The following is a 55,371-nucleotide window of genomic DNA, read 5'->3' as shown; positions in this document are numbered from 1 at the left end:
AACCCGATTGAACAAGAGGGCACGTATCCGCTGCCTGAGGCGCAGCTTGACCGGTTCCTTGTTCAGATCGATGTGCCCTATCCCGACCGTAAAACCGAACACGATATTCTGTTGGCCACCACCGGCGTTGCAGAGGAGGAGGCCCATGCCGTCTTTTCCGCCGCCGAACTGATCGCCGCACAGAACACCGTGCGCCGGATGCCGGTGGGCGAAGCGGTTGTTGCCCTGATCCTTGATCTTGTGCGGGCTTGTCGCCCCGGTGATCCGGATGCGCCCGCCGCCGTGCGTGAAAACGTGGCGTGGGGGCCGGGGCCGCGTGCGGCGCAGGCACTTATGCTGACGGTTCGCGCACAGGCATTGTTGGAAGGGCGCTTGGCACCATCGGCCGATGACGTTCTTAAAATGGCGGGTCCGGTACTGAAACACCGTATGGCTCTTAGCTTTGCGGCACGTGCACGTGGCGAAAACCTGGATGAGATCATCGAAACCGTCACAACCAACCTGTCGCGGATAGAGGCTGCCGCGTGAACCAACCCGCCGCCCTCCGTTCCCGCGCCGAAGGATTAGCCGCGCCGCTGCCACCACTGTTGGCAGAGGCAGAGCATTTGGCCGCGACGGTTCTGTTGGGCGAACATGGCCGCCGCCGTGCGGGCATGGGGGATGAATTCTGGCAATACCGCCCCGCCGGGCCGGGGGACGAAGCACGCAGCATTGATTGGCGCCGCTCGGCCCAGTCTGATGTGCATTTCGTCCGCGAAAAGGAATGGCAGGCCGCGCAAAGCGTGCTTTTGTGGGTCGATGACGCGCAATCGATGCAGTTTGCAGGGGATGGTTCGCACACGTCTAAGGGGGATCGCGCGCGGGTGCTGGCGCTTGCCGTTGCGGTTCTGTTGATCCGGGGTGGGGAACGTGTTGGCCTGTCCGGCTTTACCCTGCCACCGCGCCGGGGCGAATTGCAGCTTTTGCGCTTAGCAGAGGCATTCAACGCAACGGACGAAACGCCCGACTATGGCACCCCCGAAGCCCGCGGAATGTTACCCCATTCCCGCGCCGTGTTTGTTTCGGACTTTCTGGGCGATCTGGCCCCGGTCGAAGCGGCCCTGACCAAAGCCGCTGATCGCGGTGTTAAGGGTGCGTTGCTTCAAATCCTCGACCCTCAGGAAGAGGCGTTTCCGTTCGATGGGCGCACCATTTTCGAAAGCATGTCTGGCAACCTGCGCCACGAAACCCTGAAGGCCAGCGAACTGCGCGCACGGTATCTGGATCGTTTGGCTGAACGCAAGGCCCGGCTGGCGGACTTGGCGCGTGTGACGGGGTGGCATTATCAATGCCACCACACTGGCGAAAGCGCGCAAGCGGCGCTGCTGTGGCTGTTTCGCGCCTTGGAAAGGGTGCGCTAATGTTTACGCTGGGCCCCATAGGTTTCACCGCGCCGTGGCTTTTGATCGGGCTGCTTGCCTTGCCCATTCTGTGGCTGTTGCTGCGGGCGGTGCCTCCGGCACCCATTCGCCGCCGGTTTCCCGGCGTTGCGTTGTTGCTGGGCCTGACGGATGACGAAACCCAGACGGATAAGACCCCATGGTGGCTGTTGTTGCTGCGAATGTTGGCGATTGCCGCCGTGATCATCGGCTTTGCCGGGCCTATTCTGAACCCTCAGGATGAACGCGCCGGGTCTGGCCCGCTGTTGGTGCTGATTGACGGAACATGGGCGGACGCGCGCGATTGGCAGCGCCGCGTTGATCGTGTCGACGCCCTGTTGGCAGAAGCCGCCCGAAGCGCGCGCCCGGTTGCAATCGTTCAAACGACCGACTTGCCAGACGAAGGTGCGCTGTTTCAGGCCGCTGACGCGTGGCAATCGCGGCTTGCCGGGTTGCAACCGGCCGCGTGGGAACCTGACGCTGATGCGGTGGCCGAATGGGCCGATAGCCTGACGGGCAACTTTGAAACCTTCTGGGTTTCTGATGGTGTTGACCGCGCCGCGCGTGCACCGCTGCTGGATAGCCTAGAGCGGCACGGAACAGTCTTTGTGTTTGAAAGCCCGCGCCCCGTCTATGCCCTGCGCCCCGCACGGTTTGAGGATGGCAAGATTGCCGTAACCGCCTTGCGTGCCAGCACGGCTGACACAGCCGAGGTACCGATCACCGCCATCGGCCTTGACCCTAATGGGGTAGAGCGTGAATTGGCGCTGGCGACCGCTGAATTTGCGTCAGGCGAGGGCGAAGCAACGGTTGAGCTGGTTCTGCCGCCGGAATTGCGCAACCGGATCACCCGGTTTGCGGTGTCGGGTGTACGCTCTGCCGGGGCGGTTTCCTTGACGGATGACAGCCTGAAACGGCGCGAAGTGGCGTTGATCGCCGCACGCGATGACCGGGAGGGGCTGGAGCTGCTTTCACCGCTCCACTTCCTGCGTCAGGCGTTGGAACCTACTGCCGACCTGATTGAGGGCAACCTGCTGGATATCCTTCTGGCAAACCCCGATGTGGTCGTTCTGGCGGATGTCGCGACGGTGGCAGAGGCGGAACAGGACGCGCTGTTGGACTGGCTTGACCAAGGCGGGCTTTTGCTGCGGTTTGCCGGGCCGCGCCTTGCCGCCAGCGATGTCAGCCGCGTAGAGGAAGACCCGCTGCTACCGGTTCGCCTGCGCGCGGGCGGGCGCACAGTGGGCGGCGCGATGAGTTGGGGCGAACCTAAGGCGCTGCGCCCGTTCCCCGATACGTCTCCTTTCTTCGGCCTTTCGCTAAGCGACGAGGTCACAGTTTCGGCTCAGGTCATGGCCCAGCCCGGCCCGGATCTTTCCGAACGCTCCATCGCTTCGCTTGCCGACGGCACGCCGCTGGTCACCCGCAAGCGTGTCGGGCAGGGGCAGGTGGTTCTGTTTCATGTGACGGCCAATGCGGAATGGTCCACGCTGCCGCTGTCGGGGTTGTTCGTGCAGATGCTGGAACGCCTTGCCATTTCCACCCGCCCCACCAAACCCGCTGCCGAGGAACTGGCAGGCACCACATGGGTACCCGAGGATGTGCTGAACGCTTTTGGTGAAATCGAAGACGCGGGCAACATGCCGGGGATCCCCGGCGAAGCACTGGCCGATGGCCGCCCTACGGCCACGCAACCGCCGGGCCTTTATGCGGGCGAAGAACGGCGGATCGCGCTGAATGTCTTTGACAATGAAATGCCACTTGCCGCGACAAGCTGGCCCGCCCGCATCGCGGTCGAGGGGCTGACCGTGGTGCGCGAAACCTTCCTTAAGGGGGCGTTCCTGATGGCGGCGCTTGCGCTGTTGGCGCTTGATATGATCGCCTCTCTCTGGTTGTCGGGGCGTTTGCGCGGACCGCGTTCGGGCGCTGTGGCGGCTGTGGCTTTGGCGCTGATGTTGCCACAGGATGTACGCGCGCAGTCCCCGGATGACGCACTGGCGCTTGCCGCGACATCCGAGGTCGTTTTGGCCCATGTGGTGACGGGGGACAGCCAGCTGGATGATATCGCGCACGCCGGTTTGCGCGGCCTTTCCGATAAGCTGTTCCAACGCACGTCTGTTGAACCGGCGCAACCGATTGCGGTGAACCTTGAAACGGATGAACTGTCGTTCTTTCCGTTCCTTTATTGGCCGGTAACCGCCAGTCAGCCGCAGCCATCGGCCCAAGCCTATGCAAAGCTAAACCGGTATTTGCGCACGGGTGGGATGATCCTGTTTGACACGCGCGATGCCGATGTGGCCCGTTTCGGCAGCGGTTCGCCTGAGGGGCGCAAGTTGCAAGAACTGGCCCGCCCGCTGGACGTTCCCCCGTTGGAGCCCATTCCGCAAGACCACGTTCTGACCCGCACCTTTTACCTACTTCAAGATTTCCCCGGGCGGTTTTCTTCGCGTGATGTTTGGGTCGAAGCCGCCCCACCCGAAGCCGAGCTGACCGAAGGGATGCCGTTCCGCAATCTTAACGATGGCGTGACGCCTGTTGTGATTGGCGGCAACAACTGGGCCGCTGCCTGGGCGGTGGATGAACGCGGTGTGCAGATGTACCCGGTTGGGCGCGGCTATGCCGGGGAGCTTCAGCGTGAAATATCGTACCGCTTTGGCATTAACCTGATCATGCATGTTTTGACGGGCAACTATAAGTCCGATCAGGTACATGTGCCCGCTTTGCTTGATAGGTTGGGCCAATGAACGGTTCCGTCATATTCGACCCGCTTTTGCCATGGCCCGTACTGTGGACGGCCGCCATTCTGGCCACTGCCTTTGTGGTGTTTGCCGTGTGGCGCGGATTGTCTGGCTGGTGGCTGCGCGGGCTTTCTGCGGCGGCTCTGTTGCTGGCGTTGGCCAACCCGTCGCTGCAACAGGAAGAGCGCGCGCCGCTGTCTGATATCGTCGTGCTGATCGTTGACGAAAGCGCCAGTCAGCGGCTTTCTGACCGGGCAGAGCAGACCCAAGCCGCAATCGCGCGGGTCGAAGCCGAAGTCGCGGCGATGGAAAACACCGAACTGCGGGTGGTTGCCGTTGGTGATGGCGAAGGCGATTCCGGCACGTTGCTGATGACCGCGCTGTCCGAAACCATGGCCGAAGAACCGCGCGCTCGGCTGGCCGGGGCCATTCTGGTGACCGACGGCCAGTTGCACGATATCGACCGCGCGCCAGAACTTCCCGCGCCGCTGCACACCTTGCTGACGGGGCACAGCACCGATTGGGACAGACGGCTGGTCATCAAGAATGCGCCAACCTTCGCCATTTTGGACGAAGAGGTGATGCTAACCCTTCAGATCACCGATCAGGGCGCAGTTCCCGCAGGGCAAGGCGGGCAAGCGGACCTGTCTGTGCGTGTGGATGGCGGCGAACCTGAAGTCTTTACCGTTCCTGTTGGGCAGGATCTGGATCTTCCGGTGACGCTGCGCCATGGCGGTATGAACGTCATTCAGTTCGAACTGGCCGAGGCAGCGGGTGAATTGACCGATCGCAACAATGCGGCCGTCGTTCAGATCAACGGCGTGCGGGATCGGTTGCGCGTGTTGTTGGTGTCCGGCGAACCACATCCGGGTGAACGCACGTGGCGCAATCTGTTGAAATCCGACAGCTCTGTCGATCTGGTGCATTTCACCATTCTACGCCCACCCGAAAAACAAGATGGCGTGCCGGTGACAGAATTGTCGCTTATCGCATTCCCCACGCGTGAGCTGTTTTTGGAAAAGGTGGATGAGTTCGATCTTATCATCTTTGACCGTTACAAACGCCGTGGGATTTTGCCCACCGTCTATCTTGAAAGCGTGCGGGATTACGTTTCTGCTGGGGGTGCTTTGCTGATTGCTGCGGGGCCGGACTTTGCCAGCGCCGATAGCATCTATCGCTCTCCGTTGTCCCAAATCTTGCCGGCCGCGCCAACGGCCCGCGTCGTCGAAGAAGGGTTCCGCCCCGAGGTTTCAGAACTGGGCAAACGCCACCCTGTCACGGAAGGGTTAGAGGCATCTTGGGCTGCGCATGGCGACGAGTGGGGCCGTTGGTTCCGCTTGATCGAGGTTGAAGCTGATAAAGGCCAGTCCGTCATGAGCGGCCCCGAAGATCGCCCGTTGCTGGTGCTTGATCGCGTGGGCGAAGGTCGCGTCGCGCTGATGGCGTCGGATCATGCGTGGCTTTGGCACCGTGGCTTTGAAGGGGGCGGTCCGCAACTGGAACTGCTGCGCCGCCTTGCTCATTGGATGATGAAAGAGCCCGAGCTTGAGGAAGAAGCGCTAAGCGCCGTGGCAGATGGGCAATCAATCACCGTCACGCGCCGTTCGTTGGAAGACACGGCGCGCAGCGTCGAAATCACCGGGCCCGACGGAACGGTCACGGTTCTGCCGCTTGAAGAAACCCAACCGGGAAAGTTCACGGCTGAATTCGAAGGCCCCGAAATCGGTCTTTACCGCCTGAACGATGGTGAACTGGACGCGGTGATCGCGCTTGGCCCTTCGGCCCCGAAAGAGTTCGAAGAAACCATTGCAAGCGGTGACAAATTGGAGCCGCTTGTCGATACGCGGCGGGGCGGGATACTGGCGCTTGAAAATGGCGTTCCCGACATTCGACGGGTGCGCGAAGGGCGCGTGGCCGCCGGGCGCGGCTGGATCGGGATCACCCCGCGCGAGGCGTATCTGACGGCGGATATCACGATTGTGCCGCTTGCCCCTGCATGGGTGTTCCTGCTGCTTGCGGCGTTGCTAAGTGTCGGCGCGTGGCTTCGCGAAGGGCGGCGCTAGCGGGAAAGCTGAACCGCCACGGGTGCGCCCCAGCCATCCACGTTGCATCGCGGACGAATGGAAACCTCTGTCATATCGGTCGGAATTTCGACGCCAGACAAAGAGCGTGTGAAGGGTTGTTCGTTCACATGCGGGTGCAGAAGTTCACGAAACCCAAGGCGCGTTCCGTCTGGTGCCAGAACCTCCCACCCGTCGGCATAGTGGTCCCACCCTGTGTCGGGGTGGCTTAGCGTAACATCGAAATGCCAGCCGCCGGGGGTGCTGCGGGCGTTGACGGCGTCAACGGTGGGGGCGTCTGCAAAGGCCGGTAGGCCAAGCATGATGAATGGTAACAGGTAACGCATCTAAGGCTCCTCCTTCGCGGCATATTGCAGCAAAAGCGTGGCCGATGTGGTCACTTTGGCGTGGGGCCAATCAGTGCGGTACGGGAATCAGACGCAAATTCGCGGCGCCACAGCACAAGGCAGGTTACGATCGACGCAATGATCAACGCCAGCGGGCCCAGCAGCCACGCCAGCCCCCCGAGAGAGAAATAGAGCGAACGCATACCGCGGTTAAAGCTGCGCGCGGCGTTGATGTTAATCTCGGCGGCTTGGTCCGCGCGGACGTTCGCCAACGGGTCATCGGGGTCGTTGGGAACGGCCGCCATTATGACCGCGCAATAGCCGAAGAGCCGGTGCGACCAAACGAATTTCAGAAATGCGTTGGTCACGAACAAAATAACGGCAAGCAGCTTAACTTCCCACACGACGGCAGGGGCGGTATCAAGGTTCAGATCACGCGCAACACCCAAAAGGTGTTCGGTATTCCCAACCAGCGCCAACCCACCCCCGATGGCGATCATCGAAGCGGATGCAAAGAACGTGGTGCCCTGACGCAAAGTGCTTAGAATATTGGAGTCAAAGATGCGGGGTTGCCGGGTGATCAGCTGCTGCATCCATTCGCGCCGGTATTCGACCATCAGGCTTGAAACTGATGGGTATTTTTTCGGCGCGCCTTCGATCAGTGCGCCGATTACAACCCAGCCCAAAACCCATACGGCAAGCGCCAGAATGTCAAATGGCCCGAACAGGGCGATGCGGCCTAATATCTCCATATGGGGAACGTATCCGCAAGAATGCGCCTTGCCACCCCGTAAAATTGGTTATAATTACTTACCAATCAAGGCGAGGAGGCCCAGCCATGGATATGCCAGCCCCAAACCCCACCGTGCTTGCCAAAAAGGCGCGGATCGTAGACCGGCTTTTGGCGGTGCTACCCGCTGATGCGGTGATCCACGAGGTCGAAGAAACGCGCGCGTATGAATGCGACGCGCTGACCGCGTATAAGTGCCCGCCGCTGTGTGCCGTGCTGCCCAGCACCACTGCCGAAGTTTCGGAAATCCTTAAGATTTGCCACGAAGAAGGCGTGCCGGTTGTGCCGCGCGGGTCGGGCACGTCATTGGCGGGCGGGGCGTTGCCCACGGCCGATAGCGTAATCTTGGGCGTCGCCCGGATGAACGAGGTGCTGGAAACCGATTACGATAATCGGTTCATTCGTGTGCAATCAGGGCGCACCAACCTGTCGGTGACGGGCGCGGTGGAAGAGGAAGATTTCTTTTACGCCCCAGACCCTTCGTCACAACTTGCCTGCGCGATTGCGGGCAACGTGGGTATGAATTCCGGCGGGGCACATTGTTTGAAATACGGCGTGACGACCAACAACCTGTTGGGTGTCACGATGGTTCTGATGGACGGCACCATTGTAGAGATCGGCGGCGCGCATTTGGATGCCGGTGGGCTGGATCTGTTGGGCGTCATCTGCGGCTCGGAAGGGCAGTTGGGTGTGGTGACCGAAGCCACCCTGCGGATTTTGCGAAAACCCGAAGGGGCCCGGCCCGTTCTGATCGGCTATGACAGCAACGAAGTTGCGGGGGAATGCGTTTCCGACATCATCAAAGCCGGGGTTCTTCCTGTCGCGATTGAATTTATGGACCGCCCCTGTATCCGCGCGACCGAAGCGTTCGCAAAAGCGGGCTATCCTGATTGCGAATCCTTGTTGATTGTCGAGGTGGAAGGTTCGGATGCGGAAATTGACGAACAGCTTGGCCTGATCTCTGAAATCGCGCGCAAACATAACCCGGTGGAGCTGCGCGAAAGCAAATCGGCCGAAGAAAGTGCCGCGATTTGGCTGGGGCGCAAATCGGCCTTTGGCGCGATGGGGCAGATTAACGATTATATGTGCCTGGATGGTACGATCCCGGTGTCCGCCCTGCCGATGGTGCTGCGCCGGATCGGCGAGCTTTCAAAGCAATACGGGTTGGACGTGGGTAACGTGTTCCACGCGGGCGATGGTAACATGCACCCGCTGATTTTGTTCGATGCCAACAAACCCGGTGATTTGGAGCTGTGCGAAGAATTTGGCGCCGAAATCCTGAAGCTCTGCGTCGAGGTGGGCGGCTGCCTTACCGGTGAACACGGCGTCGGTGTGGAAAAGCGCGATCTGATGGATGCGCAGTTTGACCCCGTAGACCTTGAGGCGCAGCTTAGGGTCAAAGACGTGTTCGACCCGGCATGGCTGTTGAACCCGGCGAAAGTCTTTCCGCTGAACGCAACCGCCACGCGGCGCGCTGCGTGATAGACGGCAGCAACCAGTTTAGGACGCACCCGATGATCAAACCAAAGACAGAGGCCGAGCTTGCACAGGCCGTCGCCGACGCGACTGGCCCGCTTAAGATTATCGGCGGTGGCACGCGCGATGTTGGCGCGCCCGTTACTGGCGGGGTGCTTTCGACGCGTGGCCTTTCGGGGATAGAGCTTTACGAACCCGGCGCGCTGACGATTGTCGTAAAGGCCGGGACACCGGTGGCCAAAGTCGAACAGGCGCTGGCCGCCGAAGGGCAAAGGTTGCCGTTTGAACCCCTGGACTATCGCGCCCTTCTGGGTACCACGGGCACACCGACGATTGGCGGAGTTGTGGCCTCAAACGCGTCTGGCCCGCGGCGTATTCAGGCCGGGGCGTGTCGTGACAGCCTAATCGGCGTTCGCTTTGTCGATGGGCATGGCGACGCGATTAAGAACGGCGGGCGGGTGATGAAAAACGTCACCGGCTATGACTTGGTCAAGCTGATGGCGGGCAGCTGGGGCACCTTGGGTGTCCTAAGCGAAGTGTCGTTCAAGGTGCTTCCGGTGCCCGAGGCCGCGGCTGAATTGCGGATTTCCGGCTTGTCAGAGGCGGAGGCGACCAAGGCCATGTCAGCGGCGATGGGGTCCCCCTTTGACGTGACCGGCGCGGCGCATCTGCCCGAGGGCGTGGGCGAGGGGCCGGATACAATCCTTCGGATCGAAGGGTTCTCAGCCTCGGTCGCTTATCGCGCGAAAGAGCTGACAAAGCTGTTGGCCCCATTCGGCGATGTGGCGGTAGAGCATGACCCGACGCAGGTCGCGGCCTCGTGGAAATGGCTGCGCGATGTGGAGGCGTTCGCGACGCGGGACGGTGCGGTCTGGCGGGTTTCGCTGAAACCCACCAACGCTGCGGTCTTCAGCGCGATGCTGGAACAAAACGATCTGGAGCATCAGGCGATATTTGATTGGGCCGGTGGTCTGGTCTGGCTGCTGGTCCCTGACGAAGGGGATGCAGGTGCCGCGGTTATCCGACAGCAGATTGCCACCTTTGGGGGCCACGCGACCCTTGTTCGCGCAAGCGAGGCGACGCGGCGCGCCGTGCCGGTTTTCCAGCCAGAGCCCGCGCCTTTGGTCGCAATCAGCGCGGGGCTGCGCAAGCAGTTCGACCCGCGCGGTATTCTGAACCCCGGATTGATGGGCTGACGCTATGCAAACAACATTTACGCCTGAACAACTGGCTGACCCATCCACCGCGCGTTCGAACGAAATTCTGCGTGCCTGCGTGCATTGCGGGTTTTGTACCGCGACCTGCCCAACCTATCAGGTGCTGGGGGACGAATTGGATAGCCCGCGCGGGCGCATCTATCTGATCAAGGATATGCTGGAAAAAGGTCGGCCCGCCGATGAAAAGACGGTTAAGCATATTGATCGCTGCCTGTCGTGCCTTGCCTGTATGACGACCTGCCCGTCGGGCGTGCATTACATGCATCTTGTCGATCACGCGCGCGAACACATCGAAAAGACCTATAAGCGCCCGTTCAGCGATCGGGCTTTGCGTTGGGTATTGGCGCGGATTCTGCCGCATCCCACGCGGTTCCGGCTGGCGCTGTTGGGTGCCAAGATCGGGCGGCCCTTTGCGTTTCTGATGCCTGACGCGCGGCTGAAGGCGATGCTGGCGATGGCCCCGAAGAAAATTCCACCCGTTAGCCGGAATGACGACCCGCAAACTTTCCCGGCGACCGGTAAACGCAAGATGCGTGTGGCGTTGATGACGGGCTGTGCGCAAAAGGCGCTGAACACCGATATCAACGATGCGACCATCCGGCTGTTGCGCCGTCTGGGCTGCGAGGTGGTGATCGCCAAGGGCATGGGCTGTTGTGGCGCGCTGACCCATCACATGGGCAAGACCGATGAAAGCCACAGCTCGGCCGCGCGCAACATCAACGCCTGGAGCGCCGAGATGGCGGGCGAGGGGTTGGATGCGATTGTCATCAACACCAGCGGCTGTGGCACGACCGTCAAGGATTACGGCCATATGTTCCGCAACGCCCCGCTGGCCGAACAGGCCGCTGCTGTGTCTGGAATCGCGATGGATGTGTCCGAACTGCTGATGAAGCTTGATCTGCCCGAGGGTGGTGCGAAGGGCGTGAAGGTTGCCTATCACGCAGCGTGTTCTTTACAGCACGGTCAGCAAATAAAGACACACCCCAAGACCCTGTTGAAACGCGCCGGTTTCGAGGTGGTAGAGCCCGCCGACAGCCATCTGTGCTGTGGGTCCGCTGGCACATACAACCTGATGCAGCCAGAGATTTCGGGCCAGTTGAAAACCCGCAAAGTCAAAACCTTAGAGGCGAAGTCCCCAGACGTTATTGCAGCCGGAAACATCGGCTGCATGATGCAAATCGGGTCGGGCACAGAGGTGCCAATCGTGCACACGGTTGAATTGCTGGACTGGGCAACAGGCGGCCCACGCCCGCCTTCTTTTTCTTGAATTGAGCCACAATACTGCCCAAACCAATGGTTAACTATCCACCATGGATAAGGGACAACCCATGTGGCGTATCGGTTTAAAGGTAGTGGCAGTTGTTGCGGCCTTGGTCAGTTCTGCCCAAGCGACAGAACCTGATTTAAAAATGCTGTCCACCGCCGATGCGAATAAAGGCTGGGAGGCCGTGGGCCGGCTGAACATCGGGCGCAGTGGGTTTTGCACCGGGGCGCTGATCGCTCCGCATCTGGTGCTGACGGCCGCGCATTGCCTGTTTGATCAGGCTACCGGCGCGCCAGTGGATTTGTCGGAAATTGAGTTTCTTGCAGGCTGGCGCAATGGCCGCGCTGAAGCGTACCGGGGGATAAAACGCGCAGTTTTGCACCCAGAGTATGATTTTGACGGCCCTGACCGGATGGAGCGGGTGGAATATGACCTTGCGCTAATGGAATTGGATCAGCCTGTCCGTTTGACCGGCATCCAACCTTTTGCGACGGGCCTACGCCCACGTAAAGGCGACGAAGTGGGGGTGGTGTCTTATGCGCAATCACGTTCCGAAGCGCCGTCTTTGCAGGAAACATGCGATGTTTTGGGCCGTTCGGGCAGCATTTTGATGCTGTCGTGTGATGTGAACTTTGGCGCATCCGGCGCGCCGATCTTTTCCTTTGACGAAGGCGCTCCGCGCATCGTGTCGGTCATTTCGTCAAAAGCATCCAGCGGGAACAAACCGATTGCTTTGGGCACTGCCGTGGAAAAACCATTGGCGGTGCTGCAAAAACGATTGGCCAATGGCGAATACATCGTGTCTCAATCCAGGCCGTCCATTCGTCAGTTCGGGCAGGGCAGTGCGCGCAGCCAAGTTGGGGCGAAATTCGTGCGGCCCTAAGGCTCTTGAAACGCTGAAAACCTATTCCCAAATAGGATGGACGCGGGTGCCAATCGGGCCCGCTTAACATCACGACCCGTCCCGTTGGGAGGGTCGACATACATGATCGCTCAAGAGAGGATGATGACATGCGAAGCTTTGATCTTTCGCCACTTTACCGCGCCACGGTTGGTTTTGACCGCGTGGCTGATTTGATGGACCGGGTTCTGACGAACGAGGTGACCCAGCCCACATACCCCCCTTACAATATCGAAAAGACCTCCGATAACAGCTATCGCATTACGGTTGCGGTTGCCGGGTTTGCCGGTGACGAACTGTCGGTGGATGTGAAGGAAAACGCCCTGATCGTGGCAGCCCGCAAGGCGAGCGAGCAGGAAGAGCGCACATATCTGCACCGCGGGATCGCGACCCGCGCGTTTGAGCGGCGTTTCCATCTGGCGGACCACGTGAAGGTTTCCGGCGCAAGCCACGCCGATGGCATGCTGCACATTGATTTGGTGCGCGAGGTGCCTGAGGCCCTGAAGCCGCGCAAGATTGAGATTTCACGCGCGGACCAGATCGAGGCGACCAGCATCGAAGCCTAAGGCTTTTATGCGTAACGAAACGGAGGCGCGTGGCCGGCTGGCCACGCGCCATTTCTTTTGCCTCGGCCCATTCGGGCCTCAGGTTATGGGGGCTTTCTGCCCCCAAACCCCCAAGCATATTTGCAGCGGCTGGGCCGGTTATTCGGCGCTTAGGCTTTGGTAAAGACGCATCAGGTTCACAGCCTCGGCCCGGTATCCGTAGGGATCAGCGCCTTTGGCGGAATTGGCAAGGTCGATGGCCTGATCGATGGTCCAATCCCTAAGGTATTTTTGATCGCGCAAAAGCTGGCCAAAGCCGGCAATAGCGGTGGCAAAGCGGGTGTCGTTCGATGCTTCCGTGACCATCGTCGCAATCGGCGTTTCGATCAGCTGGCTGTCGGCGTCGCCGGGTGACTTGTAGCGAAGGCGTAAGAAACCGAGTTCGTCGGTTTGGGCTGTGGTCTGTTCGGCGCTGTAGCGCAGCGGATCGTTCAGCACGGCGGGAGAGCCGACCGGCGTTACCTCGTACAGTGCGGTGACGTTGTGGCCTGCGCCGATTTCACCGGCGTCGACTTTGTCGTTGTTGAAATCTTCGCGGTTGAGGGCGCGGGTTTCATAGCCGATCAGCCGGTATTCGGCGACAGCGGCGGGGTTAAACTCGACCTGAATTTTCACGTCGTTCGCAATGGGGAACAGCGCGCCGGAGAGTTGATCGACAAGAACCTTCTGCGCCTCGTTCAAGGTATCGATATAGGCGGCTTGGCCGTTGCCGTTTTGGGCGAGCGCCTGCATCGTCGCATCATCCAGATTTCCCCGCCCAAAGCCGAGGACGGAAAGATAGGTGCCCTGATCGCGTTTGCCAGAAATGAAGGTTTCCAGCGCCTTTGGGTCGGACAGACCAACGTTGAAATCCCCATCAGTGGCAAGGAGGACGCGGGTCACCTCGCCTTCTTTCGTCATGGTTTCGGCAGTGGCATAGGCCTGTTGCAGGCCCGCTTGCCCAGCGGTGGAGCCGCCAGCGTCAAGTTGCGACAGCGCCGCAAGGATTGTGTTGCGATCTGACGCGGGGGTGGGCGCCAGAACCTGACCGGCACTGCCCGCGTAGGTGACGATTGCCACCTCATCTTCGGGGCGCAGCTTGGACAGCATCAGCCGGAAGGATTGCTTGAGCAGCGGCAGCTTGTTCTGGCTATTCATCGAACCCGAGGTGTCGATCAGGAAGACAAGGTTTAGCGGGGGGCGTTCCGTGGTTTCAGGAAGGGCACCTTGGATGGCGATATGTACCAGCTGTGTGTCGTCGTTCCATGGCGTGGGAATGACCGAAACGGTTGGCTGGAACGGCGCGTCCCCTTCTGGGGCGGGATAGGCGTAGGGGAAATAGTTCACCATCTCTTCCACGCGCACCGCGTCGGGGGGCGGTAGTTGGCCGTTGTTAAGCGACGAGCGGATGATCGCATAGGACGCCGTGTCCACATCGATCGAGAAGGTCGAGACGGGCTCTTGGGAGGTGATTTTCAGCGGGTTCGGTTCGCCGTTGGCGAAAGCTTCGGTTCCGCCTTGTGGGGGCATGACGGCATAGTCATCGACGGCGGGCGACATCTGTCCGCCGAAGGCAGCCTCGGGTTCCATCATAAGGACCTCTGGCGCGGTCGCTTGGGGCGCAGGTGCTATTTTGCGCAGCGCTGTTTCGGGCGCGGCGCGGTCAGATCGGACCAGTGCGCCAAGGTCATCTGCAATAACGGTGGCTGGGGCCTTGGTTTTGGAGGCGTCTGTCTGGGTGGGGACGCCGGTCGGGTCCAGTTGAGGGGCAATCACGAAAAAGGCGACGGCCACGGTGGCGATGCCGGTCGTGGCGGCAAGGGCGGCGCGGGTGGTTAGGGTCTTGAACATCCAATCAACTCCTTCAGACAAACGCGCGCCCAGTGTCGGGCGCTTATCTGTCTGACGCGCGGCGGCGCGGGTTTCTTGGTGCTGATCGAAATTTTCCTGAGCGATGCGCAGCGCGCGCGCCTTGGCATCCGCATCGGGGGCGGGCGGCGCGGCCTTAAGGGCGGCTTTCAGGCTGTCGAATTCGTCATTCATGCCTGTTCTTCCTTTTGATGCAACGCACGGAGGTGATCTTTCACCTGCGCCATGCGCCATGCGATTGTTCCTTCGGAAAGGCCCAGAACCTGCGCGGTTTCAGATTGAGTCAGTTCTTCGCCCAAGGTCAGGGCGACGGTGTCGCGCAGATCGTCGGGCAGGGTGGACATGGCCTTGGTTAGCCAATCCAGTTGGGTCGCGGCCTCTTGGTTAGAGGCTTGCCGGTTCACCTCCCAGTCGCCCCAGCCATCGGCGGCGCGGGCGTGGGTGGCGGCGCGGCGGCGGCGGTCATGCGCGGCGTTCACCGCAACACGGTAAAGCCATGTGGTGAACCGGGCATCCGCACGAAAGTTGCGCAATTTTCCGGGCAGCGCGGCACAGATGTCTTGTGTCAGGTCTTCGGCATCATGGCGCGTACCGGTTAGGCGAAAGGCGAAGGCGAACAGCCGGTCGTATTGACGGGAAAGGAGGGCGGCGAAAGCATCCCTATCCCCGTTTGCGGCGGCAATTGCCAAAGCTTCGTCTGATGTATTCATGCGCATGACATTGGGTTGGACGCTTTCAAAAGGTCAATCCTTGGAACGGATTTGAAAAAAATCTGTGACGGTCTCAGACCATTTTGACATGCATGCCGTTTTTGAAAGGGGTCGGACAGCGCCGCCTTTGGGCGGTTTTTCTGCGGCCGCACAGTGGCTTGGCCGGTTTGTGGACCGTTGCATGCCGTTATCCCCTTGTTTTAACTGCATATCTGGTATTCGGCATTGGGTATTTTCACACTCGGGCGCACATGAGATGCTGCATCGCAGAAATTGATGGCAGGCAATTGCCGCCACAAACCCCAAATCTGAAAGCAAATGTTATGAAAGCCATGACCCTTGCGGCCCTTATGGCCGCCGCCCCGTTTGCCGTTTCTGCCGATACGCTGACCCTGTCTTCCCCATTGGCCGGTGGAACGCTTCACACCAATGCCGTTGATATGTCGGTTTACTGGACCCAATCCGACGACGCGTTCGAAGTTGTTGCCTATTACGTCACCCGTGACGAGACCGCGCCGCAAAAGCTGCAGATGCGTCTGGAAAACGGCGACCACGTTGTTTTTGGCCTGCCCGGTCAAACCGGCACTGCCTACAGCTTTGAGCGTGTTGCAGATGCGTTGGTTGTGACCACGGCACCTGTGAAAACAGAGCTGGCCTATAACTAACGCCGCGCGACAAGCGGACGAAACGTAAAAGGGAGGGGCAATGGCCCCTCCCTTTCGTTTTTCTATCGCGTTTTATTCCGCTTTGCCGATCGAAAAGAAGAACGTCTCGCCCGAACTGTCGTCGACTCCGTCATTGTCGGTGGAAACGAACATCTCTCCGTTTGGCAGGATGGCCAGACCTTCGACCTTGTCCACAACATAGCCGCCGTATGAAGCCAGGTCGGGCAGCAGGTCGTGAACCTCTTCCTTAGAGACAACCGGCAGATCGCCACCCAGCGCGGCGGGCTGCATTTCTGCTGCGGGGATGCGGTAAACCTTTTTGGTCACGGCATCTGCGCCGATCTGGTTGTCACGTTCGATCACGTAAACCCAATCGCCATTCGCCACGATTTCTGACAAGCCAACCCACCCCTTGGCAGGCGCGGCCTTGGGATAGTGAACGGCACCCCATTCTTCGGTCTTGGTGTTATAGGCCACCAGTTTAACGTGGTTCTTCGGATCGTCCGCCCATTCACGCTGAACCGCCATCCAAAGTGTGTCACCGATCATGGTGATACCCTCAAAACCAAACCGTTTCTCAACGGCCAAAAGCTCTGCGGGCAGGGCGATTTCTTCTTTGATCTCACCCTTGCCGTTCACCCTATAGATGCCGTGCGGGATCATGCGGTCGGTCCGCCCTTCAGAGGCGAGCCAAAAGCCGCCATTGCCGTCGGTTGTGATGCCTTCAAGGTCCAGCTTCTGCGCGGCGTGGCCTTTGCGGTTCACGCGGATCACATCGGTGATGCGGGCAGGTTTCTGGCTGGCGTCGATCTTAAAGATCGAAGGCTGATAGCCATAAAAGCTGTCGTTCACGGCCCAAACGGTGCCGTCAGCGTCCGCAACCATACCCGAAATCGCGCCCCAGCCAATCAGTTCATCCGCACCGGCAGAGGTAAGCTGTGGATAGGCGGCGGGCGCATCCTGATATTCAAAGATTGAAACGTGGCTGCGGACGCCGCCGTCTTCGATCAGGTCAACCTCGTTGGCCGAGATCAGCAGGTTGCGTTCAGGGATGGCAACGTAACCCTCTGGCCCGATGCCCGATGGCAGGATTTGTTTCAAAACGGGGTTTGCCGGGTTGGTCACGTCATAAACGCCAACGGCGGACGCGCGTTCGGCGCCAACGAAAACCATCGGGGTGCCGCCGAAGGTTGCGGTTTCGATGGACTCAGGCTCAACACCCTTTGAGTCAGAGCGTTTGTCGGGATAGTGGCCGATCTGAACCAGCCCGTGTTCGAACGTGGTGCCAGCGTCATAAACAACCGAGCCGTCCTTGTTGAAGATCGTCCAGCCGCGCGAACCGCCGTCCATGTCGCCTTCGTTGGCGGTGGCGAACAGATCGTCGGTCAGCCATTTCACCGCATCGGGTTCGCGAACGCGGGCCATTTGGCTTTCGGTGAAGATCATCGCGCCGCGTTCATCCGTGGCGTCGATGCCTTCCAGATCAACGGCACCAGCGGAAAAGTGGTTCAAGATCGTGCCGTCTTTGCCGACAACAACCAGATGGTTGTTTTCCTGCAAGGTCACAACGGTTTCGCCAAGAGAGTTGATGTCAACAAACTCGGGCTCTGGGTCTTCGGGGCTGACGTCGGCAAGGCCGGTCATATCCACGGTGTTCAGCGTGCCACAGTCCAGCGTGCCGTCGGCTGTCAGGCCGACGGTAATCAGCATGCCGGCGGGCATCTGGCCGGTGCGGCCATCGCCTAGGTCTTCGTCGCGCTCATTCTCGATAGCGACTGCAACGAAAGAGCCGTCTTTTGCGGCGGCAACGCTGTCTGGCTGGCCACCCAGATCGCAGCGGGCCGTTTCCGAGCCGTCAGCGGTGTTGATGGAGGCGATGTAACCCGATGGCGCGGTGTAGCTTTCCGATGTGTTCACACCGACCAGCGCGGAGGCGCCGACAACGGCGACCGAAGTGGGTTCGCCGCCCAGTTCAATGTTGCCCTTGGGCGCAGGTGCCTTGGGGTCGGTGATGTCGATCAGACCAAGCACCTCTAGCGGGCTGTCGGTGTAGACCAGCGTCATGCCATCGGCGGTGGCGGCGACAATCTCGGCCGAAGATTCGCGGGCGGTATCTTCGCCTTCGGCCATGTTGCCGATGGTCGCGATAGACGCGATGCGGTTGAAATTCATTTCGGCCGAAGCGGCCCCTGCTGTCAGCGCAATCACTGACGTCAGGCCAAGCAAGCGTGCGGTCATGGAAAGGATCCCCCAGATTCAGGTTAGTGCCTGAACCCATTGGCGATTTCCCATGACCCGCGCGTAACACTTGCGTGTCGGTTTTGTGAAAACCGACGTTAGACTGACATGCAGATGTATTTCATTTCCAGATAGTCTTCGATCCCGTGGCTGGATCCTTCGCGGCCAAGGCCGGATTGTTTGACCCCGCCAAACGGTGCGACTTCGGTCGAAATGATGCCGGTGTTCACGCCAACGATCCCGTATTCCAACGCCTCGGCCACTTTATAAACGCGGCTTAGGTCGTTGGCATAGAAATACGAGGCAAGGCCAAAGATCGTGTCATTGGCCATGGCGATCACGTCGTCCTCGTCCTCGAACTTGAACAGCGGCGCAAGCGGGCCGAAGGTTTCATCCTGCGAAAACTGCATATCCTGCGTGGCACCGGTCACGATGGTGGGTTCGAAGAATGTGCCGCCTTTTTCGTGGCGTTTGCCGCCAAGGATGATCTGCGCACCTTTGGCTGTGGCATCCGCGATGTGTTCTTCGACCTTTTCGACGGCTTTGTCGGTGATCAGCGGGCCAAGATCAGCCTCTCCGCTTAGGCCATCGCCAACCTTCAATGCGGCAACCGCTTTCGTCAGTTTTTCGGCGAAGGCGTCATAGACTCCGGCCTGTACATAGATGCGGTTCGCGCAGACGCAGGTTTGGCCGTTGTTGCGGAACTTGCAGGCAATCGCGCCGATAACCGCTTCGTCCAGATCGGCATCATCAAACACGATGAAGGGCGCGTTGCCGCCCAGTTCCATTGAACATTTGATCACCTGATCGGCGGCTTGCCGCAGCAGGATGCGGCCCACGTTGGTGGAGCCGGTAAAGGTCAATTTGCGAACGGCGGGGTTTTCGCAGAACTCTTGCCCGATGCCGGGCGCGTCGGATGACGTGATGACCGAAAGCATGCCCTTGGGCAGGCCCGCGCGTTCGGCCAGCACGGCCAGCGCCAGCGCCGATAGCGGGGTTTCCGCCGCAGGCTTGGAGATAAACGCGCACCCCGCAGCCAGTGCGGGGCCAGCTTTTCGGGTGATCATCGCGTTGGGGAAATTCCAGGGCGTGATCGCGCCGACAACACCGATTGGCTGGCGGATTACGGTGATCCGCTTGTCGGGTTGGTGGCCGGGGATGGTTTCGCCGTAAATCCGTTTTCCCTCTTCGGCGAACCATTCGATGAAGGACGCGCCATAGGCAACTTCGCCCTTGGCTTCGGCAACGGGTTTGCCCATTTCAGCCGTCAGGATAAGGCCAAGATCGTCTTGGTTTTCCATCATCAGGTCGAACCAGCGGCGCAGGATATTGGCGCGCTCTTTCGCGGTGCGTTTGCCCCATTCCTTTTGCGCCTGCTCACCGGCGGCAATGGCGCGCGCAGTTTCGGCGCGGCCCAGATCGGGGACAGCGCAGATAACGTCGCCGCGGGCGGGGTTGGTAACGTCAAACGTTGCACCGTTGTCGGCTTCGACCCATTCCCCGGCAACAAAGGCCTTCGTCACAAAAAGCGACGGATCTTTCAGGAGTTGGGTAAGATCGGTTGCGGGCATATATCTTCCTCCTAATGATTGGTAATGGAAGAGCACGCACAGGCAGCTATGTCCAGCCAGATTGGGGGCCGCGATGAACTACGACGAAGCCTATTCAAATGCGGATTTCATCAAGGGAGCAGAGGCGTATCCCAAACGGTGGGCCGCCGACGCCGCGTCGTGGCGCGAAAAGGCGGATGCGCGGCTGGATATCCCCTATGGCACGCACGCCCGACAGCGGTTTGATCTGTTTTCCCCCAAGGGCATCCCACGCGGTTTGGTCGTGTTTGTTCATGGCGGGTATTGGTTGAAATTCGACAAATCACTTTGGTCCCATCTGGCAGAAGGCGCGGTCGCGCGGGGCTGGGCCGTGGCGATGCCGTCTTACCGCTTGGCACAAGAGGTGTGCATTGCCGACATTACCCGTGACGTGCGCTCTGCAGTGTTGGCCGCAGCGGCACAGGTTGCAGCGCCGATCGTGCTGACCGGGCATTCGGCGGGTGGGCATCTGGTGGCGCGGTTGCTTTGTGCTGATGCGAATTTGCCCGCCGATGTGGCGGAGCGAATTGTCGGTGCCGTGCCAATTTCCGGTGTGGCCGACCTTCGCCCGCTTATGCACACCGCGATGAACAAGATTTTTGATCTGGACGAGGCTGCGGCAACTGCGGAAAGCCCGGCGTTGCAACCGCTTGCCCTGACGGTTCCAACAACCGTCTGGGTCGGGGCGGATGAACGCCCGGTGTTCCTTGAACAGTCAGAGGCGTTGGCCACTGCGTGGAACGTGCCGCTGCACATCGCGCCGGGGCTGCACCACTTCGATGTGATTGATGACCTGCAAAACCCTGAAAGCGGGCTGATGGAAACGCTGTTGGGTGGCGGTTAGCCGAACTTTTCCGCCCATGTTGGCAATGTGTCACCGGGGGCTGGCGTTGCCTGATGAACCCCGCGCGCAATCGCGCGCGCCAGACAGGTGGCTGCGGCATGCCCAAGGCGCAGCGCCTCAAAGGCGGGGTCGGGCAGGGGTTTTGCCCCGGTGGCTGCGGTAAATATCAGATCACCGTCAAATGGCGTGTGACTGGGCACAATCGCACGCGCCATTCCGTCATGGGCAGCAACGGCCAGCCGCGTGGCTTGGGCCTGCGTCAACGCGGCGTCGGTGGCGATGATGGCGATTGTGGTGTTTTCGCCCAGCCGCGCTTCGGGGCGGGGCTCTTGGTGGGGGTCATGTTTTCCGATGCCCTTGCCGCCAAATTCGTGGCTCATCTCGAACGGAGCGGCCCAAAATTCCGGCCCATCGCCCATGGTGACGGCCCCCAGCGCATTTACTGCGACCAGCGCGCCAACGGTGATGCCGCAATCCAACACGACAGACGCCGACCCAAGCCCGCCCTTCAGGGCGGCAGTCGTTGCGCCCGTTCCGGCACCCTTGGTGCCAAGCGCGAAGGTTTCACTGGCATTGGCAAGCGCCGTGCGGCCCAACGTTTTATAGGGGTTTTCGGCCCAATCTTTGGCCCCGCCGTTCAGCAGGTCGAACAAGATGGCACCGGGTACAATCGGCACGCGTTGATCGCCCACGGCAAAGCCGCGCCCTTGTTCGCGCAGCGCATCAGCCACGCCTGATGCCGCATCCAACCCAAAGGCCGATCCGCCCGACAGGACCAGCGCGTCGACTTCTTGCACCAATTTATCAGGGGCCAACAGGTCGGTTTCCCGCGTGCCGGGCGCACCGCCCATGACATTCACGGCCGCCGTGAACGGCACATCGCCCAGCAAGACGCTGACGCCGGTTTTAACGCCATCGTCCTCGGCATTGCCAACTCGAAGGCCGGCAACATCGGTGATCAAATTGCGGGGTCCGGGTTTCATCAAATCCTCGGTTTTGACGTTGCGGTTGTTTGGGCTTGGGGCAGGGGGCTTTGCTTACACACAGCGCCCGCCGTCCACTTCCATCGCGACGCCGGTAATCATGCTGGCCTCGTCCGAACACAGGAAGCACGCGGCATTGCCCAGATCTTCAGGGGTTGAGAACCGGCCAAGCGGGATGGTCGAAAGGAATTTCGCCCGCATTTCCGGCGTGTCTTCCCCCATGAACGAGGCCAGCAATGGCGTTTCACCCGCGACCGGGTTCAGCGCGTTCACGCGGATGCCCTCTGGCGCTAGTTCGACGGCCATCGCCTTTGTCGCCGTGATCATCCACCCCTTAGAGGCATTGTACCAGTTCAGCCGCGGGCGGGGCGACACCCCCGCAGTAGAGGCGATGTTCAAAATTGCCCCCTTGCCGTTGCTTTTCATATGCGGAACGAAATGCCGTGCTGTCAGATAGACGGACTTGGCGTTAACGGCGAGGACACGGTCAAATTCTTCCTCCGTCACGTCCTCCATCAGGGTGGGCAGGTGCGTGACGCCCGCGTTGTTAACGAGGATATCCAAGGTGCCAAAAGCCGCGAAAGCTGCGGTAGCCATGGATTTGACCGAAGCATCGTTCGCCACGTCAACCTGATGGGCGATCCCGCCGGTTTCGGTGGCAATGCTTTGTGCAGAGTCCAGATTGATATCTGCCACCATAACCCGCGCGCCTTCGGCTGCGAATTTGCGCACAATACCCGCGCCAAAGCCCGAACCGCCACCGGTGACAATCGCCGTTTTCCCGTTCAGTCGCATCAGAACCCTTTCCTAGCCATGGTGCGCGGCCACGGTTTTCAGTGTCGAAAACCCATACAGCGCCTCGAACCCCTTTTCGCGGCCATGGCCCGATTTGCCGACCCCACCAAAGGGCAGTTCGACACCGCCGCCCGCGCCGTAATTGTTGATAAACACCTGCCCGGCGCGCAGTCGTTTGGCCAACCGCATCTGCCGCCCGCCGTCGCGCGACCAGATCGACGCGACTAGGCCATAGTCGGTGCCATTTGCGATCTGTACGGCCTCTTCTTCGTCATCGAAGGGGATCAGCGCCTGAACCGGGCCGAAAATCTCATCCTGTGCCAGTTTGTGCTGTGGGCTGACCCCGGCCAGCAGGGTCGGCGCAACATAGTGCCCGCCCGCTGGGGCGTTGCCGATGATCGTGCCCGTGGCGGCGGTTTCAAGGTCTTGGCCTTGGGCAAGAAAGCCCTCAACAATCTCTTTCTGGCGGGCAGAGATCAGTGGCCCAAGGTTCAGGTCATCCACCGCCGGGCCAACGCGCAGCTCGCGATAGCGTGCGGCCATCATGTTTAGTACCTGATCATAGACAGGCCGCTGTACCAAGATGCGCGACGAGGCAGAGCAGGTTTGTCCCGCGTTCTGCACGCCTGCGTTCACCAGAAACGGCAGCGCGGCCTTCAGATCCGCGTCGGCAAACACCACCTGCGGGGATTTCCCGCCCAGTTCCAGCGTTACAGGCACCACGTTTTCGGCGGCGGCCTTTTGCACCAGTTTGCCGACGCCCACCGACCCGGTGAATGAAATGTGGTGAACACCGGGATGGGCGGTCAACGCCGCGCCCGCTTCCTCGCCCAATCCGGGCACCACGTTCAATGCCCCTGTCGGCAGGCCTGCCTGTTCGGCGATACGTGCGAAGGCGAGGGCGGTCAGACACGCCTCTTCTGCGGGTTTCAGCACGCAGGCGTTGCCCATTGCCAAGGCCGCGCCGACAGAACGCCCAATGATCTGCATCGGGTAATTCCACGGCACGATATGCCCCGTGACCCCATGCGGTTCGCGCAAGGTGTAGACGGTGTAACCATCAAGATAGGGGATGGTCTGCCCCATCACCTTATCCGCCGCGCCGCCATAGAATTCCATGTACCGGGCCAGCGCCACGGCATCAGCGCGGGCTTGGGTCAACGGTTTGCCGACGTCCTGCGCTTCTAGCTGGGCCAATTCCTCTTGCCGTTCCAGTACAAGCTGGCCGATGCGTGTCAGAACGCGCCCGCGTTCGGCGGCAGTGGCACGGCCCCAGTCGCCCTGCAAAGCGGTCGTGGCGGCGGCAACGGCTTCGTCTATGTCGCTGGCCGTGCCGCGCGCAATTTCGGAGATCTGCTGGCCGGTCGATGGATCTTCGACCGGTAAGACGCCTGCAGGGGCCTTCCAGACCCCACCGATCAAAAGCTGTTTGGAATCAAACCAAAGGTCCCGCATGTCGCCCCTCCGCCTGCCATTCTGCCGGAATAACCGGCGCGGCGGCAATTAATGATTTGGTATAATCGTGGCGTGGGGCGGTGAATACGGTTTCGGTTTCACCATGTTCCACGATCTGGCCCGCCTTCATCACCAGCACCCTGTCGGTGATCGACCGCACCACCCCAAGGTCGTGGCTGATAAACAGGTAAGACAGCCCAAATTCACCCCTAAGATCCGCCAGCAGATCAAGGATTTGCGCCCGCACCCGCACATCAAGCGCCGAGACTGCCTCGTCCAGCACGATCAGTTCGGGCCGGGTGATCAGGGCACGGGCGATGGCGATGCGCTGTCGTTGACCGCCCGAAAATTCGTGGATGAACTTGCCCGCGTCTTGGGGGGCAAGGCCGACAGCCTCTAACACCTGATCGATCCGCGCGTTGGCATCGTCGGGCCGCCCGGTCAGGTGGAAAGGTTCCGCAATAAGGCGGCGCACCCGGTGGCGGGGGTTGAAACTGCCATAGGGGTCTTGAAACACCACCTGCATCTTGCGGCGCATATGGGCGGGCATGTGCTGGCCCGCGTGCACCGCTTCGCCATCCAGCCGGATTTCGCCGCCCTGCAGTGGGTCCAACCCCAGAATTGCGCGGGTGAGGGTGGATTTGCCGCAGCCGGATTCCCCCACCAGCCCCAGGCTTTCGCCCTGTTTGATCACAAAGCTGACGCCATCCACGGCACGGAAAGGTGGCGGGCGGTGAAAGAGGCCGGTGCGGGCGACGGGGTATTCGCGAACAGCTTCTTTCACCTGCAACAGGGGCGTGCCCTGCGGTTTTGCCAAGCTGTCGGGGTGGTGGCCGGACGCTTCGAAAAGCTGCCGGGTATAGGGATGGCGCATTTCGCTGAAGACGGTTTCAGTGGGGCCTTGTTCGACCACCTCACCCTTGCGCATCACGGCCAGATGGTCGGCCATGCCCGCCACCACCGCCAGATCATGGGTAATTAGCATCAGGGCCATCTGCTCTTCCCCTACCAACCCTTTCAGCAGGTCTAGGATTTGCGCCTGAGTGGTCACGTCCAGTGCAGTGGTCGGTTCGTCCGCGATCAGCAGTTCGGGGCGCAGCGCGATGGCCATGGCGATGCAGACCCGCTGCCGCTGCCCACCGGACAGCTCATGCGGATAACGCGACAGGGGAAAGCGGGTTTCCGGCAGGCCCACCCGATCAAGCCGCTGGCGGGCGATGCGCAGGGCCTCTCCCCTTGTTGCCTGCCCGTGGATCAACAGGGTTTCGGCCACCTGATCACCAATGGTCTGTACCGGGTTCAGCGCGGTCATCGGCTCTTGAAAGATCATCCCGATACGGTTGCCACGAATGGCGCACATCTGCGGTTCGGGCGTGGTCAGCAGGTCGGTCCCGTCCAGCATCGCGCGGCCCGAGGTTTCGGCGCCATGCGGCAGCAGTTGCATCAACGCCTGCGCGGTCATCGATTTGCCCGACCCGCTTTCGCCCACCAGCCCGAACACCTGACCGGGCGTGATGTCGAACGACACATCCCGCAGGATCGGCGTGCCGTGGATCGCAAGCGATAGGTTCTGAAGCGATATCATCCTCGTGCCCTCCGCACCCTTGGGTCCAGCAGGTCGCGCAACCCGTCGCCCATCAGGTTCAGCCCCAGCACGGTGAACACAATCGCCAGCCCCGGCAGGATCGCAAGGCGTGGCGCGGTGTAGATCATCGTTTGCGCATCGGCCAGCATCCGGCCCCAGCTTGGTGTTGGGGGCTGTGCACCTAGGCCGACGTAAGACAGCCCCGCCTCGGCCAGAATCCCGAGGCTGAACTGAATTGTGCCCTGCACGATCAGCAGGTTCAGGATGTTGGGCAGGATGTGTTCGACACTGATGCGCAGCGCGTTCTTGCCGGCGACGCGGGCGGCAAGGATGTAATCCAGCGTCCACAGGCTTAGCGCGCCACCACGGGCCACGCGGGCGAACACGGGGATGTTGAAGATGCCGATGGCGATGATGGCGTTCACGGCGGACGGCCCGAACACCGCCGTGATCAGGATCGCGATGACAAGCGACGGGAAGGCAAAGATCAGGTCATTGCCGCGCATGATAACCTCGTCCAGCAGGCTGTCTTTTCGGGCGGCTGCGGTCAGGCCCAGGGGCACGCCGATGGCGATGCCGATCCCCACGGCGATCAGCGCCACGGCAATAGAGGTGCGCGCGCCCACCATCAGCATCGACAGGATATCGCGGCCGAAGTGATCCGTGCCCAAAAAGAAGGTGGCAGAGGAGGGCTTTAACTTGTCGGCGATGCTGATCGCCGTCACGTCATGTGGCACCCAGACAAAGGACAGCCCCGCCGCCAGCAAGAACACCGCGCTAAGCGTTGCGCCAAGGGTCAGCTGAACCGGCCACCTCATCGTTTGTGCCTTAGCCGTGGGTCGACCAGCGCGTAGGCCATATCGACAAGGAAGGTGACCATGATCACCGCAAATACCAGCAGCATCACCACGCTTTCCACCACGATCAGGTCGCGTTGGGTGATGCCCTGAAAGATCAGGCGGCCAAGGCCGGGCAGGAAGAACACGTTTTCAATGATGATCGCCCCGGCCAGCAGAAACGAGAATTGCAGCCCGATGATCGTCAGCACCGGGATCATCGCATTGCGCAAAGCGTGACGCGTGAGCGCCTGACGGCGGCTAAGCCCCTTGGCGCGTGCGGTGCGGATGTAATCTTGCCCCAAGGTGTCTATCAGGGCGGAGCGTAGAACCCGCGCCAGGATCGAGGCCTGTGGCAATGCCAAAGCGACTGCAGGCAGGGTCAGCGCCTTTATCGCCGGGCCGATGCCGTTGTCCCATCCCGGAAAGCCACCAGCCGAAAACCAGCGTAGGTTGATGGCGAAGACCAGCACCAGCAGCATCGCGAACCAAAAATTTGGCACGGCGATGCCAAGTTGGGTCGCGCCCATAATGCCGTAGTCGGTCGGCTGACCCCGCCGTGCGGCGGCGATCAGCCCGACGGGAAAGGCGATCAGCGTGGACAGCGCAAGCGCATAGGCCGCCAGTGGAAGTGAAACCCAAAGCCGCTGCATCACCAGATCAACCACCGGCACGCGGTAGGTATAAGAATGCCCGAAGTCACCGACCAACAGCCCGCCAACCCAGCTTAGGTATCGCGCGGGCAGGGTTCCGTTCAGGCCCAGTTCTTCGCGCAACGCCTCGACCGTTTCGGGCTGAGCGTTCAGGCCCAACATGAACGCGGCAGGGTCGCCGGGAATAACCTCGATCACTGCGAAAATAACAAGACTGGCCGCGATCAGGCTAAGCGTCAGGGATAAAATGCGTGAAAGGGCAAAACGAAGCATATGCCGCAGGTTAGGGCGCGATCGCGTGCGGTGCTAGATGGTTTGATGGGATATCGACAAACTTACCGGCAAAGGCGTCAAACGAGGCATTTCTGGCAGTTGTGAGTGCGCAAAAGGCGTGGATCGTCCCGCGCGGGTGCACCACCCCGACGGGGTGGTGCGATTTTGTCCGTATCGCAACGGGTCAGACGAAGAACTGACCGCCGTTCGCCGTGATCGTCGAACCGGTGATGAAACCCGCGTCGTCAGATGCAAGGAACACCACGCAGCGCGCGATTTCCTCGGGCTCGCCAAGGCGGCCGACGGGGATCTGCGAAATGATTGCGTCGCGTACTTTTTCCGGCACAGCCATAACCATATCGGTGCCGATATAGCCGGGGCAGATTGCGTTCACAGTGATGCCAGCGCGCGCGCCTTCTTGGGCCAGCGCTTTGGTGAAGCCAAGATCGCCCGCTTTCGCTGCGGAATAGTTCGCCTGACCGGCCTGACCTTTTTGACCGTTGATGGACGAGATCGTCACAACGCGGCCGAACTTGCGTTCGCGCATGCCGGGCCAAACAGGGTGGGTCATGTTGAATACACCGCTGAGGTTGGTGTCGATCACCTCTTGCCACTGTTCGCGGGTCATCCGGTGGAACATGGAATCGCGCGTGATACCGGCGTTGTTCACCAAGACGTCGATCGGGCCAAGCTCTTCTTCGACCTTGGCGATACCAGCGACACAGGCGTCGTAGTCTGCGACAGACCACTTATAGGTTTTGATGCCGGTTTCTTCGGTGAATTTCGCAGCGGCTTCTTCGTTACCGGCAAAGTTCGCAGCGACGGTATAGCCGGCCTCTTTAAGGGCAACGCAAATTGCCGCGCCGATGCCACGTGTGCCACCGGTAACAAGTGCGACTCTAGCCATGATTCCTCCTAGGGGTTTTAATGTGTTCCAGCAATGGTGTTACTTAAATAGCTTCGTGGGCGCAATAATGTTGCGCCCACGTTTTTGAGATTTATGGACGTTCAAGACACATTGCCACACCCATGCCACCACCAATACACAGCGTAGCCAAGCCTTTTTTCGCATCGCGGCGTTTCATTTCGAACAACAGGGTGTTCAGAACACGGCAACCGGACGCACCAATTGGGTGACCAATGGCAATTGCGCCGCCGTTCACGTTCACGATTTCTGGGTTCCAGCCCATGTCTTTGTTCACAGCACAGGCCTGTGCGGCGAAGGCTTCGTTTGCTTCGACCAGATCCAGATCGTCAGCTTTCCAGCCTGCTTTATCCAACGCTTTGCGCGACGCAAAGATCGGCCCCACGCCCATGATCGAAGGGTCAAGGCCCGCAGTCGCATGGGATACGATACGCGCCAGCGGCTCCAGCCCGCGCTTTTCGGCTTCTTCCGCGCTCATCAACAGAACGGCGGCGGCGCCATCGTTCAGGCCGGATGCGTTTGCCGCAGTAACCGAGCCGTCTTTGGTAAAGGCTGGGCGCAGTTTTTGCATCGCTTCCATGGTCGCGCCGTGGCGGATGTATTCATCCTGATCCACCACGATATCGCCTTTGCGGTTTTTCACGGTGTAGGCGACGATTTCGTCGGCGAACTTGCCAGCCTTCTGTGCGGCCTCGGCTTTGTTTTGGGATGCGACTGCGAATTCGTCCTGCATCTCGCGGCTGATCTGCCACTTTTCTGCGACGTTTTCGGCCGTCTGGCCCATGTGATAACCGTTGAACGCATCCCACAGACCGTCACGGATCATCGAGTCGATGAAGGACATGTCGCCCATCTTGTGACCCTTGCGCAGGTTCGCGACATGGGGGGACATCGACATGTTTTCCTGACCGCCCGCAGCTACGATTGCCGCGTCGCCAAGTTGGATGTGCTGTGCGCCAAGGGCTACGGCGCGAAGGCCGGAACCGCAAACTTGGTTGATGCCCCAAGCGGCGGATTCGATCGGAAGGCCCGCGTTGATATGTGCCTGACGGGCTGGGTTTTGGCCTTGGCCGGCAGTCAGCACCTGACCGAGGATGGTTTCGGAAACCTCGGATTTATCGATGCCGGCACGTTCGACGATCGCCTCAAGAACGGTTGCGCCAAGGTCATGTGCCGGTGTGTTGGCGAAGGCGCCGCTAAAGCTGCCGACTGCGGTTCGGCCTGCCGAAACGATCACTACATTGGTCATGGGTATGTCCTCTCCCCTCAGGTTGCCATGGGGGCGGGGGGTCGCCGATACATATGTCCGACACCCTAAATCCCCCACTGGATTGCATAAGTGGTAAGCGTTCGGCACCTTTGGCGCAACAATCTTGTGCTGCAGGTGCGAAATATGCCGCAGTCAGGCGGTTTTTTGTTGCCGTAAGGGAAGGTTCCAGTGCGGTTTTAAGCTAGGCGCGCCAAAGAAGTAGCCCTGCATGCAGTCGATTCCCGAATCTTTTAGAAATTTTGCATCTGCAGCACTTTCAACGCTTTCAGCCACGGTAAACATGTCAAAATGCTGCCCGATAGAGATGAGCGCGTTTGTCAAAACCTGATTGTCGGGGTTATCGGCGATTCCTCGAATGAACTGGCCGTCAATCTTGAGGATGTCAAAATAGAACTCTTTCAGATAGCGGAAGGCGGTGAAGCCCGCGCCAAAGTCATCCAAGGCAAAGGCGATGCCGCGATGCTGAAGCTCTTTCATGAAAACGGTGACAAGTTCGGGCATCTGCATGGCAGAGCGTTCTGTGATTTCCAGAATAAGCCGCTCTGCGATTGTGGGGTCTTGGGCCAGTCCGTGATTTAGCGTCTGCATCCAACGTTGATAGCCGATAGAACGCGCAGACATGTTAATTGCCAGTCGCAGACCCGGTTGATCGGCCAAGGTGCTAAGCCCCAATTCAAGTGCGACGCAGTCGACGATGCGGCCCAATTCCGTGGTTTCCACAACGCCTATGAAATCTTTCGCAGGGATCACGCGCCCGGTTTCGTCAAGAACCCGTATCAACCCTTCGTAAAAGGCGGGGGTCGTTTCCTCGTTGGTGCTTATCACCGGTTGAAAGGCGAGGGCGACGTTTCGATGATGTAACGCATGGCGCACCATCGAAAGCGTATCGCGGTCGCGCGCACTAACGGCGGCCGAAAGCGGGCTGTCATCGATCCCAGATGTCGAAAACCCCGAAAATTCCACGCTGTTGTGCATTTAACCCTCCGTTCAGGTTAAAGGAAGGATGGGGGCAAACACCCTAACAATCGCTTAATATTCGCATTTTGTTCTAATTGTGCTAAAAGCCGACGTATTGGCGCAAGGCATTGGAAGGAATGCATTTTCATGGGCGATCGGTGTGACTGGTGCGGGCAGGAACAGATTTATATCGACTACCACGACACCGAATGGGGCGTGCCCGAGTATGACAGCCGCGCGTTATGGGAAAAACTGATTCTGGATGGGTTTCAGGCCGGGCTAAGCTGGATCACCATTCTGAAAAAGCGCGATGCCTTCCGCGAGGCTTTTGCCGGGTTTGACCCGAATATCATCGCGGCCTGGGGCGAAGATGATGTTCAGCGCCTATTGCAGAACCCCGGCATCATCCGGCACCGGGGCAAGATCGAGGCCACCATCGGCAACGCCCGCGCGTGGCAGGTGATAGAGGCCGATCAGGGGTTCGATACCTTCTTGTGGGCCTATGTCGGGGGTAAACCACATCAGCCGCGTTTTGAAACGATGGCCGATGTGCCAACCGAAACGGCACTGTCCAAGCAGATTTCGCAAGACCTGAAGAAGGCCGGGTTCAAGTTCGTCGGCCCCACAATCGTCTATGCGTTCATGGAGGCCGTCGGCATGGTTAACGACCACCTGACAACCTGCCCTGCCCATGATCGTGTGGCGGCGCTGGGCTAAAGGTTTTCGAAGCCCGGTGTGCCGCGGTCTTCGGGGTGGCGGGTCAGGTGCTTTTTCTTGATCGCTTCGGACATGTCGCGCGAACCATCATGGCTCCAGCCCGGAGGGGCGACGGCATACATCCAACGTTCGCGCAGGGTTAGGCCTGGCTGTGCCATATCGCGGAAAATGCCGATCCATTCGTGAAAAGCGACGCGCAGCGGGTTGAACGTGCCAAGGTTCTGTACCAGCCCATAATCGACCTTTTCATCGTCCTGTTCAGGCACGAATGTACCAAACATCTTGTCCCAGATGATGAACACCCCGGCATAGTTCGCATCCAGATACCGCGCGTTGCGGCCGTGGTGTACGCGATGGTGGCTGGGCGTGTTCATCACCGCTTCGAACCACTTGGGCATGCGCACGATTGCCTCTGTGTGGATCCAGAACTGATAGATCAGGTTCAGCCCACCAACGAAAAGCACCATCGCCGGGTGGAACCCCAACAGGATCAGCGGCGCGCGGATGATTATCATAAAAGTGAACGTGCCGGTCCATGTCTGGCGCAGCGCGGTGGTCAGGTTGTAATGCTGGCTGGAATGGTGGTTCACATGGCTGGCCCAGACCCAGCGGATGCGGTGCCCAAACCGATGCACCCAGTAATAGCGCAGATCATCCAGCACAAAGCACAGCGCGATCACCAGCCACGAGGTGCCAAGGTTCAGCGGCGTGATTTCCCACAGAACCATAAAGAACCCATAGGCGATGAACCCCAACAGGATGCCCGAGGCCACGTTCCCCGCCCCCATGATAAGCGAGGTCAACGCATCACGCGTTTCATACCGCCCGCCCTTGCCCTTGATGTGAATCCACATCAGCTCTGCCAGAATTGCGGCGATGAACAGCGGCACGGCCCATGAAACGACATCTGGAAAAGTGATCTGATCGGTCATTGAGTTGTCCTTTCAATCTCTCCCATCCACTCGATTGCTTCGGCATCGGGCAGGCGGAGTTTGACAGCAGGGGCGGTAAAGTCGGGCATGCGGATGCGAAGGCCATGCTTGATCCGTTTTGCGTGGGCGTTGGTCAGCAATCTTGCCGAGGTGTCGGCGCCAAAGCTCCACACCAGCCCGGTGCCCTTCGCCGTTTGAACCAGCGCGGCACGCCCATCGGCGCAGACCTTGGCGTCTGTGACGATGTCGTCGGGCCAGTGATGCAGCCAAAGCTGTTTGGCATGGATGGCATCACGAATGGTCGCGGGCCGCGAATAGCCAAGCAGATGCAACAGCACCGCGATGCCCGCGATGCCAATCACGACCAGTGGTAATAACACGCTTAGGGGCATGGCTCCTCCCTTGCCTCGCATATTATTAAGCAAGGGAGAGGTGCCGCGTGTCAAAGATTGCGTAGCGTTAAGTAATGGCCAGCAGGGGGGCGAGATTACTTTAGTTCGTACAAAACTGATTTACCTTCGCCTTTGTCGCGCGTCACGCGAAGGGTTTTGCCCTTGTATTCGATGCGCTGGCAGTCTGTGCCAAGATCTTTGTCGCCCAATTGGGCGGTGCGGCAAACGTGGCCCGCGGTCCAGATCCATTTACCGCTTAGCTCTTGCCCGCCAAATTTTCCGGTGAGAGTGCCGTTGGCATTGTAGGTGCCGCTGCCAGTTTCGTTACCAAACACGCGGTCAACAACAGCTTTACGAAAGCCGACCTCGGTTTTGATCCGCTTGAAATCGTCTGCCGAAGCGACGGTAGCGAACAGAGCGAACCCAACGGTGGCGGCGGCTAGTTTGCGGAAAATCATGATAGTACCTTTTTAAAATATGGTTTTTTTGACTGCGCTGAACAAATCGCAGTGGTTTTCAAAAGGGTCAATCTAAAACAGTTTGTGTTGTTACGCTTACTGTTCAGGAGTTGCGACCAACGCCTTAACAATCGCCTTTGCGCTTTCGCTATCCCATTCCGCGTCGCCTTGAAGGCGGGCGATTTCCTGCCCTTCGGGGTTCAGGATCACGGTTACGGGCAGCCCCAGAACCGCCATCGAACGGGAAAGCACCATCTTTGGGTCGCGCAGGGCCACCAGGTTTTCCACCCCTGTTTCGCCAAAGAACTTTTTAATGGCGGGCAGGGGGTTTCGGCCGACGGCCACGGTGACAACCTCAAACGTTTCGCCACCCAGTTCGGCCTGCAACGCGTCCAGCCCCGGCATTTCCTTGCGGCAGGGCGCGCACCATGTCGCCCAGAAGTTCAGCACGACGTATTTGCCGTGAAATTCCGACAGGCTGCGCGGGTTTTCCTCTAGGTCCACTAGGTCGGCTTCGGGCACCGGCGCGGGTTCCGAATGGAAGTTCAGCTTCTTGATCGTGCCTTCGCGCAACCCTTCCAACATTGCCACATCTGCGGCGGCGGTATTTGCACCAAGCGCAAGGGCCGTGTAGAGGACGACAAAACGCAACCAGCTCATTCATTTCCCTCCAGGGACGATCTCATGACCAAAGACAGCTCAAACGCAATGTGGGGCGGACGCTTCGCCGCCGGACCGGACGCAATCATGGAGGCGATCAACGCCTCGATCGGGTACGACCAACGGCTTGCAGCGCAAGATATTCAAGGTTCCCGCGCCCACGCGGCGATGCTGGCCCAAACGGGCATCATTACCTCTAACGATGCCGAAGCGATCCGGGAAGGGCTGCTCACGGTCTTGTCAGAAATAGAGGGCGGAACGTTTCAGTTTTCCACCGCGTTGGAAGACATCCACATGAATGTGGAGGCGCGGCTGAAAGAGGTGATCGGCGAACCCGCTGGCCGTCTGCACACCGCGCGCAGCCGGAATGATCAGGTCGCGACCGACTTCAAACTGTGGGTCCGCGATCAGATGGACGCCGCGATGCAAGGGATTGAGGCGCTGATCCGCGCGCTGCTGTCACAGGCCGAAGCAGGCGCCGATTGGGTGATGCCCGGCTTTACCCACCTGCAAACCGCGCAGCCCGTAACATGGGGCCATCATATGATGGCCTATGTCGAAATGCTGGGGCGCGACCTTTCCCGTTTCCGCGATGCGCGCGCGCGTATGAACGAATGCCCGCTAGGTTCCGCCGCGTTGGCCGGTACGTCCTTCCCCATCGACCGTCACATGACGGCCGAGGCGCTGGGCTTTGACCGCCCGACTGCAAACTCGTTGGACGCTGTGGCCGACCGTGACTTCGCGCTGGAGTTTCTGTCCTGCGCCTCCATCACCGCGATGCACCTTAGCCGGTTCGCCGAAGAGTTGGTGATCTGGTCTTCGGCCCAGTTCCGGTTTGTGACGCTGTCTGACCGTTTCTCGACCGGATCGTCGATCATGCCGCAGAAAAAGAACCCCGACGCGGCAGAGCTGATCCGCGCCAAGATCGGGCGGATTTTCGGTGCGAACACTGCGTTGCTGATGGTGATGAAGGGCCTGCCGCTGGCATATTCCAAGGACATGCAGGAAGACAAAGAACAAGTCTTTGATGCCGCCGATAACCTGATGCTGGCGCTGGCCGCGATGGAAGGCATGGTTAAAGACATGAACGCGAACCAAGGCCCGCTTGAGGCTGCGGCGGCGTCGGGCTTTTCCACAGCCACCGATTTGGCTGACTGGTTGGTGCGGGCGCTGAATATGCCGTTCCGCGATGCCCACCACGTAACAGGTGCCTTGGTGGCGCTGGCGGAAAGCAAAGGGTGCGATTTGCCGGACCTGTCATTGGAAGACATGCAGGGCGTCAATGCGCAGATTAACGCCGATGTTTTCGGTGTTCTGGGGGTTCAGAACTCCGTTTCCAGCCGGATGAGCTATGGTGGGACTGCGCCTGATCAGGTGCGTGCTCAAGTTGCCCGCTGGAAGGAAACTCTTGGATGAAACCCGCGATCCTGTTTGCCGTTTTAACCCTTGCCGCCTGCGGTGCCGATGGCCCGCCAGTTAAGCCGACCCTTAACACATCCATCGGGATCGGCAGCAATGGGGTCACGACAAGCAGTTCGGTTGGGGTGCGGACAGGGAATGTTGCCGTCAGCGTGGGGCTTTAGGCCTGATCTGAATTGCATTGTGCCGCGCTTATGCTAAGAGCGCGGGCATGGATCACTTTCTTTATCGCGATGGCGTTCTGCACGCCGAAGATGTCCCGCTGCCTCAGATTGCTCAGGCGGTGGGGACTCCGTTCTATTGCTATTCCACTGCGACGCTGACGCGCCATTTCAAGCTGTTCGACGAAGCACTTGAAGGTGTCGATCACCTTGTCTGCTATGCGATGAAGGCGAATTCGAACCAAGCGGTGTTGAAACTGATCGCTGGGCTGGGCGCGGGCGTCGATGTGGTGTCGGGCGGTGAATATGCGCGCGCCAAGGCGGCCGGCTTTGCAGGCGATAAGATCGTATTTTCCGGCGTGGGTAAAACCCGCGAAGAAATGCGCGCGGCGCTGGAAGGTGGCATTCGCCAGTTCAACCTTGAAAGCGAGCCAGAGATGCTGGCCCTGAACGAGGTTGCGCTGTCTTTGGGCAAGATCGCCCCCGTGACCATTCGCGTGAACCCTGATGTGGATGCGAAGACCCACGAAAAGATTGCCACTGGCAAATCGGAAAACAAGTTCGGCATTCCCATCGCCCGCGCGAAAGAGGTTTACGCCGAAGCCGCCGCCCTGAAGGGTTTGGATGTCGTTGGGATCGACGTGCACATCGGCAGCCAGCTGACCGATCTTGAGCCGTTCGCGATGGCCTATCGCAAGGTGGCCGAACTGACAGAGACTTTGCGCGCCGAAGGGCACAACATTCGCCGCCTTGATCTGGGCGGCGGGCTTGGCATTCCTTATGAACGCTCCAACGAAGCACCGCCTTTGCCCGTCGAATACGGCGCGATGGTGAAAGAGGTGTTGGGCCATCTGAATTGTGAAATCGAAATCGAACCCGGCCGCCTGATCGCAGGCAACGCGGGGATTCTGGTGTCTGGTGTGATCTATGTGAAGTCGGGCGAAGGCCGCGATTTCCTGATTCTTGACGCGGCGATGAACGATTTGGTGCGACCGGCGATGTATGGCGCATACCATGACATCGTTCCGGTTATCGAAGCCAAAGCAGGCACCGAACAGGCGCGCTATGACATCGTCGGCCCGGTCTGCGAATCCGGTGATACCTTTGCAAAACAAAGGGATATGCCCCCGGTTGGCCCCGGTGATCTGGTCGCGTTCCGTTCGGCAGGGGCGTATGGCGCTGTGATGTCGTCGGAATACAACACACGGCCCCTGATCCCCGAAGTTTTGGTGCATGAGGATCAATTTGCCGTAATCCGTGCCCGTCCCACCTTTGACGAGATCATAAACCGCGATACCATTCCGGAATGGCTCTGACGCGCAGGTCGCGTTGTCAGGCCCCGGAATGAGGCATGACGGATATAAACCGCACCCCTGAAATGGCGCTGAAAGCGCTGGCCCGGCCCCTGCGTCTTACGCGCTGGGGTATGGTCGCCGAACGCGCAACGCGGGCGTTCTGGCCACTGTGGACGGTGCTGTTTCTGATCCTTGCCGCACTTGCGTTCGGCCTTCACGAAGAGCTCCCGGTTGAGGCGGTTTGGGCTGGCCTTGGGCTTGGCGCGATCGCGTCGGTCTGGGCGTTGGTTTCCGGCTGGCGGGCGTTTCATTGGCCCAAAGCCGCCGAAGCGTTAGAGCGGTTGGATCAAACCCTTCCCGGTCGTCCGATCACAGCCCTTGCCGATACACAGGCCATTGGCGCAGGCGATGCCGCGTCCGAGGCGGTGTGGAAGGCGCATTTGGGGCGCATGGCCGAACGGGTTCAGCAGGCCCGCGCGGTGTCCCCTGATCTGCGGGTTTCGGCGCGTGACCGTTACGGTCTGCGCTATGTCGCTGTTACGCTTTTTGCGGCTGCGGTTCTTTTCGGATCATTGTGGCGGGTGACAACTGTGGCCGATATCGCCACGGGGCCGGGTGCGGCGCTGGCAAGTGGCCCGGCGTGGGAAGGTTGGGTCGAACCGCCCGCATATACCAGCAAGCCAACGCTGTACCTGAATGACATCGCGGCCGGGGATTTGACCTTGCCACAGGGCAGCCGCGTGACCCTGCGCCTTTATGGCGAAGTGGGCAGTTTGACCGTGACGGAAACCGTTTCGGCGGGCTCCGCCCCTGCGCAGGAAATGGCGCATGACTTCGAGGTTGATCAAGAGGGCAGCATCGCGATTGCGGGCCCCGGCGGACGCGAATGGGCCATCGCGATCAGCCCGGATGCGGTTCCCGTCGTGACCTTCAACGGCACGATGGAGCGTAAAGCCTCTGGCGAGATGCAGCTGCCGTTCACCGCTGCTGATGACTATGGCGTGTTGGCGGGGAAGGCGACGATCACGCTTGATCTGGCCAGCGTTGATCGGCGTTTCGGGCTGGCAGCCGATCCCGAGCCTCGCGAAAAGCTGGTGCTTGATCTGCCGATGCCGATCACCGGAAACCGCGCCAGTATCGAAGAGGTGCTTGTCGATAACCTGTCCGAACACCCGTGGGTCGGCCTGCCGGTGAACGTGGTGCTAAGCGTCGAAGATGCCAAAGGTCAGGAAGGCCAGACAGAGCCTTTGGCCGTTTCTCTTCCCGGTCGCCGTTTCTTTGATACGCTGGCGAAGGCGATTATTGAACAGCGGCGTGATCTTCTGTGGACCACCCAGAACGCTGGACGGGTTGCGCAGGTTTTGCGCGCGGTCAGCTATCGCCCCGATGACATTTTCCGGGATGGCTCTACCTATCTTCAACTGCGCACAGCGTTGCGCCAGCTAGAGGCGAACGATGTCCTGTCGCCCGAGGTGCGCGATGAAATCGCGCAGGTGTTGTGGGATATCGCGCTTAAAATCGAAGACGGAAACCTTGCCGACGCGCTGGAACGTCTGCGCCGCGCCCAAGATCGGCTGTCCGAAGCAATGCGCAATGGCGTGAACGAAGATGAAATTGCCGATCTGATGCAGGAACTTCGCGATGCGATGGATGACTACATCCGTCAACTTGCAGAACAACAGCAGCAAGACGGGCAGCAACAGCAGCTTTCGGAAAATCAGCAGTCACAGGAAATAACCGGCGATCAGCTGCAAGATCTGTTGGACCGGATACAAGAACTGATGGAGCAGGGCCGGATGGCCGAGGCTCAGCAGCTGTTGGATCAGCTAAGCCAGATGATGGAAAACATGCGGGTCACGCAGGGCCAGAACGGGTCTCAAAGTCCGGGCCAGCAGGCGCTTGACGGTTTGGGGCAAACACTGCGCGAACAGCAGGGCCTTTCGGACGAAGCGTTTCGTGATCTGCAGGAACAGTTCAACCCCAATGGCCAACCCGGGCAAAACGGCCAAGGCCAAGGCCCTGACGGCGAACAAGAGGGCGGGGAAACCGGCGAAGGTCAGCAAGGCCAGGGCCAGAATGGCGAACCCCAAGATGGCCAAGGCGGCGATCCGGGGCAAAGTCTAGCAGACCGCCAGCGGGCGCTGCGCAATGAATTACGCCGACAAGAGGGGAACCTTCCCGGCGTCGGTGGCGAAGAAGGGGAGGCTGCCCGCGACGCGCTTGACCGCGCTGGCCGCGCGATGGACCGGGCCGAGGGCGCGTTGCGCCAAGATGACCTTGCCGGTGCGTTGGATAACCAGTCCCAAGCGATGGAAGCGTTGCGCGAAGGCATGCGCAGCTTGGGCGAGGCCTTGGCCCAGCAGCAGCAACAGGGCCAGCAGGGCGAAGCAATGGGCCAAGCACCCGCAAGTTCGGCCACTGACCCGCTTGGTCGGGAAAGCGGATCGTCCAGCAATCCGACCGAAGGCGGCGAGCTAAGCTTGGGCGATGGGTCTTTGGGCCGCGCGCGCGAACTGATGGATGAAATCCGTCGCCGCTCGTTCGATCAAACCCGCCCCGAAGCCGAGCGTGACTATTTGAAACGGCTTCTGGACAGGTTCTGATTATTCAGCGGTAAGCGATGTCAGGAACACGGTGACCTGCTCGGCCAAGGCGGCGAATTTGGCGTTCATGACAATACGTAGGTTATCAAGCGCGCTGACATACTTGGCCAGATAAGGTTCAGCCGCAGGCACGGTTTCAGAAATCAGCGGTGCCAGCAGGTAAACGGCGACAACCAACATACCAAGCAGGATCATCAGGCTAAAGCCGGTGCCGAAATTGCTGTTGGCTTGCGCTTCTTTTTCGGCCGCGTCGGTATCTTCGTCTTCATAGGTGTCGTCGTCAGTCGTCAGATCACTGGACGCGCGCAGCGTAGAGTTGATTTCTTCGATGTCCGGCAGAAGGTCGCGGCGCGGGCCGTCAATTTCTTCATCTTCGAGAGAGACACCACTCCGCATCCGGTCCATGCGATCTTTGGCGTCGATCGCGGCGGCGGCGATTGATGTTTCAAGGCCTAAATCTGGCTGGCTTTCCAACGGTTCTGGCTGTGCTTCATCGATGCGTGCCTTGGTCTCACGTTCGGCCTCTTCGCGCAGAACATCCAGAACGGAATCGTCCAGTTCCTGTTTTTTCGGCTCATGTGGGGGTGGGGCGGCAAGATCGTCTTCCAGACCGGTGGTATCGTCAGCCGGCGTTGGATTTTCGTCATCATTCGCGGCAATGGCTTGGGCAGTGTCGCCCGTTTCTTCGCTATCAGCTGCGTGTTGAAACCACGTGTGCCCACAGTTAGAGCACTGAACATCGCGCCCATTTTCGGGGATGACGCTGTCATCAACTTCATACGTTGCGTCGCAATTCGGGCAAACCAGTCGCATCTTGTACCTTGTCCACCAAGCGCTTTTCACGCTGCTCCCTGCCTCTGTTAACGTCATGTTGTATCAGTATCGCAGGAAATTCAAAGGGTTTGCGTCCTTGACCAATTGAATCCGCTGGCTGTGTCGGGCACAACACTGTCAACAAAGAGCGGAGAGGCATGTGATTGAGCTAGACAAGGTGGCCCATAGCTACGGCGGCGGCGAACTTTTGTCGGATATCACGCTGCGTTTGGCGCATGGTTCGTTCCATTTTCTGACCGGCCCATCGGGTGCTGGCAAAACGACGCTTCTTAAGTTGTGCTATGGCGATCTGATGCCAAGCGCGGGGCATGTACGCCTTTTTGAACAAGATGTTCGCAACATGAGCAGGGACGAAGTTGCGCGGATACGTCGGCGCATCGGGGTGGTCCACCAAGATTGCCAGTTCCTTGATCACCTATCTCTTGCTGAAAACGTGATGTTGCCGCTTGTCGTAGCGGGCAAAGACCCCGCGGAAGAGGAACAAAACCTGGCCGATTTGCTTGGCTGGGTCGGTCTGGCGAAGCAGGCGCACTCCCTTCCGCCCGAACTGTCGGGCGGTGAACGTCAGCGTGCCGCGCTGGCGCGCGCGGTCATCATGTCGCCAGATGTGATTATAGCGGATGAACCGACCGGGAACGTGGACTGGGACATGTCATTGCGGATTTTGCAGTTGCTTGTTGAGCTGAACAAGATGGGCAAAACCATTCTGATTGCGACCCACGATCTGAACTTGATCCGCGCGGCAAAAGCGCAAGTCGCTGCACGTGTTTTGCGTATCAAAGACCGGCGGGTGCAGCTTGCGGGGGCCGATCTGTGAACCCGTTTTTTTCGCGCATTATGGCTTTGACCGCGGGCGACCGTCAGGCAGACAGGGTTGTTCCGCCGACTGGGTTCACCGTGAAGCTGACGGTGTTCACCTCGGCCGCGATGGCGTTTCTGGCGGTGTTTGCGCTGGCGCTTTCGATGGCGACGGGGCGCTTGGCGGATCGGTGGTCGGATGCGTTGGCGCGCACCGCAACGGTGCGGATTTCCGCCCCCGAAGGGCAAATGCAGGCCCAGACAGACGCAGTGCTGAATGTACTGAGCACCACGCCTGGGGTTTCCGAAGCCCGGGTTCTGACCGACGAAGAACAACGTGCGCTGCTGACGCCGTGGTTCGGCCCTGACCTGCCAATCGATAGCTTGCCATTGCCGCAACTGATTGAACTGACCGAGGACAGCAACGGCTATGACGCCGAAGGGCTGCGCCTGCGTTTATCGGCCGAAGCCCCGGGCGCTGTGCTGGATGATCACACGCGATGGCGGCGCCCCTTGGTGCGCGCCGCGGGGCGGTTGCGGACGCTGGGCTGGATTTCCATTCTGTTGATTGGTTTGACCACGGCAGCGATGATAACGCTTTCGGCAAATGCCGCGTTGGCGGCCAATGCCAAGCTTATTCGTGTGTTGCGCCTTGTTGGTGCGCGTGACGTTTACATCGCGCGCGCCTTTGTGCGCCGCTTTACCGGGCGGGCGTTGCAGGGGGCAGCGGTGGGTACCATCTGTGGCATGATCGCAGTCGCGCTGTTGCCGGGCGAAGACAGTGCTGGTGGTTTTTTGACCGGCCTTGGCTTTAAGGGCTTTGGCTGGATCATTCCGTTGTTTATTCCGCCTCTGGCGGGTTTCGTGGCCTTCTGGGCCACTCGCGCTGCCGCGCTGCGCGTGCTGAAGGAGATAAATTGATGGCTTACGCGTGGCGTTGGGTTCGCTCTCTTTTGTTCATCATTCAGATGTACGTGATGATGCTGGTGCTGGCGATTATCTATACTCCGTTTGCGCTGTTCATGCGCGACTGGGCATTTCACGCGATACACGCCTATTGCCGGTATGTGCGCTGGTCGGCGCGTTGGATGGTTGGCCTGCACTCGGAAATTCGGGGCGAGGTGCCGCAGGACGAGGTTCTGATCGCGTCCAAGCATCAGTCGTTCTTTGACATCATCATGATCGTCTCTGTCACGCCGCGCCCTAAGTTCATCATGAAAAAATCCCTACGTTGGGCACCGATCCTGGGCTGGTACGGCATGCGCATCGGCTGTGTGCCGGTTGACCGTGGCAAGCGTGGTCAGGCCATTCAAAAGATGGTCGACGATGTGCACAAAGGGCGTGAACAACCCGGCCAGCTTATCATCTATCCTCAGGGAACGCGCGTCGCGCCCGGTGTTGATAAGTCTTACAAGATTGGCACGGGCGTCTTGTACGAACAGCTTGGCCAAGCCTGCGTGCCAGCAGCCACAAATGTTGGCGTCTTTTGGCCGCGCGCTAGTATCTATCGTAAGCCCGGCTTGGCCGTGGTGGAGTTTCTTCCGCGTATTCCGGCGGGCCTGCCAACCCGTGAATTCATGGTGGATTTGGAAGAAACGGTTGAGACCGCGTCGGACGCACTGATGGCCGAAGCAGGGTTCCGCAAAGGGGGCTAGGCGCGCAGATTGTAGAGGCCGACCCCCGTCATCCCCAACGCGACCCCGGAAAGCACCGTGCGAATTTGGTTCCACATCTGCCATCGCGGTGAATAGTCAGACCAAATCCGTTCGGCCACTTCACGCTGATCCGGCACAGAGATTTGGGCCAGCGATTCATTCATCGGCACGTTTACCGCCATCGTCAGGGCCAGCCCGCCGAACAGATAGATTACACCGCCAATGGCAAAGGCCCAGGCTGCGCTGCCGCGGTCTTGGCGTTGGGCAAGCGTGGCCGTCAAAAGCATGACAAACGGAGTGGCAAAGAAAGCCGGAGCAAACACGCCGTTGCGCACGGATGCGTTCATCGCCTGCATTGCGTTGATTGCGACCCGTGGGTCAGCGGCATCAAGGCCCCACATGGTGGAACACACCCACGCATAGAAAAAACCGAAAATCGCACCGGACAATATTAGCGAAAGAAAGGCCGAAATCGGCAGGGTAAAGCGCATCTAAAATAACCTTGGTCAAATTCTTTGGCGTAAGCGTTTTATGCCGAGGCCGCCAAAATCTGTCGTCGAAAAAAAGCAAAAAATTAAGACACTATCGGCTGGCACGTTAGATGCAGCAGGCACGATCTGACAACAGCTTCAAAGTGAAACTTTTCGAAATTCTTCAATTTATTAGGATTGGAATGCTAAGCCGAAAGGCCCTTGCTTCCCATGCTAAGGAATTTTTTGCGGCGATCTTGCACAAGTGTCTTGCGATCTTTTCCGTCAAGTTCGGCAAGCATTGCCGCAATCGCACGGCCAACCGAAGCAATCGTCGCCTCGCGGTCGCGCTGTGCGCCGCCAAGGGGCTCTGTGATGATCCGGTCGATCACATTTAGCTTTTTCAGGTCTTGTGCGGTCAGGCGAAGGGCCTCTGCTGCTTCGCGCATCTTTTCAGCGTCTTTCCACAGGATCGACGCGCACCCTTCGGGCGAAATGACGGAATAGACAGAGTGTTCAAGCATCGCCAACCGGTTCGCAGTTGCGAATGCCACAGCGCCGCCAGAACCACCTTCGCCGATGATGACAGAAATCAGTGGCACGCCAATTTGCAGGCACTTTTCAGTTGCGCGGGCGATAGCTTCTGACTGGCCGCGTTCTTCGGCGCCCTTGCCGGGGTACGCACCGGGGGTGTCCACCAAGGTGACGACGGGCAGGTTGAACTTGTCGGCCATTTCCATCAGGCGGATGGCTTTGCGGTAACCTTCTGGGCGCGCCATGCCAAAGTTCCGCTCGATGCGGGATTTGGTGTCAAAACCCTTTTCCTGACCAAGCACGACAACCGGCTGATCCTCAAAACGGGCCAGCCCGCCCATAACCGCGTGGTCATCGGCAAAGTTACGGTCACCGGCCAGCGGGGTATATTCCGTAAACAGCGTTTCGATATAATCTTTGCAATGCGGGCGGTCGGGGTGACGCGCGACCTGACATTTGCGCCATGGGGTCAGATCTTTGTACAGATCTTTAAGAAGGTCGGTTGCCTTCTTGTCCAGGGCGGTGGCCTCTTGCTTTACGTCCATCTCTTCATTCGCCACGGCCAGCGCGCGCAGCTCGTTTGCTTTGCCTTCAATTTCTGCCAGCGGTTTTTCGAATTCGAGATAGTGCATAGGGGCCTCCTATATGAGTTGAGCGATATATGACTGCGCAAAACAAGATTTGCAACTGAGCAAGACTTGCAAAGTCCAATAGTGCGAACAGAATGTCAGAGCGTTGATCAGGGGCGATTATGCAAAGTGATTACGAAAAGCGCATGTTGCGGGTATTGCGATACATTCACGAAAATCCCGAAGGCGACCTTTCGCTAGACGTTTTGGCCGATGTCGCCGCGATGAGCCGCTTTCACTGGCACCGTGTTTTTACCTCGATGATGGGGGAAACTGCGGCGCAGGCGGTGCGGCGTATACGGTTGTTTCGGGCGTCGTGTTTGTTGGTACAGACCGAAGATACGATTGCTGAGATTGCCGCCAAAAGCGGCTATCAGAACGTGACCAGCTTTACCCGCGCCTTCAGTGAAAAGTTCAACCTGTCGCCCGCAGCGTTCCGGCAACGCGGTGATTTTTTGCCGCTTTCATCCCCACACCCCGGAGAAAGACCCATGTTCGACATTGTCATATCCAACGCGCCCGCGCGCCGCATCGCAGCCATTTCCCACACCGGCCCGTATTATGAAATCGGCAGAGCCTATGGAGAGATTGCCGCGATCTTCTCGGCGAAAGAGTTTTGGTCGCACACGGAACACATGATCGCGATATTCCACGATGATGTGGATGCCGTGCCGCTGGATCAGTTGCGCAGCCATGCCGGGTTCATCGTTGACGACACGCCGCTGCCCGACGGGGTCGAAGAGCTGCGCCAACACCCCGGCCGCGCTGCGGTGATCAATTTCAAAGGGCCGTATGCAGGGTTGAAGGCGGCGTATGAGTATCTTTATGGCCAGTGGCTGCCCCGTTCAGGCGAAGAACCGGCAGACGCCCCGTCGTATGAGATTTACCTGAATTCCCCAATGGACACTGCGCCGGATGATTTGCTGACGGATATCTATGTGCCCCTGCGGGGCTAGTCAGGGAAGGTTATAATCTGCGTTGTAGATACAATGGCGGCGCCCGGCCGTTTCCCCAGTCGCGGCAGAATTTTCTGCCGACAGTTCAAGCATCATCCCCTCCCGTGCGCTGATTGGTGAACCCGCGCGGACATGCTGCATCAGGGAAACGCCGGGCGCCAGCCGGCCGCGCAGTTTTTCACGCTGCGCGACGTGTGACTGAACCGCTTAGCCGCCAATCATTTCAGACTGACGCACAATCACTTCGGCCTGTTTGATGCTGGCGATGTCGACAAGGCGGCCCTTGTAGACGGTCGCACCTGCGCCGTCGGCCTTGGCCTTTTCCATCGCTTCCAGAATTTCGCGGGCTTCCTGCACCTGTTCGGCGGAAGGCGTGAACACCTCGTTCGCAAGGGCGATCTGTTTTGGGTGGATGGCCCATTTGCCGACCATACCCAACGTGGCAGAACGGCGTGCTTGGGCAACAAAGCCTTCATCGTCGCTGAAGTCACCGAATGGGCCGTCGACAGGCAGAACACCGTGCGTGCGGCACGCGGCGACGATTGCGGCCTGCGCCCAGTGCCACGGGTCAGACCAATGCTTGGCCCCTTCGTGCGCCATATAGTAATTTTCCTGCGTCCCGCCGATGCCGGTGGTCTGCATCCCCATGGAGGCCGCGAAGTCAGCCGCACCCAGAGACATTGCCTGAAGCCGGGGCGAGGAGGCCGCGATTTCTTCGACATGCGCGATACCGGCGGCGGATTCGATGATCACCTCAAAGCTGATCGGTTTGGTGCGGCCCTTGGCGGTTTCCACAGCGGTGGCAAGCGCATCAACGGCGTATACGTCGGACGCGCAGCCAACCTTTGGGATCATGATCTGGTCAATCCGATCGCCTGCCAGCTCTAGCAAATCGACCACGTCGCGGTACCAATAGGGCGTGTCCAAGCCGTTGATCCGCACGGAAAGGTATTTGTTGCCCCAGTCGATATCGCCAATCGCCTGAATGATATTCTTGCGCGCTTCGGGCTTGTCATCAGGCGCGACGCTGTCTTCCAGATCAAGGTTGATCACGTCTGCGGCGCTGGAGGCCATCTTTTCAAAAATAGCAGGGCGCGAACCGGGGCCGAACAATTGGCAGCGGTTCGGACGGGCAGGGGCGGCGGGCTGAATGCGGAAGCTCATTTGCGGGCCTTCTGGTAATGATGTTTCATTTGCGTTTGCGCATTTGGTAGAATATTGCGCGGCCATCTTCAAGTTGTCTTTTGCAGGTGCAGAATCGCGGCTGCTTACGAAGTATCTGCTAAGAACTTCATCCTGCTTGCATATTTCTTGCAAGCTTTGTGCCATTCTTCGACATTTCTTGCCTTATACGGATGCAATTGCAGCAAGATAGGCAAGAACTCCCCAGTCATATTGATAGCCTTTCCCAGACAAATCTGCGGAGAGAATTATGATCCAGACCCCATATCTTTTGTTTCTGGGCGATGCCCCTGACCAATTGTCGGCCAAAGTGGCGCAAGGGATAAAGGATTGGCGCCCGGATCATGCGGTCGGCCAGTTCCGGATGGACGGCTGCAAAGCTGATCTGGGCCTTGCCGACATGACGTTGGCGCAGGCAAAGGCGGCGGGCGCAAAGACCTTGGTCATAGGCGTGGCGAACCGGGGGGGCGTGATTTCTGCGGCGTGGAAAAAGGTGCTGGTTCAGGCGCTAGAGGAAGGGTTCGACCTTGCCAGTGGTTTGCACAACCTGCTGCGGGACGAAGAGGATCTGGCCGCCGTCGCAAAGGCATGTGGTCGGGAATTGCACGATGTGCGCGTGCCCAGCGTCGAATACCCCATCGCCGATGGCGTCAAACGCAGCGGCAAGCGGTGCTTGGCTGTGGGCACGGATTGTTCGGTCGGCAAGATGTACACCGCATTGGCCATGGATAAAGAGATGAAGGCGCGGGGCCTGAAATCCTCTTTCCGGGCGACGGGTCAGACGGGCATTCTGATCACCGGCAACGGCATTCCGCTGGACGCGGTCGTGGCGGATTTCATGGCCGGTTCCGTGGAATGGATCACACCCGATAATGACGATGATCACTGGGATATGATCGAAGGGCAGGGCAGCCTGTTCCACGTCTCATTCTCGGGCGTGACGATGGCGCTGATCCATGGCGGGCAGCCTGATGCGCTGATCCTGTGCCACGAACCAACGCGCGATCACATGCGCGGGCTTCCAGGGTATGCTTTGCCCTCGCTTGAAACGCTGCGCGATACGGCGTTGCCTTTGGCGCAGGTGGCGAACCCGGCGTGCCAAGTGGTTGGCATTTCGGTTAACACCCAGCATATGTCACAGGAAGAGGCGCTGGAATATCTGGCCGGGGTTGAGGCACGTCTGGGCCTGCCTGCGGTCGATCCGTTCCGCCAAGGCGCGGCGCGATTGGTGGATGCGCTGGCCGCCATCTGAAGCGCCAGTAACAGGAGGCTGCATGAAACTTTCCGTAACGCCCGAAACCTTCCGACTGGCCGAGGTGTTCACCATTTCGCGCGGATCACGCACAGAGGCCGAGGTGCTGACCGTGCGCATATCAGACGGCGGCGTGCAGGGGTGGGGAGAATGCGTGCCCTATGCGCGTTACGGCGAAACCTTGGAAAGCGTGACCCAGCAGATAGAGGCATTGACCGTGCCGCTGGATCGGGCGGCGTTGCAGGGGCTGTTGCCCGCTGGGGCCGCGCGAAACGCCGTGGATTGCGCCCTGTGGGATTTAGAGGCGAAAAAGGCAGGTAAACGCGTTTGGGAACTGGCTGGCCTAACCGCGCCCGGGCCAGAGATCACGGCCTTTACCCTTTCCCTTGCGGATGCTGATGTCATGCGGGCCGCCGCCGCCAAAAACGCCCACCGCCCGCTTTTGAAGATCAAGCTGGGAACACCCGATGACATGCCCCGCCTAGAGGCCGTTCGCCAAGGTGCCCCCAGGGCCCGCATCATCGTGGACGCCAACGAAGGCTGGTCAGCCGAGGTGTACACCGACCTTGCCCCCCATCTGGTGCGATTAGGCGTGGAACTGGTGGAACAACCCTTGCCCGCCGGGCAGGATGACATGCTGGCCGAAATCGCCCGCCCCCTTCCGGTGTGTGCCGATGAATCCTGTCATGACCGCGCCTCTTTGCCATCGCTGAAGGGCAAGTACGATCTGGTGAACATCAAGCTGGACAAAACCGGCGGCCTGACAGAGGCGCTGGCCCTGCGCGACGCTGCGCTTGCCGGTGGGTTTGAGGTGATGGTTGGCTGTATGGTTGGCTCTTCCCTTGCGATGGCTCCGGCCACGTTGGTTGCCCAAGGCGCGACAGTGACAGACCTTGACGGGCCGCTGCTTCTGGCCGAAGACCGTCCAGAACCGTTGAGATTTGACGAGGATGGCGTGCACCCGCCTGCCGCTGCCCTCTGGGGATAAGGGAGACTAAGAATGAGCCGTACAGTTTACGTGAACGGGGAATACGTGCCCGAGGATGGGGCAAAAGTTTCGGTATTCGACCGTGGTTTCCTGTTCGCCGACGGCGTCTACGAGGTGACATCGGTTCTGGACGGCAAACTGTTGGAATTCGAAGGCCACGCCACGCGGCTTGAACGCTCCCTTTCGGAACTGGACATGGCGTCGCCGGTTACCAAGGACGAATTGCTGGAAATCCATCGCGAACTGGTACGCCGCAATGACCTGACCGAAGGCATGATCTATCTTCAGATCACCCGCGGCGCAGCGGCTGATCGCGATTTTGCCTTCCCTGATCCCGAAGAAACACCGCCCACAATCGTTCTGTTCACCCAGTCCAAGAACTTGGCCGATAGCCCGGCGGCGAAGGTCGGGATGAAGGTCATTTCGATCGACGATATCCGCTGGGGTCGCCGCGACATCAAAACGGTTCAGCTGCTGTATCCTTCGATGGGTAAGATGATGGCCAAGGCCGCCGGTGCGGACGATGCGTGGATGATCGAAGACGGCCACGTGACCGAAGGCACATCGAACAACGCCTACATCGTGAAGGGCGGCAAGATCATCACGCGCCATCTGGGCAGCGAAATCTTGCACGGTATCACCCGCGCCACCGTTCTGCGTTTCGCCCGCGAAGCTCAGATGGAGGTTGAGGAGCGCCACTTTACCATCGAAGAGGCGAAAGAAGCGGACGAAGCTTTCATCACCTCTGCGTCGACTTTCGTGATGCCGGTGATCGCCATTGATGGCGTATCCTTGGGCGACGGCACCCCGGGCCCGGTGGCACAACGCCTGCGCGAGATTTACCTAGAAGAAAGCCGTAAGGCCGCGATCTAAGGATCGCTGACAGTTTGGTTTGTGAAAGCGGGGCGGTTGCGCCCCGTTTTTTTTACCCGCCCAACATAGAACCAATCTTTAGATGAACGTGCCAGCCGGTCCGGCAACTTTGCCAAACGCGTGCGTGAACTTTGCCGTGGTCGTTGCGCGGCGACTCGGGCCTTTCGAAAGGGTGATGTGCTTGCGGAGGGCGATCAGGCGGATTTTCGTCTGATCATCTTGGAATTGCCACAGTTCGTGCGAAAAATTCACTTAATATTCATTAAATACAATCACTTGAATATTTTTATGTGAATTGCCCTATTTGTTCCAAATTCCCAACAATCCGGATGTTTCCGCCCGAATTTCGTCCAAAATGAGGATCAGTCAGTGCCCTCTGACACTCACAAGGAAAACAAAAAAATGAGCACTGATATCTCTAAACTAAGCGAAATCGATGGGTTCCTAGGCGCGAGCCTGGTCGATAGCGACTCTGGCCTGATGCTGTCCGCCGAAGCTGGCAGCGGCTCGTTGGATCTTGAACTTGCCGGCGCCGCCAACATGGAAATCGTGCGTGCTAAGAATGCTGCGATCAAGGCGCTGGGCTTGAACGATCATATCGAAGACGTGCTGATCTCTTTGGAAACGCAGTATGACCTGATCCGCCCATTGGCATCGAACCCGGATGTCTTTGTTTACGTCGCGCTTGACCGCAAGAAGTCGAACCTTGGCATGGCGCGTCTGGCTGTCAAGAATGTCGAAGCCGGCCTTACTATCTAATCAGTTGTTATTGCGGGTCATCTGTTTGGAGCAGGTGACCCGACTGACACCTTAAAAAACTATGGATCACCGCGCTGTATCAAGACCAGCGTGTTTCCAGAGCAGTAGGCGACTTAGTCTTCTTTTTCAGGAAGACTTTCAAACGGCGGCTGATAGCCGTTCGCTTCATACTGTTCTCGTGGGATGCCGATTAGTTTTCCAACGCCTTTGTCGATAAAGGCAAATTCCAACCCGTTTGCAAGCTTGGTACGATTTACACCACTAGTTTCACTCATCTGAGGTCCTCTCTCCTCCGGTTCATAGTGTGGCAAAATGATCCGAAAAATGTGGCGAAAGTTTGGGGGACAAAAGACAATCTATCGGCCATATCGAGGCACGAGAACGCTTAACCTAGGGGCAGGCGGATTGCTTGCCCCAGGCGTCATTTCGCCAACGTTTTAAGGCGTAAGTCCGGTCATGCGAAGTCTTGGAACGATGACGCGCGGGACGGTTTGCGGGGGCTTAACCCTTCCCGACATTCTTTTCAAAAGCATCCTTGAATTCGGCCTGTTTCGCGGCCGAAGCGTCGGTTTGGAAGTTGGCCTTCCATTCGTCCATGGTCATGCCATAGAACGCCTCGCGGCCCTCGTCTTTGGTCATTTCGATTCCACGTTCGTTCGCGGCCTCTTGGTACCAGCGGCTTAGGCAGTTGCGGCAAAATCCGGCAAGATTCATCATGTCGATGTTCTGAACGTCGGTGCGATCTTCCATCAGGTGCTTTTGCAAACGGCGGAATGCGGCGGCCTCTAGTTCGATCTGGGTTTGCTTATCCATTACGTATCCTCCGCTTATATCGTGCGCTTGGCATAGGTGGCTGGTTCAAGGTCGAATATATCAACCGACAGGCTGCCGACATCTGGCAACTTTTCTTCCAGCGCGGCAAGCACGGCTTTGGTCACGCTTGCCTTGGTTTCATCGTCCCGCCCCGGCATCACGCGCAGGGTGACATGCACCAGACTTTGGATTTCAGAGCCCAGAACGCAATGGTGGCTTTGGACACCGCGTACTTTGATCGCGGCGGGGTTAGGGAAAACACCCGTGTCTTTGACGGCCTGAAACAGATGCGCGAACAGTCCCGCGATGTCGTGGGTTTCTTCCAGTGGGGCAGAGTATTCGACAAGCACGTGGGGCATAATTCAAAGTCCTGTTTGGGTCAGAACCTCGGTCAGCATTGGCGCGACACGCTCTGCCCAGTTGTTCTGTTCGGTTTCGGTTTCGATTAAGTCGTTGCGTAGTTCAATCAGGGTGCTGGGGCGGCCGGGAATTTCGGCGTGCCGATCTATTGAATCGCCCGGTAAGTGCCCGCCATACGGTTCGTTTTCGCCAACACACAGGTCGGGTTCCTGACGCAGGCGCCAGATCAGCGGGCGCGACAGGCGGTTGTCTGCGGCGTGCAGGATGCCGATGTGCCACGGGCGTGGCGGGCGGCCCTTAAGCTGTTTGGTGTAACTGTGGATGGCGACGATAACGGTATCGTCCTGCCGTGCGGCCAGTCGCGCCAGCGCGTCGTGATAGGGGCGGTAACATTCGGCAAGGCGGTGTTCCAGTTCCTCGGAGTCAGCACGGGCGTTGCCGGGGATGATGGTGCCGTCGTACAGGCGCATCAGAAGGGTTGGGTCATCCTCGCCGCGGTTGGGGTCGATGACAAGACGGGAAAAGTTGGATAGGATCGCGGGGCAATCCAGCAACTCGGCCAGTCGTTTGGTGACACCCGCCGCGCCGGGATCGAACGCGATGTGGCGGGCCATATCTTCGGGGTGAACACCAAGGGTGCCACCGGCAACGAAGGGAGGAACGGTGTTGGCGGCGTGATCGCAGGTAATCAGCCAGCGACCGGGGCGATTTTCGCCGATGATGTGAAACGGTTCGTAGGTCATGCGCCTGTCATCTTTGCGGGTCAGATAACGGTCTAAGCTACGTAAGGGCAAAGTGCCAGTTGTCACATTGAATGTTAGCGCCTATCAATGGCGGCAACTTACCGCATTTATTGCCGCATAATACGAAAGATGAGACGCGACGTATGAGACGCCTTCGCAACGTAAAAATCGTGGCCACCTTGGGGCCAGCTTCTAACGACTATAAAATGATCCGCGCCTTGTTTGAGGCAGGGGCCGATGTGTTCCGCCTGAACATGAGCCACGGATCGCACGAAGAAATCCGCGAACGTCACGCGATCATCCGTCAGATCGAAGAGGATGTTGAACGCCCAATCGCCATTCTGGCCGACCTTCAGGGGCCAAAGCTGCGGTGCGGTGTGTTTGCCGGTGACAGCGAAGAATTGGTCGAAGGCGAAAAGTTCCGCTTTGATCTGGACACTGCCGAAGGTGATGCACGTCGCGTATGCCTGCCGCACAAAGAAATCTTTGAGGCGCTGGAGCCCGGTTCGACCCTGCTGGTGAACGACGGCAAGATCCGCCTGAAGGTTGAAGAGTGCGGCAAGGACTTTGCTGATTGCGTTGTTGTTACGGGCGGAACCATTTCCAACCGTAAGGGCGTGAACGTGCCTGACGTGGTGCTGCCCCTTGCGGCGCTTTCCGAAAAAGACCGCCGCGATCTGGAGTTTGTCTGTGAATTGGGTGTTGATTGGTTGGCCTTGTCCTTCGTTCAGCGCCCCGAAGATGTTCTGGAAGCGCGCGATCTGGTCAAAGGTCGCGCTGCGATCCTGTCGAAGATCGAAAAGCCAGCAGCGGTGACAGCGTTCCCCGAAATTCTGGAAGTATCCGACGGTATCATGGTTGCCCGTGGCGACCTTGGTGTTGAGCTGCCTGTGCAGAATGTCCCGCCGATCCAGAAGCGTCTCATCCGTGGCTGCCGCGCAGCGGCCAAGCCGGTGATCGTTGCGACGCAGATGCTGGAAAGCATGATCGAAAGCCCTGTGCCAACGCGGGCAGAGGTTTCGGACGTTGCAACCGCGATTTACGAAGGTGCGGACGCGGTGATGTTGTCTGCGGAATCGGCCGCTGGCGATTATCCGGTCGAAGCTGTGACCACGATGAACAACGTCGCGGTCGAGATCGAGACAGACCCAACTTATCGCGAAGTGATCGAAGCCAGCCGTGGTGCTTCGCATTCTGGCGTTGCCGGTGCGATCGTTGCTGCCGCCCGTGAAATCGCCGAAACACCCGAGATTAAGGCGATCTGCTGCTTCACGCATTCCGGCACCACAGCATCGCTGACAGCGCGTGAACGCCCCTGTGTTCCAATCATCGCGCTTACCCCGTTTGCGACCATCGCGCGCAAGCTGTGCCTGACTTGGGGCACGCAGTGCTTCTTCTCGGGCGAGGTTGATCGGTTCAAGATGGCAGTTGTCAGCGCGGCACGTGCGGCACGTCATGCGGGCTATGCAACGGAACAGGATCAGATCGTTGTGACAGCCGGTGTGCCGTTCAACGTGCCGGGTTCAACGAACATCCTTCGCGTAGCCCCTTGTGAAGAAAGATTGATTTTCCGCACCGATCCTGAATAATCAGCCTCGCATTTATGCGGGGGAATTATGGATACTGATTTATTTTTGGTCATCGGCGTTGTGCTTGGCGTCTTGGCCATCCCATCGTTGCTTGGCGCCTATTCAGAAGGCCGCCCACCTAGGGCGGCCTCTATCATGGTGCTAATAGCGGGAACTTTGATCTTGCTTGCGGTGACAAACCATCCAAGCGGGTATGCGATCAACGACGTGCCAGAAGCCTTTGTGCGTGTCTTTGGCCGCTATGTGAACTAAACCTCTTGCCTCATGGCGGCCGTGGCCTTATACGGCGCTTTCCAACTGGCACGACCGGCCTAAGTGGCATGCCGAGTCGCGCTATAACCGCTCAACGATTGAGGAGACGGAAATGCCCAAGATGAAGACGAAATCGAGCTGCAAAAAGCGGTTCAAAGTGACGGCCAAGGGCCGCGTGAAGGCCGGTCAGGCTGGCAAGCGCCACGGCATGATCAAGCGTTCCACCAAATTCATCCGCACTGCACGCGGTACAACCACGCTGTCGGCTCCTGACGAGAAAATCGTCAAGTCGATGATGCCGTATTCGCGTTAAGGAGGGTTTGATATGTCTCGAGTAAAAGGCGGAACGGTCACCCACGCACGTCACAAGAAGGTTATCAAGGCTGCGAAAGGCTATTACGGTCGTCGCAAGAACACCTTCAAGACAGCAACACAGGCGGTCGATAAGGCCAACCAATACGCAACCCGCGACCGGAAGCAGCGCAAGCGTAACTTCCGCGCTCTGTGGATCCAGCGTATCAACGCTGCTGTTCGTTCGCATGACGAAGCGCTGACATACAGCCGCTTCATCAACGGCCTGTCTTTGGCAGGTGTAGAGGTTGACCGGAAAGTTCTGGCAGACCTTGCTGTGAATGAACCAGACGCGTTTGGTGCCATCGTCGAAAAGGCGAAGGCCGCTCTGGCGTAAACCTCTTCCCGAGGTAAAGTTTTAAAGCCGCGAGCCCGGAAACGGGTTTCGCGGTTTTTTTATGTCATTTCAAACTTGGCTTCCACGTGATCAAAGCAACCTTTCGCCAGATCACGCGGATCAATCCACAATTGAAATAGGCCATCCGGGGCAAACCGGACCGGCGTACCAAATGAATCGCCGATTTGCAGCAAAAGCACCTGATCCTTCCGTTCAGACGCGGCGCTTTGGATCATGCCGCCAGCACCAAACATTTGAAACGGCAACGCACCAGTCGATTGGGTGGTCATGGCGGCATAAGCTGCGCGGGGGCGGGTTTCACTGATTGCGCGCTTATCCCATGCTCGTTGAATGTCTTCGCTGCGGTATTCAGCCTGAAACCGTTCATCGGCCAATTTGACGGCATACGAAAACGCATCTTTGGCAATGACCAGCGCATGACCTGCATGGTTCTGATGCCCAACGACCAGTTTATCGAGGAAGTCGACGCGCAGCGGCAGGTCTGGATCGCCGTCGCCATAGTTCCTCTCAAATTCGCAGAGTGTTTCTGCAAACCGTTTCAAGGCAAATTCGGGAACCGGGCCTTTTGCGTTTTTCGCAAGTTCCCTCCACTTCATTGCCTGAACGTCGAAGGGTTTGGAGACTTTCGGCAGGCCATAAAGCAGTGTCAGCGTTGGAGAGGACTTTGGTTCATAATAAACCTGTGCTTGTTTTTTCTGAGTGTTTTCCAAAAGGCTGAAGGCTCTGGCAAGGTCTGGGTCATCCTCGCCGACATCTGCCATTTCGTTCAGATAATCGGTCGTCATGATGTTGCAACGCCGCAGGAACTCTTTGGACCAGTTGAAGATAAACTGCCAATCCAGATGTTTTTGAGTGATCTTGTGGCGGCGGAGAATCTCTCGGGGGAACAGGTTGAG

The 55,371-nt window shown here is 59.1% G+C and carries 57 protein-coding genes (2 of these 57 only partly in view); 28 read left to right on the top strand and 29 right to left on the bottom strand.

Going from position 1 to position 55,371, the window contains the following annotated elements; all coding sequences use genetic code 11:
* The 4 genes in view from COL8621_RS13850 to COL8621_RS13835 are tightly spaced (each overlapping or abutting the next) and all read left to right on the top strand, a layout consistent with a single transcriptional unit that may run on beyond the window.
* Window positions 1-528, top strand: partial view of an AAA family ATPase gene (locus tag COL8621_RS13850; protein WP_093967907.1) — the 3' portion only. Its footprint begins 480 nt before the window's first position; only the last 528 of its 1,008 coding nucleotides appear in the window; the start codon falls outside the window, past its left edge; it ends in the stop codon at window positions 526-528.
* Window positions 525-1,400 carry a DUF58 domain-containing protein gene (locus COL8621_RS13845; RefSeq protein WP_093967906.1) on the top strand — a complete coding sequence of 292 codons (876 nt, stop codon included), beginning with the start codon at window positions 525-527 and terminating at the stop codon, window positions 1,398-1,400. The genes COL8621_RS13850 and COL8621_RS13845 overlap by 4 nt, the downstream gene beginning before the upstream one ends.
* Complete coding sequence (locus tag COL8621_RS13840; RefSeq protein WP_093967905.1) at window positions 1,400-4,162, top strand: DUF4159 domain-containing protein; 2,763 nt, start codon at window positions 1,400-1,402, stop codon at window positions 4,160-4,162. Before COL8621_RS13845 ends, COL8621_RS13840 begins: the two co-directional genes overlap by 1 nt.
* Window positions 4,159-6,219, top strand: coding sequence for a glutamine amidotransferase (locus COL8621_RS13835; protein ID WP_093967904.1), 2,061 nt, complete (start codon window positions 4,159-4,161; stop codon window positions 6,217-6,219). Before COL8621_RS13840 ends, COL8621_RS13835 begins: the two co-directional genes overlap by 4 nt.
* Here the strand turns inward: COL8621_RS13835 and COL8621_RS13830 are convergent.
* Both COL8621_RS13830 and COL8621_RS13825 read right to left on the bottom strand, forming a co-directional pair.
* Window positions 6,216-6,563 (bottom strand): hypothetical protein, encoded by a 348-nt coding sequence (locus tag COL8621_RS13830; protein ID WP_093967903.1) that lies wholly within the window; start codon window positions 6,561-6,563, stop codon window positions 6,216-6,218. The genes COL8621_RS13835 and COL8621_RS13830 overlap by 4 nt on opposite strands.
* A 50-nt stretch (window positions 6,564-6,613) precedes the next feature.
* Window positions 6,614-7,315 carry a DUF599 domain-containing protein gene (locus COL8621_RS13825; protein WP_093967902.1) on the bottom strand — a complete coding sequence of 234 codons (702 nt, stop codon included), beginning with the start codon at window positions 7,313-7,315 and terminating at the stop codon, window positions 6,614-6,616.
* 86 nt (window positions 7,316-7,401) lie between these two features.
* On the opposite strand from COL8621_RS13825, the gene COL8621_RS13820 reads away from it, so the two are divergent.
* From COL8621_RS13820 to COL8621_RS13800, 5 genes are all read left to right on the top strand, one after another.
* Entirely contained in the window at window positions 7,402-8,835 is a 1,434-nt protein-coding gene (locus COL8621_RS13820; RefSeq protein WP_093967901.1) for an FAD-linked oxidase C-terminal domain-containing protein, read from the top strand.
* A 35-nt stretch (window positions 8,836-8,870) separates the two neighbouring features.
* Entirely contained in the window at window positions 8,871-10,025 is a 1,155-nt protein-coding gene (glcE, locus tag COL8621_RS13815; protein ID WP_093968597.1) for a glycolate oxidase subunit GlcE, read from the top strand.
* Between the two features lie 4 nt (window positions 10,026-10,029).
* The gene (gene glcF, locus COL8621_RS13810) at window positions 10,030-11,313 is read left to right on the top strand and encodes a glycolate oxidase subunit GlcF (RefSeq protein ID WP_093967900.1); all 1,284 of its coding nucleotides are present in this window, start codon (window positions 10,030-10,032) and stop codon (window positions 11,311-11,313) included.
* Between the two features lie 61 nt (window positions 11,314-11,374).
* Window positions 11,375-12,193 carry a trypsin-like serine peptidase gene (locus COL8621_RS13805; RefSeq protein WP_176438501.1) on the top strand — a complete coding sequence of 273 codons (819 nt, stop codon included), beginning with the start codon at window positions 11,375-11,377 and terminating at the stop codon, window positions 12,191-12,193.
* A gap of 128 nt (window positions 12,194-12,321) precedes the next feature.
* Window positions 12,322-12,777, top strand: coding sequence for an Hsp20 family protein (locus tag COL8621_RS13800; RefSeq protein WP_093967899.1), 456 nt, complete (start codon window positions 12,322-12,324; stop codon window positions 12,775-12,777).
* 138 nt (window positions 12,778-12,915) lie between these two features.
* Here the strand turns inward: COL8621_RS13800 and COL8621_RS13795 are convergent, their stop codons facing one another.
* Complete coding sequence (locus tag COL8621_RS13795; RefSeq protein ID WP_093967898.1) at window positions 12,916-14,838, bottom strand: vWA domain-containing protein; 1,923 nt, start codon at window positions 14,836-14,838, stop codon at window positions 12,916-12,918.
* On the bottom strand, window positions 14,835-15,374 hold the full coding sequence (locus COL8621_RS13790) for an RNA polymerase sigma factor (protein WP_093968595.1): 540 nt from the start codon (window positions 15,372-15,374) through the stop codon (window positions 14,835-14,837). The genes COL8621_RS13795 and COL8621_RS13790 overlap by 4 nt, the downstream gene beginning before the upstream one ends.
* Before the next feature lie 323 nt (window positions 15,375-15,697).
* Between COL8621_RS13790 and COL8621_RS13785 the strand changes: the two genes are divergently transcribed.
* Entirely contained in the window at window positions 15,698-16,039 is a 342-nt protein-coding gene (locus COL8621_RS13785; RefSeq protein WP_093968594.1) for a hypothetical protein, read from the top strand.
* A gap of 72 nt (window positions 16,040-16,111) precedes the next feature.
* On the opposite strand, the gene COL8621_RS13780 is transcribed toward COL8621_RS13785, so the two are convergent.
* Window positions 16,112-18,277, bottom strand: a complete 2,166-nt coding sequence (locus COL8621_RS13780) for an esterase-like activity of phytase family protein (protein ID WP_093967897.1) — start codon at window positions 18,275-18,277, stop codon at window positions 16,112-16,114.
* Between the two features lie 98 nt (window positions 18,278-18,375).
* On the bottom strand, window positions 18,376-19,848 hold the full coding sequence (locus COL8621_RS13775; protein ID WP_093967896.1) for an NAD-dependent succinate-semialdehyde dehydrogenase: 1,473 nt from the start codon (window positions 19,846-19,848) through the stop codon (window positions 18,376-18,378).
* 73 nt (window positions 19,849-19,921) lie between these two features.
* On the opposite strand from COL8621_RS13775, the gene COL8621_RS13770 reads away from it, so the two are divergent.
* On the top strand, window positions 19,922-20,710 hold the full coding sequence (locus tag COL8621_RS13770; RefSeq protein WP_093967895.1) for a hormone-sensitive lipase: 789 nt from the start codon (window positions 19,922-19,924) through the stop codon (window positions 20,708-20,710).
* Here COL8621_RS13770 and COL8621_RS13765 read toward each other — a convergent pair.
* From COL8621_RS13765 to COL8621_RS13725, 9 genes are all read right to left on the bottom strand, one after another.
* Entirely contained in the window at window positions 20,707-21,693 is a 987-nt protein-coding gene (locus COL8621_RS13765) for a P1 family peptidase (protein WP_093967894.1), read from the bottom strand. The genes COL8621_RS13770 and COL8621_RS13765 overlap by 4 nt on opposite strands.
* Window positions 21,694-21,747: 54 nt before the next feature.
* Entirely contained in the window at window positions 21,748-22,488 is a 741-nt protein-coding gene (locus tag COL8621_RS13760) for a glucose 1-dehydrogenase (protein ID WP_093967893.1), read from the bottom strand.
* Window positions 22,489-22,500: 12 nt separating this feature from the next.
* Window positions 22,501-23,943 (bottom strand): aldehyde dehydrogenase family protein, encoded by a 1,443-nt coding sequence (locus COL8621_RS13755; RefSeq protein WP_093967892.1) that lies wholly within the window; start codon window positions 23,941-23,943, stop codon window positions 22,501-22,503.
* The gene (locus COL8621_RS13750; protein WP_093967891.1) at window positions 23,924-25,528 is read right to left on the bottom strand and encodes an ABC transporter ATP-binding protein; all 1,605 of its coding nucleotides are present in this window, start codon (window positions 25,526-25,528) and stop codon (window positions 23,924-23,926) included. Before COL8621_RS13750 ends, COL8621_RS13755 begins: the two co-directional genes overlap by 20 nt.
* Window positions 25,525-26,346, bottom strand: coding sequence for an ABC transporter permease (locus tag COL8621_RS13745; protein ID WP_093967890.1), 822 nt, complete (start codon window positions 26,344-26,346; stop codon window positions 25,525-25,527). Before COL8621_RS13745 ends, COL8621_RS13750 begins: the two co-directional genes overlap by 4 nt.
* Window positions 26,343-27,290, bottom strand: a complete 948-nt coding sequence (locus tag COL8621_RS13740; protein WP_093967889.1) for an ABC transporter permease — start codon at window positions 27,288-27,290, stop codon at window positions 26,343-26,345. The genes COL8621_RS13745 and COL8621_RS13740 overlap by 4 nt, the downstream gene beginning before the upstream one ends.
* A 184-nt stretch (window positions 27,291-27,474) precedes the next feature.
* Window positions 27,475-28,197 (bottom strand): beta-ketoacyl-ACP reductase, encoded by a 723-nt coding sequence (locus tag COL8621_RS13735; RefSeq protein ID WP_093967888.1) that lies wholly within the window; start codon window positions 28,195-28,197, stop codon window positions 27,475-27,477.
* 91 nt (window positions 28,198-28,288) lie between these two features.
* The gene (locus COL8621_RS13730; RefSeq protein ID WP_093967887.1) at window positions 28,289-29,464 is read right to left on the bottom strand and encodes an acetyl-CoA C-acetyltransferase; all 1,176 of its coding nucleotides are present in this window, start codon (window positions 29,462-29,464) and stop codon (window positions 28,289-28,291) included.
* Window positions 29,465-29,617: 153 nt separating this feature from the next.
* Window positions 29,618-30,460 carry an EAL domain-containing protein gene (locus COL8621_RS13725; RefSeq protein WP_093967886.1) on the bottom strand — a complete coding sequence of 281 codons (843 nt, stop codon included), beginning with the start codon at window positions 30,458-30,460 and terminating at the stop codon, window positions 29,618-29,620.
* A gap of 129 nt (window positions 30,461-30,589) precedes the next feature.
* Between COL8621_RS13725 and COL8621_RS13720 the strand changes: the two genes are divergently transcribed.
* Complete coding sequence (locus tag COL8621_RS13720) at window positions 30,590-31,159, top strand: DNA-3-methyladenine glycosylase I (protein WP_093967885.1); 570 nt, start codon at window positions 30,590-30,592, stop codon at window positions 31,157-31,159.
* On the opposite strand, the gene COL8621_RS13715 is transcribed toward COL8621_RS13720, so the two are convergent.
* From COL8621_RS13715 to COL8621_RS13700, 4 genes are all read right to left on the bottom strand, one after another.
* Window positions 31,156-32,091 carry a sterol desaturase family protein gene (locus COL8621_RS13715; RefSeq protein WP_093967884.1) on the bottom strand — a complete coding sequence of 312 codons (936 nt, stop codon included), beginning with the start codon at window positions 32,089-32,091 and terminating at the stop codon, window positions 31,156-31,158. The two genes, COL8621_RS13720 and COL8621_RS13715, sit on opposite strands and share 4 nt — an antisense overlap.
* A complete protein-coding gene (locus COL8621_RS13710) occupies window positions 32,088-32,483 on the bottom strand; it encodes a hypothetical protein (RefSeq protein WP_093967883.1) in 396 nt (131 codons plus the stop codon). The genes COL8621_RS13715 and COL8621_RS13710 overlap by 4 nt, the downstream gene beginning before the upstream one ends.
* A 95-nt stretch (window positions 32,484-32,578) precedes the next feature.
* Window positions 32,579-32,941, bottom strand: coding sequence for a hypothetical protein (locus COL8621_RS13705; RefSeq protein ID WP_093967882.1), 363 nt, complete (start codon window positions 32,939-32,941; stop codon window positions 32,579-32,581).
* 96 nt (window positions 32,942-33,037) lie between these two features.
* Complete coding sequence (locus COL8621_RS13700; RefSeq protein ID WP_093967881.1) at window positions 33,038-33,601, bottom strand: TlpA family protein disulfide reductase; 564 nt, start codon at window positions 33,599-33,601, stop codon at window positions 33,038-33,040.
* 24 nt (window positions 33,602-33,625) lie between these two features.
* On the opposite strand from COL8621_RS13700, the gene argH reads away from it, so the two are divergent.
* The 4 genes from argH to COL8621_RS13685 are packed head-to-tail and all read left to right on the top strand — an operon-like array spanning window position 33,626 to window position 39,079.
* Entirely contained in the window at window positions 33,626-35,017 is a 1,392-nt protein-coding gene (gene argH / locus COL8621_RS13695) for an argininosuccinate lyase (RefSeq protein WP_093967880.1), read from the top strand.
* On the top strand, window positions 35,014-35,184 hold the full coding sequence (locus COL8621_RS19195; protein WP_176438500.1) for a hypothetical protein: 171 nt from the start codon (window positions 35,014-35,016) through the stop codon (window positions 35,182-35,184). Before argH ends, COL8621_RS19195 begins: the two co-directional genes overlap by 4 nt.
* A gap of 47 nt (window positions 35,185-35,231) precedes the next feature.
* On the top strand, window positions 35,232-36,497 hold the full coding sequence (lysA, locus tag COL8621_RS13690; protein WP_093967879.1) for a diaminopimelate decarboxylase: 1,266 nt from the start codon (window positions 35,232-35,234) through the stop codon (window positions 36,495-36,497).
* A gap of 35 nt (window positions 36,498-36,532) precedes the next feature.
* Window positions 36,533-39,079, top strand: a complete 2,547-nt coding sequence (locus COL8621_RS13685) for a TIGR02302 family protein (RefSeq protein WP_093967878.1) — start codon at window positions 36,533-36,535, stop codon at window positions 39,077-39,079.
* Here COL8621_RS13685 and COL8621_RS13680 read toward each other — a convergent pair whose 3' ends face one another.
* The gene (locus COL8621_RS13680; protein WP_176438499.1) at window positions 39,080-39,892 is read right to left on the bottom strand and encodes a zinc-ribbon domain-containing protein; all 813 of its coding nucleotides are present in this window, start codon (window positions 39,890-39,892) and stop codon (window positions 39,080-39,082) included.
* 160 nt (window positions 39,893-40,052) lie between these two features.
* On the opposite strand from COL8621_RS13680, the gene COL8621_RS13675 reads away from it, so the two are divergent.
* From COL8621_RS13675 to COL8621_RS13665, 3 genes are read left to right on the top strand one after another with little or no spacing between them, the layout of a single operon-like run.
* On the top strand, window positions 40,053-40,730 hold the full coding sequence (locus COL8621_RS13675) for a cell division ATP-binding protein FtsE (protein ID WP_093967876.1): 678 nt from the start codon (window positions 40,053-40,055) through the stop codon (window positions 40,728-40,730).
* A 20-nt stretch (window positions 40,731-40,750) separates the two neighbouring features.
* Entirely contained in the window at window positions 40,751-41,632 is an 882-nt protein-coding gene (locus tag COL8621_RS13670) for a cell division protein FtsX (RefSeq protein WP_093968593.1), read from the top strand.
* On the top strand, window positions 41,632-42,366 hold the full coding sequence (locus tag COL8621_RS13665) for a lysophospholipid acyltransferase family protein (RefSeq protein ID WP_093967875.1): 735 nt from the start codon (window positions 41,632-41,634) through the stop codon (window positions 42,364-42,366). Before COL8621_RS13670 ends, COL8621_RS13665 begins: the two co-directional genes overlap by 1 nt.
* Here the strand turns inward: COL8621_RS13665 and COL8621_RS13660 are convergent.
* The gene (locus tag COL8621_RS13660; RefSeq protein ID WP_093967874.1) at window positions 42,363-42,857 is read right to left on the bottom strand and encodes an anthrone oxygenase family protein; all 495 of its coding nucleotides are present in this window, start codon (window positions 42,855-42,857) and stop codon (window positions 42,363-42,365) included. The genes COL8621_RS13665 and COL8621_RS13660 overlap by 4 nt on opposite strands.
* Window positions 42,858-43,042: 185 nt before the next feature.
* Window positions 43,043-44,002: an acetyl-CoA carboxylase carboxyltransferase subunit alpha gene (locus COL8621_RS13655; protein WP_093967873.1), complete on the bottom strand. Its 960-nt coding sequence runs from the start codon at window positions 44,000-44,002 to the stop codon at window positions 43,043-43,045.
* Window positions 44,003-44,121: 119 nt separating this feature from the next.
* Here COL8621_RS13655 and COL8621_RS13650 point away from each other — a divergent pair, with 119 nt between their 5' ends.
* The gene (locus COL8621_RS13650) at window positions 44,122-44,955 is read left to right on the top strand and encodes an AraC family transcriptional regulator (RefSeq protein WP_093967872.1); all 834 of its coding nucleotides are present in this window, start codon (window positions 44,122-44,124) and stop codon (window positions 44,953-44,955) included.
* A 207-nt stretch (window positions 44,956-45,162) separates the two neighbouring features.
* Here COL8621_RS13650 and COL8621_RS13645 read toward each other — a convergent pair whose 3' ends face one another.
* Window positions 45,163-46,119, bottom strand: a complete 957-nt coding sequence (locus COL8621_RS13645) for an L-malyl-CoA/beta-methylmalyl-CoA lyase (protein WP_093968592.1) — start codon at window positions 46,117-46,119, stop codon at window positions 45,163-45,165.
* Between the two features lie 268 nt (window positions 46,120-46,387).
* Here COL8621_RS13645 and dgcN point away from each other — a divergent pair, with 268 nt between their 5' ends.
* Genes dgcN through COL8621_RS13630 form a run of 3 tightly spaced genes read left to right on the top strand, consistent with a single transcriptional unit; the run spans window position 46,388 to window position 49,250 of the window.
* Window positions 46,388-47,389, top strand: coding sequence for an N-acetyltransferase DgcN (gene dgcN, locus COL8621_RS13640; RefSeq protein WP_093967871.1), 1,002 nt, complete (start codon window positions 46,388-46,390; stop codon window positions 47,387-47,389).
* 22 nt (window positions 47,390-47,411) lie between these two features.
* Window positions 47,412-48,377, top strand: coding sequence for an N-acetyl-D-Glu racemase DgcA (gene dgcA / locus COL8621_RS13635; protein ID WP_093968591.1), 966 nt, complete (start codon window positions 47,412-47,414; stop codon window positions 48,375-48,377).
* 12 nt (window positions 48,378-48,389) lie between these two features.
* Window positions 48,390-49,250, top strand: a complete 861-nt coding sequence (locus COL8621_RS13630; RefSeq protein WP_093967870.1) for a D-amino-acid transaminase — start codon at window positions 48,390-48,392, stop codon at window positions 49,248-49,250.
* A gap of 78 nt (window positions 49,251-49,328) precedes the next feature.
* On the opposite strand, the gene COL8621_RS19190 is transcribed toward COL8621_RS13630, so the two are convergent.
* Entirely contained in the window at window positions 49,329-49,502 is a 174-nt protein-coding gene (locus COL8621_RS19190; protein WP_176438498.1) for a hypothetical protein, read from the bottom strand.
* A gap of 150 nt (window positions 49,503-49,652) precedes the next feature.
* On the opposite strand from COL8621_RS19190, the gene COL8621_RS13625 reads away from it, so the two are divergent.
* Window positions 49,653-50,009 carry a roadblock/LC7 domain-containing protein gene (locus tag COL8621_RS13625; protein ID WP_093968590.1) on the top strand — a complete coding sequence of 119 codons (357 nt, stop codon included), beginning with the start codon at window positions 49,653-49,655 and terminating at the stop codon, window positions 50,007-50,009.
* A gap of 113 nt (window positions 50,010-50,122) precedes the next feature.
* Here the strand turns inward: COL8621_RS13625 and COL8621_RS19185 are convergent, their stop codons facing one another.
* The 4 genes from COL8621_RS19185 to COL8621_RS13610 form a co-directional block, all read right to left on the bottom strand.
* On the bottom strand, window positions 50,123-50,284 hold the full coding sequence (locus tag COL8621_RS19185; RefSeq protein WP_176438497.1) for a hypothetical protein: 162 nt from the start codon (window positions 50,282-50,284) through the stop codon (window positions 50,123-50,125).
* Window positions 50,285-50,510: 226 nt separating this feature from the next.
* Window positions 50,511-50,822 (bottom strand): DUF1244 domain-containing protein, encoded by a 312-nt coding sequence (locus tag COL8621_RS13620; protein WP_093967869.1) that lies wholly within the window; start codon window positions 50,820-50,822, stop codon window positions 50,511-50,513.
* Window positions 50,823-50,836: 14 nt separating this feature from the next.
* Window positions 50,837-51,181 carry a 5-carboxymethyl-2-hydroxymuconate Delta-isomerase gene (locus tag COL8621_RS13615; protein WP_093967868.1) on the bottom strand — a complete coding sequence of 115 codons (345 nt, stop codon included), beginning with the start codon at window positions 51,179-51,181 and terminating at the stop codon, window positions 50,837-50,839.
* A gap of 3 nt (window positions 51,182-51,184) precedes the next feature.
* Window positions 51,185-51,925 (bottom strand): N-formylglutamate amidohydrolase, encoded by a 741-nt coding sequence (locus COL8621_RS13610; protein ID WP_093967867.1) that lies wholly within the window; start codon window positions 51,923-51,925, stop codon window positions 51,185-51,187.
* Between the two features lie 143 nt (window positions 51,926-52,068).
* Here COL8621_RS13610 and pyk point away from each other — a divergent pair, with 143 nt between their 5' ends.
* The 4 genes from pyk to rplT all read left to right on the top strand — a co-directional run bounded on the left by pyk (window position 52,069) and on the right by rplT (window position 54,454).
* On the top strand, window positions 52,069-53,514 hold the full coding sequence (gene pyk, locus COL8621_RS13605) for a pyruvate kinase (protein ID WP_093967866.1): 1,446 nt from the start codon (window positions 52,069-52,071) through the stop codon (window positions 53,512-53,514).
* Window positions 53,515-53,541: 27 nt separating this feature from the next.
* The gene (locus COL8621_RS13600; protein WP_093967865.1) at window positions 53,542-53,766 is read left to right on the top strand and encodes a hypothetical protein; all 225 of its coding nucleotides are present in this window, start codon (window positions 53,542-53,544) and stop codon (window positions 53,764-53,766) included.
* A gap of 112 nt (window positions 53,767-53,878) precedes the next feature.
* On the top strand, window positions 53,879-54,079 hold the full coding sequence (gene rpmI / locus COL8621_RS13595; protein WP_093967864.1) for a 50S ribosomal protein L35: 201 nt from the start codon (window positions 53,879-53,881) through the stop codon (window positions 54,077-54,079).
* Between the two features lie 12 nt (window positions 54,080-54,091).
* On the top strand, window positions 54,092-54,454 hold the full coding sequence (rplT, locus tag COL8621_RS13590; RefSeq protein ID WP_093967863.1) for a 50S ribosomal protein L20: 363 nt from the start codon (window positions 54,092-54,094) through the stop codon (window positions 54,452-54,454).
* 59 nt (window positions 54,455-54,513) lie between these two features.
* Here the strand turns inward: rplT and COL8621_RS13585 are convergent, their stop codons facing one another.
* On the bottom strand, window positions 54,514-55,371 hold the 3' portion of the coding sequence (locus COL8621_RS13585; protein WP_141137892.1) for a DUF1963 domain-containing protein. Its footprint extends 645 nt past the window's final position; 858 of the gene's 1,503 nt are visible here — the last part of the coding sequence; its start codon lies off the right edge, out of view; it ends in the stop codon at window positions 54,514-54,516.

Source organism: Actibacterium lipolyticum (assembly GCF_900184935.1).
Lineage (GTDB): Bacteria > Pseudomonadota > Alphaproteobacteria > Rhodobacterales > Rhodobacteraceae > Actibacterium_A > Actibacterium_A lipolyticum.
This window is presented reverse-complemented; position numbering and strand designations above follow the sequence as displayed.

Excerpts from the sequence above, each read along its gene's own strand:
- COL8621_RS13670 (WP_093968593.1), top strand. The coding sequence starts at position 40,751 with ATGGCTTTGACCGCGGGCGACCGTCAGGCAGACAGGGTTGTTCCGCCG.
- COL8621_RS13765 (WP_093967894.1), bottom strand. The coding sequence starts at position 21,693 with ATGAAACCCGGACCCCGCAATTTGATCACCGATGTTGCCGGCCTTCGA.
- COL8621_RS13745 (WP_093967890.1), bottom strand. The coding sequence starts at position 26,346 with ATGAGGTGGCCGGTTCAGCTGACCCTTGGCGCAACGCTTAGCGCGGTG.
- rpmI (WP_093967864.1), top strand. The coding sequence starts at position 53,879 with ATGCCCAAGATGAAGACGAAATCGAGCTGCAAAAAGCGGTTCAAAGTG.
- COL8621_RS13680 (WP_176438499.1), bottom strand. The coding sequence starts at position 39,892 with ATGCGACTGGTTTGCCCGAATTGCGACGCAACGTATGAAGTTGATGAC.
- COL8621_RS13780 (WP_093967897.1), bottom strand. The coding sequence starts at position 18,277 with ATGACCGCACGCTTGCTTGGCCTGACGTCAGTGATTGCGCTGACAGCA.
- COL8621_RS19195 (WP_176438500.1), top strand. The coding sequence starts at position 35,014 with ATGAAACCCGCGATCCTGTTTGCCGTTTTAACCCTTGCCGCCTGCGGT.
- COL8621_RS13785 (WP_093968594.1), top strand. The coding sequence starts at position 15,698 with ATGAAAGCCATGACCCTTGCGGCCCTTATGGCCGCCGCCCCGTTTGCC.
- pyk (WP_093967866.1), top strand. The coding sequence starts at position 52,069 with ATGAGACGCCTTCGCAACGTAAAAATCGTGGCCACCTTGGGGCCAGCT.
- COL8621_RS13755 (WP_093967892.1), bottom strand. The coding sequence starts at position 23,943 with ATGCGGGACCTTTGGTTTGATTCCAAACAGCTTTTGATCGGTGGGGTC.
- COL8621_RS13740 (WP_093967889.1), bottom strand. The coding sequence starts at position 27,290 with ATGCTTCGTTTTGCCCTTTCACGCATTTTATCCCTGACGCTTAGCCTG.
- glcF (WP_093967900.1), top strand. The coding sequence starts at position 10,030 with ATGCAAACAACATTTACGCCTGAACAACTGGCTGACCCATCCACCGCG.
- dgcN (WP_093967871.1), top strand. The coding sequence starts at position 46,388 with ATGATCCAGACCCCATATCTTTTGTTTCTGGGCGATGCCCCTGACCAA.
- COL8621_RS13700 (WP_093967881.1), bottom strand. The coding sequence starts at position 33,601 with ATGAGCTGGTTGCGTTTTGTCGTCCTCTACACGGCCCTTGCGCTTGGT.
- COL8621_RS13840 (WP_093967905.1), top strand. The coding sequence starts at position 1,400 with ATGTTTACGCTGGGCCCCATAGGTTTCACCGCGCCGTGGCTTTTGATC.
- dgcA (WP_093968591.1), top strand. The coding sequence starts at position 47,412 with ATGAAACTTTCCGTAACGCCCGAAACCTTCCGACTGGCCGAGGTGTTC.
- COL8621_RS13620 (WP_093967869.1), bottom strand. The coding sequence starts at position 50,822 with ATGGATAAGCAAACCCAGATCGAACTAGAGGCCGCCGCATTCCGCCGT.
- COL8621_RS13775 (WP_093967896.1), bottom strand. The coding sequence starts at position 19,848 with ATGCCCGCAACCGATCTTACCCAACTCCTGAAAGATCCGTCGCTTTTT.
- COL8621_RS13685 (WP_093967878.1), top strand. The coding sequence starts at position 36,533 with ATGACGGATATAAACCGCACCCCTGAAATGGCGCTGAAAGCGCTGGCC.
- COL8621_RS13730 (WP_093967887.1), bottom strand. The coding sequence starts at position 29,464 with ATGACCAATGTAGTGATCGTTTCGGCAGGCCGAACCGCAGTCGGCAGC.
- COL8621_RS13790 (WP_093968595.1), bottom strand. The coding sequence starts at position 15,374 with ATGAATACATCAGACGAAGCTTTGGCAATTGCCGCCGCAAACGGGGAT.
- COL8621_RS13720 (WP_093967885.1), top strand. The coding sequence starts at position 30,590 with ATGGGCGATCGGTGTGACTGGTGCGGGCAGGAACAGATTTATATCGAC.
- COL8621_RS13830 (WP_093967903.1), bottom strand. The coding sequence starts at position 6,563 with ATGCGTTACCTGTTACCATTCATCATGCTTGGCCTACCGGCCTTTGCA.
- COL8621_RS13645 (WP_093968592.1), bottom strand. The coding sequence starts at position 46,119 with ATGAGCTTCCGCATTCAGCCCGCCGCCCCTGCCCGTCCGAACCGCTGC.
- COL8621_RS13600 (WP_093967865.1), top strand. The coding sequence starts at position 53,542 with ATGGATACTGATTTATTTTTGGTCATCGGCGTTGTGCTTGGCGTCTTG.
- COL8621_RS13805 (WP_176438501.1), top strand. The coding sequence starts at position 11,375 with ATGTGGCGTATCGGTTTAAAGGTAGTGGCAGTTGTTGCGGCCTTGGTC.
- COL8621_RS19185 (WP_176438497.1), bottom strand. The coding sequence starts at position 50,284 with ATGAGTGAAACTAGTGGTGTAAATCGTACCAAGCTTGCAAACGGGTTG.
- COL8621_RS13795 (WP_093967898.1), bottom strand. The coding sequence starts at position 14,838 with ATGAATGACGAATTCGACAGCCTGAAAGCCGCCCTTAAGGCCGCGCCG.
- rplT (WP_093967863.1), top strand. The coding sequence starts at position 54,092 with ATGTCTCGAGTAAAAGGCGGAACGGTCACCCACGCACGTCACAAGAAG.
- COL8621_RS13615 (WP_093967868.1), bottom strand. The coding sequence starts at position 51,181 with ATGCCCCACGTGCTTGTCGAATACTCTGCCCCACTGGAAGAAACCCAC.
- COL8621_RS13660 (WP_093967874.1), bottom strand. The coding sequence starts at position 42,857 with ATGCGCTTTACCCTGCCGATTTCGGCCTTTCTTTCGCTAATATTGTCC.
- COL8621_RS13625 (WP_093968590.1), top strand. The coding sequence starts at position 49,653 with ATGAGCACTGATATCTCTAAACTAAGCGAAATCGATGGGTTCCTAGGC.
- lysA (WP_093967879.1), top strand. The coding sequence starts at position 35,232 with ATGGATCACTTTCTTTATCGCGATGGCGTTCTGCACGCCGAAGATGTC.
- COL8621_RS13825 (WP_093967902.1), bottom strand. The coding sequence starts at position 7,315 with ATGGAGATATTAGGCCGCATCGCCCTGTTCGGGCCATTTGACATTCTG.
- COL8621_RS13735 (WP_093967888.1), bottom strand. The coding sequence starts at position 28,197 with ATGGCTAGAGTCGCACTTGTTACCGGTGGCACACGTGGCATCGGCGCG.
- COL8621_RS13665 (WP_093967875.1), top strand. The coding sequence starts at position 41,632 with ATGGCTTACGCGTGGCGTTGGGTTCGCTCTCTTTTGTTCATCATTCAG.
- COL8621_RS13610 (WP_093967867.1), bottom strand. The coding sequence starts at position 51,925 with ATGACCTACGAACCGTTTCACATCATCGGCGAAAATCGCCCCGGTCGC.
- COL8621_RS13715 (WP_093967884.1), bottom strand. The coding sequence starts at position 32,091 with ATGACCGATCAGATCACTTTTCCAGATGTCGTTTCATGGGCCGTGCCG.
- COL8621_RS13820 (WP_093967901.1), top strand. The coding sequence starts at position 7,402 with ATGGATATGCCAGCCCCAAACCCCACCGTGCTTGCCAAAAAGGCGCGG.
- COL8621_RS13835 (WP_093967904.1), top strand. The coding sequence starts at position 4,159 with ATGAACGGTTCCGTCATATTCGACCCGCTTTTGCCATGGCCCGTACTG.
- COL8621_RS13725 (WP_093967886.1), bottom strand. The coding sequence starts at position 30,460 with ATGCACAACAGCGTGGAATTTTCGGGGTTTTCGACATCTGGGATCGAT.
- argH (WP_093967880.1), top strand. The coding sequence starts at position 33,626 with ATGACCAAAGACAGCTCAAACGCAATGTGGGGCGGACGCTTCGCCGCC.
- COL8621_RS13630 (WP_093967870.1), top strand. The coding sequence starts at position 48,390 with ATGAGCCGTACAGTTTACGTGAACGGGGAATACGTGCCCGAGGATGGG.
- COL8621_RS13705 (WP_093967882.1), bottom strand. The coding sequence starts at position 32,941 with ATGATTTTCCGCAAACTAGCCGCCGCCACCGTTGGGTTCGCTCTGTTC.
- COL8621_RS13655 (WP_093967873.1), bottom strand. The coding sequence starts at position 44,002 with ATGCACTATCTCGAATTCGAAAAACCGCTGGCAGAAATTGAAGGCAAA.
- COL8621_RS13760 (WP_093967893.1), bottom strand. The coding sequence starts at position 22,488 with ATGCGACTGAACGGGAAAACGGCGATTGTCACCGGTGGCGGTTCGGGC.
- COL8621_RS13800 (WP_093967899.1), top strand. The coding sequence starts at position 12,322 with ATGCGAAGCTTTGATCTTTCGCCACTTTACCGCGCCACGGTTGGTTTT.
- COL8621_RS13770 (WP_093967895.1), top strand. The coding sequence starts at position 19,922 with ATGAACTACGACGAAGCCTATTCAAATGCGGATTTCATCAAGGGAGCA.
- COL8621_RS13650 (WP_093967872.1), top strand. The coding sequence starts at position 44,122 with ATGCAAAGTGATTACGAAAAGCGCATGTTGCGGGTATTGCGATACATT.
- COL8621_RS13750 (WP_093967891.1), bottom strand. The coding sequence starts at position 25,528 with ATGATATCGCTTCAGAACCTATCGCTTGCGATCCACGGCACGCCGATC.
- COL8621_RS13710 (WP_093967883.1), bottom strand. The coding sequence starts at position 32,483 with ATGCCCCTAAGCGTGTTATTACCACTGGTCGTGATTGGCATCGCGGGC.